We start from the raw sequence: 56299 nt of genomic DNA, 5'->3' as shown, positions 1-56299 counted from the left end.
GAACGGGCGTGGGCGGGGGCGGTCGGACGGGCGTGGACGGGCTGGAGGGGCGCCGGATGACCGCCCTGGAGCGGCTCTACGAGGCCGAGTCGGCGGCCGGCCGGGACGAGCTCGCCATCACCGAACTCACCGAGCTGGTGGTCGCGTTCCCGCTGCGCGACGGCCTGGTGCGGCACCTGCTGACCGCTCTCGCGCGGTGCGGCCGCCATGTGGAGGGGCTGGCTGCCTACCGCCGGTACGCGGACCGTCTCGCGGAGGAGCTCGGCCTCGACCCCTCGCCCCGACTCCGGGCGCTCCAGGGGGAGTTGCTGGGGGCGGCCGACGGGGGCCGGGTCGGATCCGGCCCCGCGGAGCCGCCCGCCCGGGTGCCGGTGCCCGCGCCGCCGCCGTATCCGCGTCCGGCACAACTGCCCTGGGACCTGCCCTTCTTCATCGGCCGTACCGCCCAACTCGCGGCGATGGACCGCTACCTGGCCGGGACCGGCACCCCGGGTACCGGCGGCCCCGGTGCCGCCGGCCCCCGCGCCGGCGGCCCGCACCGGACGTCCGTCCTCGTGATCACCGGCATCCCCGGCGGCGGCAAGTCGACCCTGGCGGTGCGCTGGTCGCACCGCGCCCGGGAGCACTTCCCCGACGGCCAGCTCTTCGCCGACCTGCACGGGTGGTCGCCCGCCGGCCGGCAGGACCCGCACGCCGTCCTCGGCGCGTTCCTGCGGGCACTGGGCGTACCGGCCGAGGACGTACCCGGCCGGCTCGACGAGGCGGCCGCGCTCTACCGCACCACCCTGGCCGGGCGACGGGTCCTGATCGTGCTCGACAACGCGCTCGACGCCGAACAGGTCCGCCCGCTGCTGCCCGGCACGGGGCGCTGCGCGGTGGTCGTGACCAGCCGGGACCGGCTCACCGGCCTCGTCGTCCGCGAAGGGGCCGAGCGGATCGAACTCGCCGACTTCAGCCTTGCCGAGGGACGGGCCCTGCTGCACCGGGTCCTCGGCGCCGAACGGGTCGCGGCCCACGAGCACGCCGTCACCCGGCTGCTCGACGCCTGCGGACACCTCCCGCTGGCCGTCGGACTCGCCGTCGCCCGGTTGCGCGACCGTCCGCAGCACGACCTCACCGGCCTCGCGGCCGAGTTGGCGGCCGAGGGCACCCGCCTGGACGTCCTCGACGAGGACGGCGACGGCCCGTCCGTCCGGCTGCGCACGGTCTTCGCGCTCTCCTACCGGGCACTCGACGAAGGTGCCGCGCGGCTGTTCCGGCTGCTCGCGACGAGCCCCGCGGTCGACCTCTCGGCGCCCGTCGCCGAGGTGGTCGGCGGCCAGGACGCCGCCGGGTCCGCGCGCGTCCTGCGCCGCCTGGCGAACTCCCACCTCCTCACCGAACACGCCGCCGGCCGCTACCGCTTCCACGACCTGGTCCGGCTGTTCGCCGCCGAGCGCGGCAGGGACCAGGAGAGCGAGCGCTCCCGCGACCGGGCCCGGGACCGCTGGTACGCCCGGTGCCTGTACCAGAGCGCGGCCGCCACCGCCCCGCTGCTGGCCCCGCGTCGCTCCCGGGTGCCCCTGCCGCCGTCGCCCGAGGGCCTGCGCACCACGGCCTTCGACGGCGCGGAGGAGGCGCTGCGCTGGTACGACGGGCAGCGCGCCAACCTGCTCGCCACCGTCGGCCACGCCTTCGAGCACCGGAACGACGAAGTCGCCTGGAAGCTCCCCGCACTGGTGTGGCCCTACCTGCACCGCTCCGGCCGGCACGCCGAACGCCTCGCCCTCGGCCGGACCGCGCTCGCCGCCGCCCGCCGCCTCGACGATCCCCTCGCCACGGGCCGCACCCTCAACGACCAGGGCCATGCCTGGAGCACCGCCGGCGACCTGCCCCGGGCCCGCCGGCACTGCGAGCAGGTGCACGTCTTCCTCGGCCGTTTCGAAGCCGCCCGGGCCCGCGCCGAGCGGCTGCTCGCCTCCGAACTCGGCCTCCACGAAGGCATCCTGGGCTGCTCCCTGCGGAACGTCCTCGGCGTCGCCCACTACGCCGCCGGCCGCCCCGACGAGGCCCTGCGCCACTTCGCCCGCTCCCTGGCCGTCAGCCGGCGCACCACCGGTTTCCCGGACCAGCAGGCCAACTCCCTTGCCGGTCTCGCCGCCGCCCAACAGGCCCTCGGCCGCCCCGCCGCCGCCCGCCGCTCCTGGACCGCCGCCCTCGACCTCCACCGGCAACTCCCCGCCCACTACCGGGCCCCGGTCACTCTCCTGACCTCCCTCGGCTTCACCCCGCCCGACACCGCCCCCCGACCGCACCCTCTCCAACCGCACCCCTCCCGACGGCACCGTTCCCGACCGCACCCCTTCCGACCCGGTGACCCCGACGGCCGAAGGGCAGGATGCCCCCCCTGCGGAGAACTCCTCGGAGCGCAGCGCCCGCACCGCCGGTCCGCGGTGTCGCCACCGCCTCGTTCGGGTGGTTGTCGGAAGGTCCTCCAGGACCGGCGCGGCGGGCGCGGCGCGGCCGGGTGCAGGGGTCCGTGGGTGGGGCAAGGACCGTGCGCGGCGCCGCGGTGATCGACGCGGGCTAGAATGCGGTCAGTGCCGGGGATGTCGACTTCGGGAGCGCCCGGCGCGGGGCGAGCCCGATCACTCCCGTCCCCGGCGGCGTCGGTCCGACGACCAATGCCGTCCTGCTCGCACAGACGGTCGAGGCGGCGGAGCGTCAGGTCGCCCGGTTCCGGCCCCGGAAACGGTGTCGGGTCGGCCGATGGGTGGATCATGGGTGGGGCTTCGCGCTCCCGGTGGTTCGGCGGATGAGATGGTGGGGCGCCACGGGTGGGATCGGCCGCGCTTTTGTGTGCGGCGGATGCTCCGTGGGCCGGCAGGTGGCACGATGCGATGCCGGAAGCGACGCTCAAGGAGAAGACAGCACCATGGCAACCGACTACGACGCCCCGCGCGACACCGGCGACGAGGGACGCGACGACAGTATCGAGGCTCTGAAGAACAAGCGGGACGACAAGCAGAGCTCCTCGGTGGACGTGGAGCCCGAGGCCGTTGAGGGCCTCGAACTGCCGGGCGCCGACCTGTCCGGTGAGGAACTCACCGTGCGGGTCGTGCCGCTCCAGGCGGACGAGTTCACCTGTATGACGTGCTTCCTGGTCCACCACCGCGCTCAGCTCGCGGGCGAGGACAAGAACGGCCGGCCGATCTGCCGGGAGTGCGCGTCCTGACCGGGGCGTGATGTCCGGGCCGGCCGGGGACTCCCGGGCGCTCCGCCGGGGGTTCCCGGTCGGAAGCCGCCCCGGGGTGCGCGGCCGGCCCGGGTCCGTTCCGGGGCGCCGGCCTCCGGGGTGCGAGCCTCAGGCCAGGAAGCCCCGCAGCAGCGCGGCCGTCGCGGCGAGGTGTTCCTCGGTGGCGCGCCGGGCCGCGTCGCCGTCCCCGGTGAGGATCGCCCGGACCATGGCGCGGTGCTGTTCGGCGGCGTGCTCGATGTTCCGCTCCAGCATGGGGATCGCGTTGAGGAGGTCGTTGAGGCGCATTCTGGCCTCGGCGATGGCCGCGGCCAGGGTGGGGGAGCCGGTGAGTTCGCCGATGGCGAGGTGGAAGCGCGAGTCGAGCTGGCGGTACCGGTCCGGCGGGGAGTCCTCCAGGTCGTCGAGGCGGCTCTCCAGGTGGGCCCGCTGGTCGGCGGTGAGGGTGCGGCGGGCGGCGGCCTCGGCCGCGCCGGCCTCCAGGACCTGGCGGTAGGTCAGCGCGTCCTCCAGTGCGCCGCCGAGGTCCCGGGCGGCCCGGCGGAGGTCGGCGACGTCGGGTGCGGGCATCCGGTAGGTGACGAAGGTGCCGCCGTAGCGGCCGCGGCGGGGTTCGACGCAGTCGGCCTGCTGCAGGGTGCGGAGCGCCTCGCGCAGGGTCTCCCTGCTGACGCCGAGTCGTGCGGCGAGGTCCCGTTCGGCGGGCAGGCGGTCGCCGTGGCCGAAGACACCGAGCTTGATCGCCTGGAGCAGCCGTTCGACGGTCTCCTCGAAGGCGTTGCCGGTGCGGACCGGGCGGAAGATCGCGCCGGCCTGCCAGTCGAGCCGTGCCTGCTCACGTGCTTGGTCCAGGTCCACGCCCGGAATCGTACCTACGGGCGGGCGTCGGAACTCGTTCCGTTCCATTCTCGGTGTCGGCCCTTGACGCGGCCCCGGCTCAGCCGGAACGATGCTGCTCACCCACCCAATGGTCTGGTTCCAGACCATTGACGAGCCGCCCGATCGTCGAACCCGCCCGGCCGAGCGCGCCACGCCGTCGTGGCCCTGCCCGTCCCGGCACACCCTCAACCCCCTGGGGTGCCCATGACCGACGCACGCTCACCCGAAACCCGCGCGGACGAGCCACCCGCGGGCGAACAGCCTTCCCCCACCGTGTTTCCGGAAGGCACCACCCCCGTTTCCGACGACGAACAACGCCTCCGCGAGCTGGGCTACACCCAGGAACTGGCCCGCTCGATGTCCGGCTTCTCCAACTTCGCCGTCTCCTTCTCCATCGTCTCGATCCTCTCCGGCTGCCTGACCCTCTACGGCACGGGCATGAAGACCGGAGGCCCGGCCCTGATCGTCTGGGGCTGGCCGGTGGTCGGCCTGTTCACCCTCTGCGTCGGGCTGGCCATGGCCGAGATCTGCTCCAGCTACCCGACGGCCGGCGGGCTCTACTACTGGGCCGCCAAGCTCAGCCGCAGCCGGGGCGCCGCGTGGAGCTGGTTCACCGGCTGGTTCAACTTCCTCGGCCAGGTCGCGGTCACCGCCGGCGTCGACTTCGGCGCCGCGTTCTTCACCAACGCCTTCCTGACGCTGCGCTTCGGCATCGAGGCCGGCCCCGTGCACACCATCGAGATCTTCGCGGTCATCCTGCTGCTGCACGGCCTGCTCAACACCCGCGGCGTGCGCCTCGTCGCCCTCCTCAACAGCGTGTCCGTGTGGTGGCACCTGGTGGGCGTCGCGGTCATCGTCGGCGCCCTCGCCGTGCTCCCCGACCAGCACGCCCCGGCCTCCTTCGTCCTCACCGAGTTCGTCAACGGGACCGGCTTCCGGAACCAGTTCTACGTCGCGATGATCGGCCTGCTGATGGCCCAGTACACCCTCACCGGGTACGACGCCTCCGCGCACATGACCGAGGAGACGCGCGACGCCGCCCGCTCCGGCCCGCGCGGCATCGTCAACGCCATCACCGTCTCCCTGGCCGCCGGCTGGGTCCTGCTGCTCGGCATCACCTTCGCGATCCGCGACTACGACGGCGCGCTCAACAGCGACACCGGCGTCCCGCCCGCCCAGATCTTCATCGACGCGATCGGCTCCGGCGGCGCCCAGTTCCTGCTGCTGATCGTGATCGGCGCCCAGTTCTTCTGCGGAATGGCCTCCGTCACCGCCAACTCCCGCATGATCTACGCCTTCTCCCGGGACGGCGCCCTGCCCGGCTCCCGCCTGTGGCACCGCATCGACCCGCGCACCCAGACCCCGACCAACGCGGTCTGGCTGGCGACCGGCGGCGCGCTGCTGCTCGGCCTGCCCGCGCTCTGGAACACCACCGCCTACACCGCCGTGACCTCCATCTCCGTCATCGGCCTGTACATCTCCTACGTCATTCCGGTGTACCTGAGGCTGCGCCAGGGCGAGGACTTCACCCCCGGCCCCTGGCACCTGGGACGGTGGAGCCGGCCGATCGGCATCCTCGCGGTCGGCTGGACAGCAGTGATCACCGTGCTGTTCATGCTCCCCACCGCCTCCCCGATCACCGCCGAGAGCTTCAACTACACCCCCGTCGCCGTCGCCGTCGTGGTCGGCTTCGCCGGGGTGTGGTGGCTGGTCTCGGCCCGCCACTGGTTCACCGGACCCCAGGTCCACCCCCTGCCGACCGGTCCCGAAGCCCGCGACACACCGCCCGGACCCGACGCCCGCGACACCGAACTGGAGGTCCGATGACCAGCCCCCGGCTCACCCTCGACGAACTGCGCGCCCGCGTCGCCGACGGCACGGTCGACACCGTCGTGCTCGCCATGACCGACATGCAGGGCCGCCTCCAGGGCAAGCGCCTGGCCGCCGAGCACTTCCTCGACGACGTGGTGCCCGGCGCCGCCGAGGGCTGCGGCTACCTGCTCGCCGTCGACGTCGACATGAACACCGTCGACGGCTACGAGATCTCCTCCTGGGAGAACGGCTACGGCGACCTCACGCTGCGCCCCGACCTCACCACCCTGCGGACCGTGCCCTGGCACCCCGCCACCGCCATGGTCCAGTGCGACGTCCTCCACCACGACGGCACCCCGGTCGCGGTCTCCCCGCGGCAGGTCCTGCAACGCCAGCTGGACCGTCTGGCCGGCCACGGCTGGCACGCCCAGGCCGCCACCGAACTGGAGTTCATCGTCTTCCGGGACAGCTACGAACAGGCCTGGGACAGGGACTACGCCCGGCTCACCCCGGCCAACCAGTACAACGTGGACTACTCCGTCCTCGGCACCGGCCGGATCGAACCCCTGCTGCGCCGGATCCGCAACGGGATGGCCGGCGCGGGCCTGTCCGTCGAGTCCGCCAAGGGTGAGTGCAACCTCGGCCAGCACGAGATCGCCTTCAAGTACGCCGATGCCCTCACCACCTGCGACAACCACACCGTCTACAAGACCGGCGCCAAGGAGATCGCCGCCCAGGAGGGCTGCAGCCTGACCTTCATGGCGAAGTACGACGAACGCGAGGGCAACTCCTGCCACATCCACCTCAGCCTGCGCGACGACAGGGGCGCACCCGTGTTCGCCGGCGACCGGCCGCACGGCTTCTCCCGCACCATGGAGCACTTCCTCGCCGGACAGCTCGCCTGCCTCGCCGACTTCGCCCTGCTGCTCGCCCCCACCGTCAACTCCTACAAGCGCTACGTACCCGGCAGCTTCGCGCCCACCGCCGTCGCCTGGGGCCGCGACAACCGCACCTGCGCCCTGCGGGTGGTCGGCCACGGGCCGTCGCTGCGGTTCGAGAACCGCGTCCCCGGCGGCGACGTCAACCCCTACCTCGCGGTCGCCGCGCTGATCGCGGCCGGACTGCACGGCATCGACCGACAGCTCGAACTCGAACCGGAGTTCACCGGCAACGCCTACGCCTCAGACGCCCCCAGGGTGCCCGCCAACCTGCGCGACGCGGTCGACGCCTTCGAGCGCAGCGCCGTCGCCACCGAGGCCTTCGGCAAGGACGTCGTCCGGCACTACACCCACGCCGGACGCACCGAACTCGCGGCCTACGAGAGCGCGGTGACCGACTGGGAGCGGCGCCGCGGATTCGAGCGGCTGTGACCCGCGCGGACCCGCGCCGACCACTGCTCGGCATCAGCACCTACCAGGACGACGCGGCCTGGTCCGTCTGGCACCAACGCGCCGCCCTGCTGCCCCAGACCTATGTGGACGCCGTCGTCCGCGCGGGCGGCACCCCGGTCCTGCTGCCGCCGCAGCCCGGCGGCGCCGGCCACCTCCTCGACGCCCTGGACGGGCTCGTCCTCGCCGGCGGACCGGACCTCGACCCGGCCGGGTACGGGGCGGACGCCGACCCGCGCACCGGGCCGCCCCACCACGCCCGGGACGACTGGGAGAGCACCTTGCTGCGCGCCGCCCTGGCCCGGGACCTGCCGCTGCTCGGCGTCTGCCGCGGTATGCAGCTGCTCAACGTCGAACTCGGCGGCACCCTCCTCCAGCACCTGCCCGACGGGAGCCACCAGAAGGTGCCCGCACAGTTCGTCCGGCACCGGGTCGAGGTGGCCGACGGCAGCCGGCTCGCCGACGTCCTGGGCCCGGACGCCGAGGTCTCCTGCTACCACCACCAGGCCGTCGACCGCCTCGGCCGAGGGCTCCGGCCCACCGCCCGAGGGGCCGACGGCACCGTCGAGGCACTCGAACTCGACGGGCACCGCTTCGCCCTCGGCGTCCAGTGGCACCCCGAGACCGACCCCGACGACCTGCGCCTGTTCCGGGCCCTGACCGCCCACGCCGTGACCGCCCGGGCCGTGACCGCCCGGGCCGTGACCGCCCGGGCCACGACCGCCCGTACCACCGCCCGCACCACCGCCACCGCCAGCCACCGGGAGACGAACCCATGACCGAACCGGACCTCTTCGAGGTCGTCAACCCCGCCACCGAGGAGGTGATCACCACCCTCGAACTCGCCGGCCTCGCCGAGACCGACGCCGCCGTGGCCCGCGCCCGAACCGCCTTCGACACCTGGCGCCGGGTGGCCCCCGCCGACCGCGCCCGGCTGCTGCGCGCCTTCGCCGCCGCCGTCGACGCCGACCGCGAGCACCTCGCCGCCCTGGAGGTCGCCAACGCCGGCCACACCATCGGCAACGCCCGCTGGGAGGCCGGCAACGCGCGCGACGTCATCGACTACTACGCCGCCGCCCCGGAACGGCTGTTCGGCCGGCAGATCCCCGTCGCCGGCGGCGTCGACGTCACCTTCCAGGAACCGATCGGCGTGGTCGGCGTCATCGTGCCGTGGAACTTCCCGATGCCGATCGCCGCGTGGGCGCTGGCCCCGGCCCTCGCCGCCGGCAACACCGTCATCGTCAAACCGGCCGAGCTCACCCCGCTCACCGCCCTGCGCCTCGGCGAACTCGCCCTGCGGGCCGGGATCCCGGAGGGCGTGCTGCAGATCCTGCCCGGCCGGGGCCCGGTGGTCGGACAGCGCTTCGTCACCCACCCGGACGTGCGCAAGATCGTGTTCACCGGCTCGACCCGGGTCGGCAAGGAGATCATGGCGGGCTGCGCCGCCCAGGTGAAGCCCGTCACCCTCGAACTCGGCGGCAAGAGCGCCAATATCGTCTTCGCCGACGCCGACCTCGCCAAGGCCGCCGCGACCGCGCCCTACGCCGTCTTCGACAACGCCGGCCAGGACTGCTGCGCCCGGTCCCGGATCCTGGTCGAAGCCTCGGTGTTCGAGGACTTCATGGCGCTGCTGGAACCGGCCGTCCGCGGGGTGCGGGTCGGCGACCCGGCCGACGAGAAGACCGAGATGGGCCCGCTGATCTCCGCCGCCCACCGGGCCCGGGTCGCCTCCTACGTGCCGGACGACGCGGCCGTGGCCTTCCGCGGCGGCGCCCCCGACGGGCCCGGCTTCTGGTACCCGCCGACCGTGCTCGCCCCCGTACGGCACGACGACCGCGCCTTCACCGAGGAGATCTTCGGCCCGGTGGTCACGGTGGTGCCGTTCCGCGACGAGCAGGACGCGCTGCGCATCGCCAACGCCACCGAGTACGGGCTGTCCGGCTCCGTCTGGACCAGGGACGTCGGACGCGCCCTGCGGGTCGCCCGCGGTGTCGAGGCCGGCAACCTCTCCGTCAACTCGCACTCCTCGGTGCGCTACACCACGCCGTTCGGCGGCTTCAAGCAGTCCGGGCTCGGCCGTGAGCTCGGCCCGGACGCCCTCGCCGCCTTCACCCAGACCAAGAACGTCTTCATCTCCACGGAGGAGTGATCAGCATGACCCAGCGACTCGACGGCCGGGTGGCCGTCATCACCGGCGCCGGCAGCGGCATCGGCCTCGCGACCGCCCGCCGGCTCGCCGCCGAGGGAGCCAAGGTGGTCTGCGTCGACCTCGACGCGGAGACCGGCGCCAAGGCGGCCAACGAGGTCGGCGGACTGTTCGTCCAGGCGGACGTGACGGACGAGGCCGCGGTCCGCGACCTCTTCCAGCGGGCCGTGGACGAGTACGGCCGGCTCGACATCGCCTTCAACAACGCGGGCATCTCCCCGCCGGACGACGACTCCATCCTCACCACCGGCCTGGACGCCTGGAAGCGGGTCCAGGACGTCAACCTCACCAGCGTCTACCTGTGCTGCAAGTACGCGATCCCGCACATGCAGCGCCAGGGCAAGGGCTCGATCATCAACACCGCCTCCTTCGTCGCGGTGATGGGGGCGGCCACCTCGCAGATCTCCTACAGCGCCTCCAAGGGCGGGGTGCTGGCGATGTCCCGCGAGCTGGGCGTGCAGTTCGCGCGCGAGGGGATCCGGGTCAACGCGCTGTGCCCCGGTCCGGTGAACACCCCGCTGCTGCAGGAGCTCTTCGCCAAGGACCCGGAGCGGGCCGCCCGCCGTCTGGTGCACATCCCGCTCGGCCGCTTCGCCGAGCCGGAGGAGATCGCCGCGGCGGTGGCCTTCCTGGCCTCCGACGACTCCTCCTTCATGACCGCCAACACCTTCCTGGTGGACGGTGGCATCTCCGGCGCCTACGTCACCCCGCAGTAGATCCGGCACGGATCCGGCCTCCGGACGGCCCGGCCGCCCGCCCCGCACCGGGGAGGGGCGGCCGGGCCGTCGTCGCTACGTGACCGGACTGGTCCGCCCCGGCTCCGCAGGCCACTTCCGTGCCGGAACTGCTGCGCGCGGTCCGCCTGCCGGTCGGCGAAGGGATCGAACACCGCCGCCCCGGCTCCCTCTCCGGCGGCCAGCAGCGGCGGGTCGCCCTGGCCCGGGCCCTCGCCCGAAGGCCCGCGATCCTGCTCCTCGACGAACCCACCGCCAGCCTCGACGCCGACCTGCGCGACGACATCGCCGACCTGCTGCGCGACCTCGCCGACCGCGAGGACCTCGCCATCGCGCTCACCAGCCACGACCCCGACTTCGTGGCGCGCTGCGCCGACGACGTGCTCGCCCTGGAGCCGCCGCACCTCCCGGTGCCCGTCGCCCGGAGGCCGGTCCCGGCGGCCGTTGCGGCGGGGGCCCCGGCGGGTGGCGCCGGGCCCGTGGCGGAGAGCGTCACGGAATCCGCGCCGGAGAGCGTCACGACGCGCGTGCCGGAGAGCGTCACGAAGCCCGTGCTGGAGGTGGTGGCGCTCGCCGCCCGGGTGGGGAGCGGCCGAACCGGCCGGGACGTCTTCACCGCTCTCGACCTCGGGTTGACCCCCGGCACCCTGACCGGGGTCACCGGCCCGTCCGGCTGCGGCAAGACCACCCTGCTGCGCAGCCTCGCCGGCCTGCACCGCCCTGAGGCCGGGAGCGTGCTGCTCGGCGGCGAACCGCTCGCGGGCAGCGCCAGCGCGTCTCCGTCGCCCGGGCCCTGGCCGCGGAACCGGACGTCCTGCTCTGCGACGAGATCACCTCCGCGCTCGACGCGGGCACGGCCGAGGGCATCATGGCGCTGCTGCGCGAGCTGCGCGAGCTGCGCGAGCTGCGCGAGCTGCGCGAGCTGCGGGACGACCGGGGCCTGGCCATCGTCCTGGTCAGCCACGACCTGCCGCTGGTGTTCGCGCACGCCGACACCGTCCTCCCGCTCGGCCGCCCCGGGCCGGACCCGCACGGGCGGCGGGACCCGGCCGCGGCCCCGGTGTCCCCGGTGCCGACTGTGCCCACGGGGACGGACCGGGTCTGAGTCGGGGCGGCGGTGCCCCGTCGGGTCAGCTCCCGGCGGGGCTGTACGCGGCGGAGAGGTAGACCCACGCCCTGGTACCGGAGGCGAGCACCACCTCGTGGCGGGCGTAGTCGTCGACCTCGTACTCGTCCGCTGCGGCGAGCTCCTCGTCCGTGATCGCGAAGACCGTGCCGTCGACGGCGTCGCCCGCCTCGTCCGACGGCAGTACCAGGGGGTGCCGGTCGGTGCCGCTGGCGGCGATCACCTCGGGGTCGGTGATCTCGATCATGGTGAGCCGGAAACCGGGCAGCGCGTCGGCCTGCCCGTCCAGCAGCCGGCCGAAGCTGCTGAGCTGCACCTGCTCCAACTGCAGCGTGCCGTAGGAGAAGAGACGCTGGGTTGCCGTTCCGGCCATGGGTTCGCGACCTCCGTATGTGCGGGCACTGTGCGGGCGGGGCCTTGATCGTAGGGCGCGTCACCGGCCGTCCCGGCGGTGGGGTCCGCCCCGGGCGGTTCGGAGGGCCGCACGATCCTAGGCTGTCGCATCTGCCAGTTGTTTGGGCGAAACAACAAGCATCTGCCAGCTGTTTTACTTATCTTCCCTCGCGGATGCAAGATCCTCCCACCGGCTTGGCGAAGCCGGGAAGAATGGCAGCGGGCCGGCGCGGCAGCCGGTCGTGACGGAGGGAGGCCCCGGACCCATGAACGTACGCACCAGGGACGGCAGCGCCGGAGACGTCGACTACGGCGCCATCGGATCCGGCTACTCCTCCTACCGCAGGCCCGACGGCCGGGTGGCGCAGGTCATCGCGGAGGCCCTCGGGGGCGCGCGGACGGTGCTCAACGTGGGTGCGGGCACCGGTTCCTACGAGAGCGCGGCCCGGGTCGTGACGCCGGTCGAACCGTCGGCGTCCATGCGGGCCGGCCGCCCCGCGCACCTCGCCCCGGCCGTCGACGCCGTCGCCGGGGACCTGCCGTTCGAGGACGGGGCGTTCGACGCCGCGATGACGCTGTTCAGCGTCCACCAGTGGGAGGACGTCGGGGCGGGCCTGCGCGAGATGCGGCGCGTCACCCGGGGCCCGGTCGTCGTGCTGACCTGCGACCCGCTGCTGGTGCGCGACTTCTGGCTGTACGAGTACGCACCCGAGGTCCTGGACACCGAGGCCCGCCGCTACCCCCCGATCGACGAACTGGCCGCCGCCCTGGGCGGCAGCGTCACCGTGCAGCCGGTCCCGATCCCGCTCGACTGCACCGACGGCTTCAACGAGGCGTACTACGGCCGCCCCGAGATGCTGCTCGACCCCGCCGCCCGGCAGGCCTGCTCGGCCTGGAGCTTCGTCGACGACGGAGCGCGCGAGCGCTTCGACCGCAAGCTCCGCCACGACCTGGAGTCCGGTGAGTGGGAGCGCCGCTACGGCCACCTGCGGACGCGGGCCGTCCACGAGGGCTCGCTCGTCCTCGTGCGCGCGACGCCGTGAGCCAGTGGCCCCGTGAGTCTGCGACCTCGTGAGTCTGCGACCTCGTGACCCCGTGACACCCGAACTCGGCAACAGGAGCGGCACCGTGGGAGAACCCGACCGGATGGACGAGCAGCTGCGCGCCCTGGGACTCGTCCAGGCCCAGGCCAAGGCCGAACGCCTCTTCGCCGAGGTCGAGGCGCGCGGCCTGGTGGCCCCCGGCCGCGGTGAACGCGAGGTCAGCGACCTGATCCGCGACCTCGCGAACGACATGTTCGGCACCACCAAGCACTGGCACAAGCGCATCGTCCGCTCCGGCCCGCACACCCTGTTCCCCTACCAGGAGAACCCGCCGGACCGGCTCATCGGCGAGGACGACATCGCCTTCGCCGACTTCGGCCCGATCTTCGAGGAGTACGAGGCGGACTTCGGCCGCACCTTCGTCCTCGGCGAGGACCCGCACAAGCACCGCCTGCGCGACGACCTCGCCGAGGTCTTCGACGGCGGCCGCGCAGCCTTCCACGCTGACCCGCAGGTGACGGGCCGCCAACTGCACGCCCACGTCGAGCGGCTCGCCACCGAGCGGGGCTGGGCCCTGGGCGGCTGGCACGCGGGCCACCTGGTGGGGGAGTTCCCGCACGAGAGCATCGACGGCGCCAAGACCGAGTCCTACATCACCCCGGACAACGAGAACCCGCTGCGCCGCACCGACCGGGCCGGTTGGCGCTGCCACTGGATCCTGGAGGTCCACCTCGTCGACGGGCGGCGCGGTTTCGGCGGCTTCTACGAGCAACTCCTCGACCTCGCCTGACCCCCCGGCCCCGGCGCCTGCTCTGTCCTGCCCTGCTCTGCCCCGGGGGCTACGCGACGCGGGGCGCCTTCCGGCGGCCGAGCAGCCAGCCGACCAGTGCGAGGATCCCGGCGAGCGGGCCCAGGAAGGGGGCGGGAGTGGTGTGGAAGACGGTGCTGCCGAGTACCCCGGCCAGCTGCCAGCCGCAGGTGAGCACGGCCGCCAGCGACAGCCAGTGCCAGCGGTCGTCCCGCGCCACGGTGAACGGCAGGACGAGCACGGACACGGTCTGCACCAGGTACCCGTACTGGAACCAGCTGTAGTAGACGGTGTCCCACCAGGTCACGGCCGGGGGTCCGTCCGTGAACTCCCGGCGGAACTCCAGGAAGGTCGGGTCCGAGAAGCCGGAGGGCCACCACGGCCACAGGTAGAGGCCGATCAGGGTGAGCAGCAACGCGGCCACCCCGAGCGCGACGGGGGCACCCTTGCCGGGCGGAGCGGGGTCGATCAGCGGCATCGTGGTCCTGTTCTCTGCGGGCCGGAGTGCTGTCGGCGGTCGGGCCCCGTCGGGACAAGGCCGCTGTCAACGACCTGCGCCACCCGCCCGGTCCCCCGCATGCACCCCAGGATGCCGTCCCGCCCGAAGCCCCGGAACACAACTGACGAGTAGTCATCGAACCGTAATCACGCGGACGGAGCGCCGTTCCGCAGCCCGGACGGTCAGCCCCGCAGGGCGAACTCGGCGCGGTCGTGCCACACGGTGCCGTCGAACACCAGCAGGTGGACGGATGTGATGCGCGCCGTGAGCGGCAGCCGGTTCGAGACCTCCGCCTCGATCTCGTCGAGCACGCCCGGGTCCTGGCTGAAGGCCACGGTCAGGTGCGGAACGACATCGGCGAACCGGCCCCGGTACGGCGGAGCTTCCGGCCACCGGCCGGCCACGGCCGAGGGGCCGGCGTGCGGGCCGGGCCGGTGCCCGGCCCGCACGCCGTGTGCTGCTGCCCGTCAGGCCGTCAGGCCCGTCGGGTGGAAGTTGATGCGTTCGCGGACGACGGGGAAGCCGGCCTTGGTGAAGTTCGCGGCCATGGGGTGGTTGGTGCGGTCGGTGGCCGCGGTGATGGATTCGGCGCCGTGCTCGACCAGGGTGCGGGTGCACTCGGCGAGCAGGTCGTAGGCGTAGCCCTGGCCCCGGTGCTGGGGGAGGACACCGATGAAGCCGATGGTCGGGCCGGAGGGGTTGTGGGCGGGGATGTGGATGCCGGCGAGGTCGCCGTCGGGGGTGTGCGCGGTCTGCCACCACTCCCGCGGGGACGGGCACCAGTGGAAGAAGTCCAGCTCCTCCTGGGCGGCCCGGTCGACGCCGCCCTCGGCGATCGCCCTGAGCGCGTGGGCGTCCAGGGTGGCGGAGTGGATGCGGCGCAGGGCGTCGAGGAAGACGGCGTCGTCGGGCTCGGCCTCGAAGCGCAGTCGCCCGGGGCGCTCGGGCAGTCCGCGCTCCGGGGTCCAGCGGTAGAGGAAGCGCTCGACGAGGAGTTCGTACCCGGCGGCCCGGGCGGCGGCGAAGCGTGCCTCGGCGGCGGTGCGCGCGTCGGGCCGTTCCCGCCAGTCGCCCGGCAGGTTGATTTCGAGTTCGACCTGCCAGGGGGCGGAGCGCAGGAGCTCGGCCCCGGCCTCCTCCTGGCCCTCGGCGACGTCGAACCAGTTGATGTTGACGGGCTCCGCGTCCTCGGGGCCGCCCCACCAGGCGCCGCGGGCGACGACCTCGCCGTCGCGCAGGGCGACGCGCTTCCACTCGGGGCGGAACGTGGTGCGCCGGTGACCCTCGCGGGCACCCAGGGGGTCGGGGTGTGCGTCGAACAGGTGGGCGTCGCTCGCGGAAAGCGTGCGGATGACCGTGTCGGTCATGGATTCCTCCGGGATACAGGCTGCTTGCAGCGCTCCCGGTCAGGACTGGTGAAGAACGCCGGGACAGCGGAAGAGGGAGCGCTGGAAAGGTATGGACTGCACGGCACTCGCCTCCTTCCGTTCGTCTCAAGGCGTGGCGCCACCGTACGTGATCCTCCGTCGATCCGTCCACGGATTTTCGCGGGCCGGTGGAGCGGCCCCGTCACCAGCCGTCCCAGTGCAGGACCTGCTCGCGCGGGATCCGGCGGGCGGGGCGGAAGTCGGTGCCGAGGGTGTACGCGACCGGGATGAACGCGGCCTGCATGACCTCCGGGTAGGGGATGCCGAGCTCCTGCGCGAACTCCCGCTCCAGGGGCAGGTTCCCGGTCGTCCACACGGTGCCGAGGCCGCGTTCGCGGGCGGCCAGCATGAAGCTCCACGCGGCGGGCAGGATCGAGCCCCAGGTGCCGGCCTGATGGGTGACGGAGAGGCCCTCGGTGCGCCCCTCGACGCAGGGGATGACGTAGGCGGGCACCTCGTGCAGATGCCGGTACAGGTGCTCGACGCCCGTGTACACCCGCTCCATCACGCCCGGCGCGACCTCGGCCCGGCGCACGTCGCGGGCGGGCAGCGGCTGATGGGCCTGCGGGACGGCCAGGCTCGCCCGCCACAGGTCCGCGAGCACGGCCCGGCGGGCCGGGTCGGTGACGATGACGAAGTGCCAGCGCTGCCGGTTGCGGCCGGTCGGCGCCTGCACGGCGAGGTCGACGCACTCCTCCAGGAGCGCGCGCGGCACCGGCCGGGTCAGGTCGAGCCGGTGGCGGACGGCCCGGGTGGTGGAGAGCAGGGTGTCGGAAGCGAGACCGAGGTTCATGTGTTGAGCCTCGTACGGCCCGGACCGCCGGGGGAAGGCCGGGCTTCCACTGAGTGGAACGAGTGGAACCCGACGAGTGGACAGGGGAAGGAAGTTGGGCGAGAGCGTGGCGGGTCGGCTCTTCTCGGTGCTGGATGCGTTCGAGGGCGTGGGCGAGGACGGGGGTGTGGGCAGGGGCGTGGGCGGACGCCCGCCGGTACTGCGGCTCACCGACATCGCCACGCGCACCGGGCTCCCGGCGCCGACGGCGCTGCGGCTGGTGCGGGAGCTGGTGGCCTGGGGCGGTCTGGAGCGGGGCGTGGACGGCGGGTACCGGCTCGGGCTCCGGCTGCGGGTCCTGGGTGCGGCGGCGCCCTGCCCGCGCGGCCTCCTCGACGCGGCGCTCCCGGCCCTGCGGGAGCTGGGCGCCAGGACCGGTGGGCACGCCGACCTGGCGGTGCTCGCCGGGCCCTCGGCGGACGGGGTGCTGTGCCTGGTGGGCGGGGACCGGCCGCCGCCGCACGCGACGGCGTACGGGAAGGTGCTGCTCGCCGCCCCGCCGGCCGAGCTGCCCCGGCACACCCGGTACACCGTGGTGTCCCCGGGTGTCCTCGCCGGACAGCTGGCCCGGGTCCGGGCGGCGGGCCTCGCGGTCTGCGCGGAGGAGTTCCGGCTGGGCGAGGTGACGGTGGCCGCCCCGGTGCGAGGTGAGGGCGGGGGCGGGACGGTCGGCGCGCTGGGCGTCACCGTCCCGACGGGGGTGCCGCTGGACCGGGTGGTGGCGGCGGTCCGGGCGGCGGTCGCGCGGGTCCGGCCCCCGGCACCGGCGCCCTGACCCGGGAGCCGGCTCGGGACCCACGGCGGCGCGGGACGCGCGAGGTCCCACAACCCGTCCCGGCAATGGGTAAATTGGTGATGATTGGGACAAAATCCATGATGTGTGCGTCCACCCGCAGAAGGCCGAACGGCCTTCGGAAAGGGCTCCCATGTACCCCGCTCTCACCCCCGCCGTCCTCACCGAGCTGCGCCGCCCCAGGCCGTACCCGGCCGTGTCGATCCTGATGCCCACGCACCGCCGGGAGCCCGACAACGCGCAGGACCCGGTCCGGCTGCGCACCCTCGCGGCCTCGGCGAGGAAGCGGATCGAGGAGGACCCGGAGGTCTCCCGCGCGGTCCGGATCGACGTGCTGGAGCAGCTCGACCGGGCGCTCGCCGAGGTCGACCTGGTGCACGCCGAGGACGGCCTGGCGATCCTGGTCGCGCCGGGCGAGCACCACGTCTGGTCGCTGGGCCGGACGGCGCCCGCCCGGGTGGTGCTGTCCGACACCTTCCTGACCCGCAACCTGGTCGCCGCCCAGGCGGCCGAGCGGCCGCACTGGGTGCTCGCGCTCGCCGCCGACCGGGTGCTGCTGTGGGGCGGCAACAGCGAGCGGGTCGCGGAGGACACCCGGCACGGATTCCCGCTGGTGCGCCAGTACGAGAACCCCGACCCGGAGCGGCAGGAGCGGATCGGCGACAAGCCCAGCACCTTCCAGGACGAGGAGACCAAGATCTTCCTGCGGCAGGCGGAGGGCGAGCTCGGCAAGGTGCTGGCCGCCGACCCGCGCCCGCTGTACGTGGTCGGCGAGGCGGCGGCCCTCGCCCTGCTGGACGCCGCCGGGCCGATCGTCCGCGGCGCCACCGCGCAGATCCCGCACGGCGGCCTCGCCCAGGCGGACGCCGAGACGGTCCGCAAGGTGGTCGAGCCCGCCGTCCGCGCGCATGCGGACGCCGGGATCTCCGACGCCCTCGCCCGGCTCGACAAGGCCCGGGGCCGCCAGGCGTTCGCGGCCGGAGTGGACGAGGTCTGGCGGACCGCCGCCGAGGGGCGGGTCGCCCAGCTGGTGGTGGAGGAGAACTTCCGGGTCACCGTCCGCGACGAGGGCGACCACCTGGTGCCCGCCGAGGCCGAGCAGTCGGGCGCGCGCGAGGACATCGTCGACGAGGTGATCGAGCGCGCCCTCGACACCGGCGCCCAGGTCTCCTTCGTCCCCGACGGCACCCTCTCGGACGCCGGCCGGATCGCCGCCGACCTGCGGTACTGACCCGCCCCCGGTACCCCGGTTTCCCGGGCCTCTCCTCGGCGGCGGCAGCGAACGGGCCGAGGAGAGGCCCGGGGTCGGGCGGGGCGGCCCGTGCGGTCCGGGGCCTCAGACCGCCGACCGGGGGGTCGTCGCACCGACGGGGCTCGCGTCGGCGGCGGTGTCGTCGGCGCCCGGCCCGAGGTGCGGGCGGCCGGGACCGGAGGTCTTCGGGCCGCGCCGCTTCCCTCCTCGGGCCGTGACCGCCACCGTCCCGGCCGCCGCCGCGGCGAGGGCGCTCCAGGCGGCGCTGTAGCCGCCGGTGGTGTCCCGCAGCAGGCCGAGAGCGGGCGGGGCGAGGATCACGGCCACCTGGTTGACGGCCATCACGAGGCCGAGCGCGAAGCCGGTCCGGCCGGGCGGGGCCGCTTCGGCCAGGTGCGCGACCCAGGGCCCGTACCAGCCGATCCCGAAGAAGCCGAGCCAGGCGAGGAGCAGGGCGGCCGCGAGCGGATGCCCGCCGAGCGGGGTCGCCAGTGCCACCAGCGCGGCCGCCGCCGCGACCATGCTCGCCAGGACCGGCCGGTAGCGGCCCGCGCGGCTGCGGTCGCTCCACGCCGCGAGGCCGATCCGCCCGAGCATGCCCGCCAGCTGGGCCGCGACCAGGACGGCACCTGCCGCACCGGCCCCGAGGCCGGTCACGTCGTGCAGGTACAGCGCGCCGAGTACGCCGATGCCGCTGTGCACCGAGACCATGGCCGTGCCCGACAGCAGCGCCTTCGCCATCGCGGGCTCGCGCAACAGCCGGAGCCGGTCCATGAGCGGCGGCGGCACCGGAGCCGCCGCGACCGGGGCCGAGGTCGGGGCCGTTGCGGCGACCGGGGCCTCCGCCCGCTCCGCGACCGCCCCGGGCGGGCGACGGTAGAGCACGGTGAAGGCCACCGCACCCGCCAGCGCGACCAGCCCGCCGACCAGCACAGCGACCCGCCACCCGGATGCGGCGGCGACCACCGGCAGCACGGCCACCGCGACCGCCCCGCCCAGCGGCAGCCCGGCCTGCCGCACGCCCATCGCGAACCCGAGCCGTGAGGGCTCGAACCAGGCCGCCACCGACTTGCTGCCACCGGGCTGGATCGCGCTGTACCCCGCCCCGACGACCAGCAGCACCACGAGCAGCGACGCGTACCCCTGGGCCAGGCTCCCCGCCAGCAGGCCTGCGGCGACCACCCCGGCCCCGATGCCGACCACCCACCGTTCGCCGTACCGGTCCAGCAGCTCACCGGCCACCAGCAGGCCGACCAGCGGCACAAGTTGGGAAGCGGAGAGCAGTAACCCCAACTGCGTCGTGCTGAGGTCCAGCGCGTTCTGCAGGGGCACCGCCATCGCCCCGATGCCCTGGACGAAGAAGCACGCGGCGGCCTGCGTGAAGGTGGCGACCCCGAGGACCGTCCAGCGGTACGGCAGCGGGGACGGCCCGCCCCGGGCGTCGGTGTGATGACTCATGGCGATCAGACTGCTGTAATGGTCTTATGCACCTCAACCCTTACGGCGAGGACGCCGTCAATCTGGCCGCGGAGTTGGCGAACGAGCGGCCGAGGAGCGTCGACGAACTCGTGGACCGCTGCCGGGCGGCCGGACTCGTGGTCGAGGGACCGTTCACGGACGACGACCTGCCGCACGTCGACGCGGTGCTGGACGCCTGGGAGGCCGTCGTCGACGCCGCCGACGAGCGCGAACGGGCCGCCAGGCTGAACCTGATGCTCGCCGCCGGCGCGGCCCACCCCCGGCTCACCGACCACACCGGCGACGGCTGGCACCTGCACTACCGGGAGGACGACCTGCCGCTCGGCGCCCTGCTGTTCTCGCTGATCGGCGTCGGCACCGCGCTGCACCTGGTGGGACGCGGCATGCACCGGCTCGGCCGGTGCGCCGTCGCGGAGTGCGACACGGTCTTCGCCGACACCACCCGCACCGGCCGGCGCCGCTACTGCTCCCAGCGCTGCGCCAACCGCGACGCCGTCCGCCGCCACCGTGCGAGCCACCCGTCCGCCGCCTGAGCGCACCCGTCGCCCCGGGTGCTGAGCAGTGCCCCACCCGTCAGGTCGTCACGCCCGTGCGGTGCGCGGGCCGGCTCGGCACCGGCTCGCGCTCCGACAGCCGCAGGCGCAGCCGTCGCGGCCGGTAGACGGTGGCGAGCGGGACGGCGCGGACGTCGGCGTCCGGTTCGGGGGCCAGCCGCCAGCGGGAGAGCACGGTGGCGAGGACGAGGGTGGCCTCGGTCCGCGCGTACAGGTCGCCCAGGCACTTGCGGGCCCCGGCGCCGAACGCGGTGAACGCCTGGCGGGCGAGCGGCGACTCCTCCTCGGGCCGCCAGCGGCCGGGGCGGAACTCGTCCGGTCGCGGGAAGGCCTCCGGATCGCGGGCGACGGCGGCGGGACTGAAGACGAGGGTGGAGCCGCTCGGCAGCGGGACGCCCGCCAGCTCGGTGCCGGTCGTGGTCAGGCGGGTGAACAGCCAGCCGGGCGGGTGGAGGCGCAGGGTCTCGGTGATCACCCAGCCGGTCAGCGGGAGGGCGGCGAGGTCCTCCCAGCCGACCGGGCGCCCGCCGAGGACGGTGTCGATCTCCCGGTACAGCTCCTCGGCGACCTCCGGGTGCCGGGACAGCCGGTGGAAGGCCCACACCAGCGTGGCGGCCACCGTCTCGGTGCCCGCCGCCATCACGGTGATCACCTGGTCGTGCACCTCGGCGTCGGTCAGCCGGCCGCCGTCCTCGTCCCGGGCCGCGAGCAGCGCGCCGAGCAGGTCCGGGGTCGCGCCGGCCGTCGACGCGGGGTTCTCCCCGTACCCGGCGATCAGCCGTTGCGTCACCTCGTGCAGCTGCCGCAGCGCCGCCCGGTAGCGGAGGTTGGCCGGAGTCGGCAGGCGGCGCAGCGTCCGGGGCAGGAACATCTGCCGGAACAGCCCGTTCAGCACCGTGTCGAAGGCCCGCTCCACGCCCCGGGTCAGCTCCTCGTCGAGCGCGGTCGACCAGAGCGTGCGGGCCACCACCCGCAGCGCCAGCCCGTACAGCTCGGGGAAGGCCTCGATCACCTGGCCGTCCTGCCAGCGCGCCGTGGTGGCCTCGATCTCGGCGTTCATCGCCTCGGCGTAGTGCCGCAGCTGCGGGCGGGTGAAGGCGCTCTGCATCAGCCGCCGCTGCCGGCGGTGGTCCTGGTACGGGCAGGTGACCAGGCCGTTGCCGGCGACGTCGCGGGCCCGGTCGTAGAAGACCCCGCCCTTGTCGTAGACCTGGTCGCCGGTGAGCACCCGGCGCAGCAGTTCGGGATGGCAGGGCACGTACGCCGTGGACGGGCCGATCCTGATCCGCACCAGGTCGCCGTGGGCGGCCAGCGAGGTCATGAACCGGACCGGGCTGCGCATCATCTGCCAGGCGTGCCCGACCCCCGGCACCGCTCCGGGGGCCGTCCCGACCACGAACGTCTGCTCTGCCAACGCTTCTCTCCTCGTCCCCGGGCCCGCGCGGCGCCCGTTCGGCGGCTCGGCCCGAGTACTGCATCGGCCGGTCGGCCGCCCGGGTGAAGCCCCGCAGACGCCCCGGCTGTCCGCAGGACGCACGCGGGGGCGCGGGACCCGGGGCGCGAGCCCCCGGGGGAGCGGCGCGCTGCGGGACGATCCCGGTCGGTCGGTCGGTCGGTCGACGGGTCGTCGGGTCGTCCGGTCGGTCGACGGCCGGTCACATTACGTCGGCATGACTGAAGCCGGTCGTCCGACGGGCGGCCTAGTGTCAGTGACGTCACCGAAGCACCTGTACGAAAGAGAACCGTATGCAGCTACGCCCCACCACCGAGTCCGACCTCGACCGGGTCACCTCCGTCACGGTGGACGAGCCGGTCGGCTGGATCGAGGCCGACCGCTACCTGGAAGAACTGAAGGAGGGCATGTACCGCCCGGAGTGGACCTGGATCGCCGAGCAGGACGGCCGGGTCCTGGCCCGCGCCCTGTGGTGGGGCCACGCCACCGGCGAACACCCGCTCGCCCTGGACTGCCTGTACGTCGACCCCTCGGTGGAGGACCGCGCCGCACTCGGCGCGGAACTGGTCCGGGCCGGCCTGCGGGCCTTCACCGAGCAGCCCGGCTTTTTGGGCGGCCCGGCTTTTTGGGCTGCCCCGGTCGCCCGAGCAGCCCGGCTCCCGGTGTTCCGCCCCGGGGCCGTTCCGCCTCAGGCGGCCAGCAGGGCGGCGAGCTCGGTGCGCGAGCCGACACCCAGCTTGGGGAAGGCCCGGTACAGGTGGTGCCCGACCGTCCTCGGGCTGAGGAACAGCTGCGCCGCGATCTCCCGGTTGCTCGCCCCGGTGGCGGCCAGCCGGACCACCTCCCGCTCCTGCGGACTGAGCAGGCTGATCGACCCGTCCTGCCGGGTGGTCAGCACGGTCTCCCCGCCGGCCGCGCCCAGCTCCGACCTGGCCCGCTCGGCCCAGGGCCGCGCGCCGAGCGCCTCGAAGCCGTCCAGTGCGGCGCGCAACTGCTCCCGGGCGTCGATCTGCCGGCGCAGACGGCGCCGCCACTCCCCGTACAGCAGCGCGGTGCGGGCCCGGTCGAACGCGTTCCCGGCCACGGCCCCGGCCCCGTGCCCGTTGCCGTCGCCCTCGCTGTACAGGGCGAGCGCGGCGGTGAAGTGCTGCTCGGCCGTTCCGTCGGGCGCGGTCAGTGCCCGGCACCGGGCGGCCAGGGCGCCGAGCGCGGGCCGGTCCAGTGCGGTGGCCCATTCGTCGAGCACACCCGCCGCCTGCGCCGCCCGCTCCGGGTGGCCCGCCCGAACCGCAGCCTCCACCAGGTCCGGCAGCAGGGGCAGGCAGAGCAGCGGATGGCCGACCTCCCGCCGGGCCGCCGACAGTGCGTCGAGCGCGGTCTGCGCCCGGCCCAGGCCCAGTTCGAGCAGACCCCGGGCCCACAGCGCGTCCGCCGCGGCCCGGCCCACGCCGCGCGGTCGCGCGTACCCGAGGGCCTCCTCGGTCAGGGCCCGGACCTGCTCCTCCTCGCCCCGGACGGCGGCCGGCAGCGCCAGGGCGGCGCGCAGGTGGGAGGCCCGGTGGGCGAGGTCGTAATACTCGGCCAGCCGGAGCGCCTCGGTGCCCCGGGCCACCGCCTCCTCGTGCCGGCCCAGCGTCAGCTCCGTGCGGACCAGCAGGTCGAGCGTGGTGGGCAGCCAACCGCTGATGCCCTGCTCCCGGCAGTGGGCGACGGCACCGAGGGCCACCCGGCGGGCGGTCGGATGGTCGCCGGTCAGCAGGCAGTGGATGCCGGTCAGCAACCGCTCCATCACCCCCGTGGCCGCCACCTCGGTCGCCGCCACCAGCGGGCGCAGCGCGGCGAGCGCGCCGGACACGCCGGACACGCCGGACGCGCGGGGCACGTCGTCGCCGAACAGCAGGGCGGGCACGGCGAGCACGGGCAGTTCGGGGGCGCGGGACGCGACCTCCGCCATCAGCGCCGCGTCCCCGCCCGAGTAGGCCGCGTGGACGGCGTCGACGAGCAGTGAGGCCGTCGCCTCCGGGTGCGCGGCACCGGTCAGGTCCGCGCTGTCGAGCAGGATCCGGGCGGCCGCCGCCGGGCTGCGGTGGCCGAGCTCGACCGCCGCCCTGGCCCGGGCGAAGTTCGCCGCCACCTCCGGGTCCGCCAGCGGCAGCGGCACCTGGTCGGCGAGGGCGCCGCAGCGCTGGTCCTGGCCCGCGTCGGCGGCCTTCCGGGCGGCCTGGACCAGGCGGCGGGCCCGCAGGTCGCGGTCCGCGGTCAGCTGGGCGGCGCGCTCGTACGCCGCGGAGGCGGACGCCATCGCCTGCCGGTTCCCGGCCCACTCGGCGACCCGCTCCAGCTCCTCGGCGACCCCCTCGTCCGGGCCGGTCGCCGCGGCGGCCAGGTGCCAGGCCCGCCGATGCTGCTGTCCGGCCCCGCCCAGCGCCCCGGCGAGCGCCCGGTGAGCGGCGATCCGGCGGGCGAGCGGGGCACTCCGGTAGGCGGCGTACCGGACCAGCGGGTGCCGGAAGCGCACCAGTTCGCCGGAGAGGAGCACCAGCCCGGCCCGTTCGGCCGGTTCGAGGTCCTCGACGCCCGCACCGAGCTCCCGGGCGGCCTCCAGCACCGTGCCGAGGCTCCCGGTGTCGTCGGCGGCGGCCACCAGCAGTACCAGCCGGGTGGCCTCGGGCAGCCGCCCGACCTGTTCCAGGAAGCCGTCCTGGATCCGGCCGCGCAGTCCGGCGGCCGTCTCGGGCAGTGCCAGCGGGCCCAGTCGGCCGGCGCGCTGGGCGGGCGTCAGGGCGGCGGACAGCTCGATCAGGGCCAGCGGGTTGCCCCCGGCCTCCTCCATCACGCGATCGGCGACGTACGGGGGCAGCCCGGTGAGCAGTTCGGCGGCGGCCGTACGGTCCAGACCCTCGACGAGCAGCCCCGGCAGGCCCTTCACGGTGGCGCCCGGGGCCCCGTCGCGGACGGCGAAGAGCATCACGACGCCCTCCGCGCGCAGTCGGCGCGCGGCGAAGGTCAGCATGTCCACCGACGGCCGGTCGACCCATTGGGCGTCGTCGACCAGGCAGAGCAGCGGCCCGTCGGCGGCGGCCTCCGACAGCATGGTGAGGACCGCGAGGCCGACGGTGAAGCTGTCCCGCACCTCGTCCGAGGTGAGCCCGAACACCGCCCGCAGGGCGTCGGCCTGCGCCGGCGGCAGGCCGTCGACGAGGCCCAGGACGGGCAGGAAGAGCTGGTGGAGGCCGCCGTAGGCGAGCTCCATCTCCGACTCGATGCCCTCCACCCGCAGCACCCGGGCGCCGCCGGCCTGCCCGGCGGCCCAGTCGAGCAGGGCGGACTTGCCCGCCGGCAAGCACAAGGAACCGTCAGGACACGCCGGACGGGCCCTCGGCCGACGCCCGCCGCACCCGGTAGCCCCAGCGCGCGAGCGACCGGACCACGGTCGCGGCGCCGACGGGATTGGCGCTGTGGACGAGCACCTCACCGATCCGGAACGGCCGTCCGTCGAAGGCGGCCCGCTCCAGCAGGGTCACCACCGGCATGATCGTGTCGTCGCCGCCGAGATCGTGGTCGAGCCACAACTCGTCCACGTAGCGGTCGCGGTGCTCCTCCAGGAGCCGGACGCCCTCCCGGCTGGTACGGGCGATCCGCGTCGCGTGGGGGAGCGGCCGCAGGTCGTCCACACCGAGGACGACGGGCCCGGGCGCGTCGGAAGTGTCGTTCATCGGACCATTGTGCGGTGGGTAGCGTGACACTGGTTCGTTCGACCGTTCATCAGGTCATCGGTTCATCGGTTATTTCTTCGACGGGGGAGGGTCGTGAACGTGGCAGAACCCACCGTTCCGGCACGTGTGGTGGCCGCGGAGCGGATCGCCGCGGAGATGGCGTTCACGCGGAGCTGCACTCCTCAAGTGGGCAGACTGCTCGCCCTGGCCGCCGCTTCGAAGCCCGGCGGGACCGTCGCGGAGAGCGGCACCGGAGCGGGGGTCGGCACCGCCTGGCTGCACAGCGGCCTCGGTGGTGCGGGCGCGCGTCTGGTCACGGTGGAGCGTGACGAGGAACTGGCCCGCCGGGTGGCCGGGGTGTTCTCGGACGACCGGCGGGTGAGCGTTCTCACGGGCGACTGGCGCCTTCTGGAGCGGCACGCCCCCTTCGACGTCTTCTTCTGCGACGGCGGGGGAAAACGGGCCGACCCGCAGCGGGTCGTCGAACTGCTCGCCCCCGGCGGCCTCCTCGTCATGGACGACTTCACCCCCTCGTCCGACTGGCCGCCCCGCTACGACGGCGAAGTCGACGAGCTCCGGCTCTTCTATCTCACCCACCCCCTCCTGCGGGCCGCCGAGATCCTCACCGCACCCTCTGCCTCGGCGGTCGTCGCGACCCGGTGCCCGTAGCGCCGCGAGCGGACGACGGGTCAGGGACGGGCCGGTGACGTGCGGAAACTACACTGGACGAGGGTTTTCGGCCGCCGTGCGCGGTCGAGGGTGACGGGGGGCGGTACGTGTGGTCGAGCAGTACCGGTCGGCCCTGCTCGACAGGGTGAACCCGATGGGGATCTCGCAGCGCGGGACGGGGGCGATACTGGTCCGGTTCCTCACCTCCCTGGACGAGCACGCCGCCGAGTGCGGTCCTGAGGAACTGGGGCGGCTGGGCGCGATCGCCCGGGACCTCGCCGCCGTCTGCCTGGCCGAGCACGCCGACGCCGCCCGGGAGGTCGACGAGGGCGCGCAGGCACCGGCCCTGCTGGAGCGGGTCAAGGCGTTCATCGAGCACAACCTCGACGACCCCGACCTCGCGCCCGGAACGATCGCCGAGCGCCACCACATCTCCCTGCGCTCGCTGCACCTGCTGTTCCGGCACGAGGACGAGAGCGTCAGCAGGCTGATCCGCCGTCGCCGCCTGGAACGCTGCCGCGCCGACCTCGCCCGGCCGGAGCTGGCCCACCACTCGGTGCGGGACCTCGCCGCCCGCCGGGGCTTCCCGAACGCGTCCGCGTTCGGCCGGGCCTTCCGCGAGGCGTACGGGCTGACACCGCGCGAGCACCGGCGGCGGAGCATGTCGGGCGCGCTTGCGGATCGCTGAGCCCACCGCGCCGGACATCACCCCACCGGTCCGGGTCCGGCAGGCGTCGCCCCGGGCCGGTGGCTAGCATGGGAGTCGCCGGAACAACGGCAGGAATCCGAACCAACGGCAGGAATCCGGGCCAGTTCGACAGCGAACGGCCCGCCCCACAGGTGGTCCGTCGGCAGTCGACGTGCGGACACGCCCCGGAGGGACAGTGATGGCCGCTGCTCCCACCGGCGGATCCTCGCGCTACCTGGTGCTGGCGGCGATGATCTTCGCCGTCGCGATGACCTTCATCGACCAGACCATCGTGTCGATCGCCGTGCCGAACATCCAGTACGAGCTGAAGCTGACCAGTACGGGCGTGCAGTGGGTGGTCAACGCCTACCTGCTCACCCTGGCGGCGTTCTTCGCCTTCGGCGGCCGGCTCGCGGACACCGTCGGCCACCGCAGGATGGTGGTGCTCGGGGTGGTGGTCTTCGCGGGCGCCTCGGCCTGCTGCGGCCTCACCCCCACCGGGAGCCTGGCCGAGGCGTGGCTGATCACCTTCCGCGCCGTCCAGGGCTTCGGCGGCGCCATCATGTTCCCGGCCGCGCTGGCGATCGTGGTGCAGAACTTCGCACTGCGCGAGCGGGGCCGGGCGCTGGCCCTGTTCTTCGGGATCGCGGGCGGTCTGACCGCGATCGGACCGGTCCTCGGCGGCTACCTGACCGAGTGGACCTGGCGTGCCATCTTCTGGGTGAACCTGCCGGTGGCCGCCGTCGCGCTGGTGCTGGTCGCGATCTCCAAACCGGTGACGGAGAGCCGCCCGGCGCCGATGGACTACCGGGGCGTCGCGCTGATCGCCGGCGGTGTCGCCCTGAGCGTCTTCGGGTTCCAGCAGTCGCAGGTCTGGGGCTGGTCCAACCCGGCGATCGGACTCTGCATCGCGGCCGGAGCCGGGCTGCTGGTTGTTTTCGCGTTCGTCGAGAAGCGCACCGCCTCGCCGCTGATCAAGGTGGACATCTTCCGCATCCGCGCGTTCACCGTGCAGAACCTGGTGCTCGGCATCTCGATGCTGGTCTTCGTCCCGGTGTTCTTCTTCTCCAGCGAGTACGCGCAGATCGCGCTGGGCGACTCCTCCTCGGAGGCCGGTGTCTTCCTGCTCTGGTTCTTCATCGGGTTCGTGATCGCCTCGCAGATCGGCGGCCGGATGCTCGACCGGGGCGGCGCCAAACGCCCGGTGGTGATCGGGTGCGTCCTGGCCGCGATCGGGTTCCACCTGTGGGCGGGCGACGCGACCTCGTTGAGCTTCGGCGAGCAGCAGTGGGACGTCGTGCTGGCCGGCGCGGGCATGGGCTTCATGCTCTCGCCCGCCAGCACGGACGCCGTCAACCGGGCCTCGCGCCTGTCCTACGGCGAGGTCGACCCGCTCGAACTGGCGACCGCCCTGACGGAGGCCGTGCGGGCCTGGCTCGGGGACGCCGCGTCGGACGGAACGGGAAGGCCCGGGACCGTCTACGTGTGGCACGACGACCAGGCGGCGCAGCTGCGAATGTCGTTCGTCTCGGGTGGACGCGACGACATCCCGTTCGGGGTGCCCCTGGTGTTCCTCGACCGGCCGCACGACATCGTCGACGACTTCCTCGCAGGGGCATACCGAAGGCCGGGCGATCCCGTGAAGATCTTCGCGCGTGAACTGGCGGACGAGGCACGGACCGCTCCCGATCGGTCGGACCGGGGCTGGCCGTCACCAGGTGCGGCACGGTCGTGGTGACGGGCGCGGGGCCGGTGTCGTGGACCGGTCCGGCAGCAGGGCGTGGACGGTCTTGCCGCTGCCCGCGTCGAGCGTCAGGGTCAGGCTTCCGGTGAGGGCGGCGACCAGGAGGAGTCCTCGGCCGTGGAGGTTGTCCGAGGAGAGGGGAATGACGGTGGGTGGCGTCCGGCTGGTGTCGCCGACGTCGATGCCGAGGGCGTGCCGGTAGGAGATGAGAGTGAGGAGCCCGGGGCCGTCGGTGTGCTGGATGACGTTCGAGGCGAGTTCGGTGACGACGAGCAGGGCGTCGGCCAGGAGGGCACGGTCGTCGGGGCGGGTGCGGCGCAGGAACGTCCTGGTGGTCGCACGGAGTCCGGCCATGCACTGGGCGTCGTTGGGGAAGGACAGGCAGATGCTGTCCGGCGAAGGGTGGGGGTGGGTGGAGAGGATCGGCGGGGGCTCGGTCGTGGTGTTCATGGCCGGCGGGTCCTTCGGGTCCCGTCCGTCGGGTGGGGCGGGCGGCGGTGGCGTGGTGCGGGGGTGAGGGGCGCGGCCGCCGGGGCGGGGGCCGCGGTCGGCGGCGCGCGGTCGGGCCGGGACTGCCGGCCCGACCGGCGACGGGGCGTCAGTGCCAGCAGTTCCAGTAGCCGTCGTGCCAGACCTTCTCCCAGTGGGCGGGCTGCCAGACGTTCTTCCAGCCGGCGCTGTGCCAGACCTGGTGCCAGTAGCCGTCGTGCCACTGGTGGTGGCCGTCCCACCAGCCGGGGTGTCACTGGTTCTGCCACGAGCCGGAGTGCCAGGCCTTCGACCACTGCCCGGAGACGAGCTTGTTCTCCCACCAGCCGGGGTGCCAGGTGCACGTGCCATGGCCGTGCTGATGCGTCTGGACGGTCGACGCGGCGACCGTCGTAGGGGCCGCGGAGGCCGAGGTGGCGGTCGTCAGGGCGGCGCCGCCGGCCAGCAGGGCGCCGGCCATGGCGACGGCCAGCGGGCGCCGGATATGTGTTGCGCGCATGGTGGTACACCTCCTTCCTGAGACGTGGATCGGGTGGAGTGGAGGGGCCGACCGGTCGTCGGGGGCTTCCCGGGACCGGGCAACCTTTCTGTCCCTGATTCGCCGCGGTGGCCGGGGCGGATTGCCCGGCTCCGGAACCCAGTTGGGCACGACCCTCGGGCCCGGGGGAGGGGAGGAAGCGGCTCGGGCGGGCGGGGACAGCGGTTCGGTGGCGGGTCAGGAGCCGGGTATCAGCACCGTGTCGACGAGGCGGACGGTGGCATCGGCGGTCTGCACGTTCCCGCACGGGACCTCGGCGGATCCGTTGACGGTGAGGTCGGGGGTGCTTTGCGCGGCGGTGACCTCGTCGGTCTCCAGGGTCTTGTGAGCACCGGTCAGGGCGGCGGCCACCGGCCCCGGGGCGGCGGCGATCACGCCCAGGTGGTGGGGATCCAGGCAAGGAGGACCGTCCTGTCCCACGTACCGAAGGAGCGCACCGCCCGCTCCTTGACCGCCGTGGGCGCGAGGTCGACGGTGGCCGGGCCGATCGCGACCACCGGGGCCGGCTGCGGGCGGACGGAGGCCGCGGTCGCTTCCCCCGCGGCGACGCCCCGGGCGGACGGCGGCGATGCCGCATGCCATCCGGACCGGCAGCGTGGCGGCCGGGGTCGACTGCCGGACACGGAGAGTGGTCGCGCCGTTGCTCACGTCCGGTGGTCGGCGGATCCGCCGCGGCGGACGGGTGAGCCGTCCGGCTTCATCCGAGCGGGTGACCGGGACGGGGGATCCGACCGAGGGCAATCCGCCGGGCCGTCGGCGGCGAATAACGTGCGAGCGACGAACGACATCCACCGTCCCTACCAGCCGCCGGGAGGCCGACATGCGGGCCGTACCCGACCGTCCGGCCGGCGCACGACCGCGGAACGTCCGTCCACCGGTCCGCAGGTGCCGCGGGCACGGGAGGCGGCCGAAGTGAGCTCAGTGGTGTTCCTGCGCGGTCGGCCCGAGCCGCCGCCCGACCTCAAGGCGGTGATGGAGCGCGTCTCACGGGGCGACCACCAGGCGTTCGCCCGCCTGTACGACGCGGTGGCGGGGCCGGTCTTCGGCCTGGTGCGCCGGGTCCTGCGCGACGAGGCCCAGTCGGAGGAAGTGATGCAGGACGTGATGCTCCAGGTGTGGCGCGGTGCGGCCCGGTACGACCCCGCCCGCGGCGACGTGATGCCGTGGGTGATGACCATCGTCCACCGCCGCGCCGTGGACCGGGTCCGGTACTGCCGCGCGTCCGCCGACCGTGACCGCGCGGCGGTCGCCGGCGCACAGGACACCCCGTTCGACGACGTCGCCGAGCGCGCCGAGACCAACCTCGACCACCAGCAGGTGCGGCACTGTCTGCGCGGTCTCACCGACCTTCAGCGCGAGTCGGTCCTGCTGGCGTACTACCAGGGGCTCAGCTACCGGGAGGTCGCCGAACGGCTGCACACCCCCTGGGCACCGTCAAGACCCGCATGCGGGACGCCCTGATCCGGCTGCGCGACTGTCTGGGAGTCGGATCATGACCACCCCTGCCGACGGCAACCTCCACCTCCTCGGCGGCGCCTACGCGCTGAACGCCGTCGACGACGCGGACGAACACGCCGCCTTCGAGGCCCATCTGAGCGGCTGTCGCACCTGCGAGGAGGAGGCTGCCGGTTTCGGCGCGTCCCTCGCCCGCCTCGGGGTCGCCCGGACCCTCCCGCCGCCGCCCGAACTGCGCGACCAGCTCCTGGCCCGACTGCCGTACGAGCACCAGTCGCTGTCTTCGTCGCCTTCGCTGTCTTCGTCGCCCTCGCCGCGGTCCGCTGCCCCGTCGTCGCCGGCCCGCCGTCGGCCCGCCTCGCGCCGGTGGCCCCGGCTCGCCCTGGCGGCCTCCCTCACGGCGGCCACCACGCTCGGCGCCCTCGCCGTCCAGCAGCACGAGCAGGTACAGCACGAACGCGCCACGGCGGAGCAACTACGGGTCCGGCAGGCGGCCTTCGGCGAACTGCTGACGGCGCCCGACGCCCGTGTGATCACCACCGCCGGGCCCGACGGCCACGGGACCGGAACCGTCGTGTGGTCGGCCAGCCGCAACCAGGCCGGCTTCCTCGCGGCCGGACTCCCCGCACCCGCCCCCGGCCGCGTCTACGAACTCTGGCTCGACCACGGGGGCACCCTCGCACCCGCGGGCCTGCTACCGGACGGCGACGGCGCGCTCCTCCTCACCGCCCCCCTCGACGGGGCCCGCGCCGTCGGCGTCACCGACGAGCCCGCCGGGGGATCGGACCGCCCCACCACTCAGCCGGTCATGGCCCTGCAACTCGGCCGGACCCGCACCGCCTGAGTGGCGGAGCCGTCGACCGGTCAGCGCAGGCCGGCGAAGAGGTCGTTCTCGGGAAGCGCGGCGCCGGTGGTGTCCTGGACCCGGACGAAGGTCTCCACACCCATCAGCTCGGTGAACTTCTCCTTGCCCATCTTCAGGAAGAAGATGTTCTCGCCCTGGCTGGCGTGGGCGGCCAGGGCGTCGAACTTCTGGCCGCCGAACCCGGTGGTGTCGACCCAGGTGGTGATCTCCTCGTCGGGGAGGCCGATCTCGGGCAGCTCCGACTCCTCGGTGCCCGGCTCGTCCCAGTCGCCGCCGAGCTCGCGCATGACCTCGCCGAACCGCGCCATCATCGAGCGCGGGGCCGTCGTCCAGTACAGCTTCGGCGTCGCGCCGGCCAGCTCCAGGGCCCTCGACGTGATGCGGTTGGCCTGGATGTGGTCGGGGTGGCCGTAGAAGCCGTTCTCGTCGTACGTCACGACCACGTCGGGCCGGTACGTCCGGATCAGCTCGGCGAGGCGGGCGGCCGCCTCGTCCACCGGCGTCGTCCAGAACGAGCCGGGCGCGTCGTTGGCGGCCCAGCCCATCATCCCGGAGTCCCCGTAGTCGAGCATTTCGAGGTGGCCGACCTTGAGGACCTCGCAGCTGGCCTCCAGCTCCTGACGGCGCATCGCGGCGACGGCCGCCGGGTCGTGCCCCGCCTCGCCGGGCTTGACACCTCCCGGACCGTCTCCGCAAGCGCCGTCGGTACAGGTGACGAGCACCGTCCGGATGCCCTCGGCCGCGTAGCGGGCGAGCACCCCGCCCGTACCGGTGGCTTCGTCGTCGGGGTGGGCGTGCACGGCCATCAGCGTCAGGGGCCGGTCGGTCATGGGAATCGTCCTTCGGTCTGCCGAGTGTTCGGCCTCAGTGTGCGGCACGGGTCCGACAGCGGACGGCTCACCGTGCCTCTGATCGACTGTTGGGAACGACGGAGCCGCTGCCCCTATTCCGGTGCGGCCGGTTGTCGTGCCTCCGTTGCGCCTGCCCGTTCGGCGGCCCGTTCCCGCAGGCTCAGCCGGTCGCTCGGCGGAGGCCGTCGAGGATGAGGTCGAGGCCGAATTCGAACTCGTCGCCGTAGCTGTAGCCGGGTCGCATGACGTGTGCGGTCGCTATCTCCGTGAGGTACGGGTACTCGTCGTCGCCGAGGCCGTCGAGGATGCTGTGCGCGAGTTCGGCGGTCTCCTGGGGGGAGTCGAAGGGGAGCGTCTTCTCCTGCAGCGCGAATCCGTAGATGTAGCTGTCCAGGACCGAGACGGCGTGGGCGGTCAGCGGGAGGGAGAAGCCGCTCCGGCGCAGGCAGCCGAGGACGGCGTCGTGGTGACGCAGGGTAGCCGGTCCCGGGGTGGAGCGGGACTCCATCAGTCCGATCGCCCAGCGGTGGCGGGACAGCGCGAGGCGCATGGAGAGGGCCCGCTGCCGCATGGCCCGGTGCCAGTCGTCGCCGGGGGCGGGCAGGTCCACCTCGCCGAACACCAGGTCGACCATGCCGTCGAGCAGGTCGTCCTTGTTGGCGACGTGGTTGTACAGGGACATCGCCTCGACCCCGAGGGCCTCGCCGAGCCTGCGCATGCTGAGCGTCCCCAGGCCGCGGGCGTCGGCGAGCTCGACGGCGGCCTGCAGCACGCGCTCACGGGTGAGCGCCCGACGCTGGGGCTGTGGCGCTTGTGGCGGCTGCGGGGGAGTGCGGGGGGTCACTGTCGGCGGTCACTTTCTGTCATGCGTCTCGGTGCTGACGGCGTTGACGAGCTTACGCCGTAAGTGCTGTACTTACGGCGTAAGTCACCTGCTTACAGCGTAAGTGGGCGAAGCGAGGAGGCAGGAGCGGTGACCATGGGGAAGACGAGCGGGCCGGTCGCGACCACCGGCGGGACCGGGACGATGACGGCCGTCGTGCAGGAGCGCTACGGCACCGAGCCCGAGGGCGTGTTCCGCACGGCGAGCATCGCCCGGCCCGCCGTCGGACCGGGCGAGGTGCTGGTGCGGGTCCTGGCCTCCAGCGTGGACCGGGGCACCTGGCACATGATGGCCGGGCTGCCGTACGCGGTCCGGCCCGTGAGCGGGCTCCGCGGGCCGAGGCTGCCCAACCCCGGTCGTGCCGTCGCCGGTGTCGTCGAGGAGGTCGGCCGCGACGTGGCCGGGTTCGCGCCCGGCGACGAGGTCTACGGCACGGCCGTCGCGGCCTTCGCCGAGTACGCCGCCACCCGCCCCGACCGGATCGCGCCCAAGCCGGCCGGACTGAGCTTCGAGCAGGCGGCGACGGTCCCCGTCAGCGCGCTCACCGCGCTCCAGGCGGTCCGTGACCGGGCGATGGTCCGGCCGGACCAGCAGGTCCTGATCACCGGAGCCGCCGGCGGCGTGGGGACCTTCGCCGTCCAGATCGCCCACTCCCTCGGCGCCCGGGTCACGGCCGTCGCGAGCACCGCCAAGCTGGACGCGGTCCGGGCCCTCGGCGCCGACCGCGTGGTCGACTACACCCGCGACGACTTCCTCGCCGGCCGGCGGCGCTACGACGCCGTCGTGGACATCGCGGGCAACCGCACCCTGCGCGATCTGCGCCGGGCCCTCACACCGCAGGGCAGGCTCGTCATCACCGGAGGCGAGACGAACGGCCGCTGGCTCGGCGGCACCGACCGTCAGCTGCGGGCGCAGCTGCTGTCCCCGTTCGTCGGCCAGCACCTGGGCACCTTCATCGCCTCGGAGCACGCCGACGGGCTGCGCGACCTGACCGCCCTCATCGAGGCGGGCACCCTCGCCCCCGTCCTCGCCGCCGTCCACCCCCTCACCGAGACCGCCACCGCCGTCCGCCACCTCCTCGACGGCCGGACCACGGGAAAGCTCGCCCTCACCGTTCCCGCTCCGTGACGCCACCGCTCCCGCGCGGCTCCGGCATCGTCCGGCCGGAGCCGCGTCCGGCCCCGATGCGCCCTCCTCCGCCGACCCGCTCCCCGGGGGTGGCGCGGGTGAATCAGCGCTGACGTGCAACCTTTGCGGCCGTGCGGGGGTGAGTAGGGCGGAGCGGCGGTCCGGTGGGGCCGTCGCGCGGATCGCGGAGAGGAATGGGATGACCGCGAGTGCAATACCCGTGCCGGTGGAGGAGCGGGCCCGGTCGGTCGCGGAAGCGGCGGCCGGACCGCCTTCCCGGGCGGCTGCCGGGGAGGGGTCGGGGTCCGGTGTGCGGGAGCTCGGTTTCGAGGGGTTCGCCGCCACGCGGTGGCGGCGGCTGGTGCGTACCGCCTACCTGCTGACGGGCGACCACCACGAGGCCGAGGACGTGGTGCAGGCGACGCTGGCGAAGGTGTTCCGGAGCTGGGGCCGGATCAGTCGGCTGGACGAGCCGGACGCCTACGTCCACCGGGCGCTGGTGAACAACAACCTGACCCGCCACCGGCGGCGCCGGGTGAGGCAGCTGCTGGTGCCCGTCCTGCCCGAGCGGGCGCACAGTGCGGGGGCCGGCCACCGCGATGTCGAGGAGCGCTCGGTGCTGCTCCAGGCGTTGGCGGAACTGCCGCCGCGCCAGCGGGCCGTTGTCGTCCTGCGCTACTGGGAGGACATGAGCGAGAACCAGGTCGCCGAGGTGCTCGGCTGCTCGGCGGGCAATGTGAAGAGCCAGGCCAGTCGGGGGCTGGCGAAGCTGCGGGGCCATCCGGCGCTGGCCTCGTACGCGGTGGGGTCCGGTTCGACGATCGAGGGCACGAACGGAGACAACGGGTGATGGACACCGAGGACATGGTGCGGGGCGCGCTGCGGGAGGAGGCGGCCGGGCTCGACGTGGGGGACTGGTCCGCCGGGGCCGTGCAGGTCCATGTGCGCCGGCAGCGGCGGGGCCGCCGGGTGGCGTTGGGCGTGTCCGCCGTGGCGGCCGCGCTCGTGGTGGTGGGCGGAACGGGCGCGGTCCTGTCGGTGCGGGACGGGGTCCGGGCCGTGGCGCCGGCGTCGCAGCCCTTGCCGGCACCGGCCGGGCCGGCGCCCGAGGCCGTGGTCGTGGAGCCCGGCCAGCAGCTGTCGCTGGGCCGCGAGAACTGGTGGATGCGGCTGAACGACCAGGAGGTCTGCATCCACGACGAGCCCGCGTACAAGACCGGTCCGGGCTGCGGCGGGCACTCCTGGGCGTTGGGCGCGACGGAGATCACCATGCAGTACTACGGATTGCCGCCGCAGGGGCGGGAGGGCTTCTACAACCTGGTGTACCAGGGGCCCGGGCGGGTGGCCTCGATGGCCATCGAGGTGGACGGCCAGGCGCACTGGGTCACCGTCGCCTCGCTCCCCGGGAGTCCGGGCTTCGCCAGCGGCTTCTTCTGGGGGCCTGCCCTCAAGGAGTCCGGCACCCCGAGCGAGTACCCGCCCGGCGGCGTCCGGTTCGCCGCGTACGACGCCGAGGGGAGGGTGCTGGCGAGCAAGACACTGGCGCCCTGATCCGGTACCGGCCGCGCCGGGTCCCGGTGCCCGGCCCGTGCCTCGGACGGCGGATCCGCTACGGCCGACCGCGTCCGGGGCCCGGGCCGGGCCGGTCGGTGCTCGCCCGTCGCACCCGGACCGAGGCGGCGTCGACGATCGCCGAGGTCCAGTCCGGCTCGCCGCAGGCACTCCGCCCGGTCGGTACGGCCCCGTGCAGTCGGCACCACAGCCCGGCCCTCGTCCAGGCGGAGAAGCGCCGGTGCGCGGTGGCTGGCGAGACCCCGAACGTCGGTGGCAGGTGCCGCCACGGGCATCCGCTGGTCAGGACGTACACCACCGCGGCGAACACGGCCCGCTCGTCCAGCGGCGCGGTGCCACCGCCCTGGCGACGCGTCGCGAACGACGGCAACAACGGCGCGACCTGGTTCCACAGGCCGTCCGGGACCAGCCTCTGCGACAGATCGGCGCCCACGGAGCAATGATGCCCGCCGCTCACCCCGGTCCCACGTGATTATTGTCATGAACGTTACGAATATTGCGGTCGTGTCCGACGGGCGGACGGGCCGGTGGCGTGGATTCCGGCGGCGTGGACTCCGGGGGCGGTGTGCTCCCGGTCAGCGCCGGTTCAGCCACCCGGCCGCCTCCGTGGCCCAGTAGGTGAGCACGATGTCGGCGCCCGCGCGGCGGATCGCGGTGAGCGACTCCAGCACCGCGCGGTCCCGGTCGATCCAGCCGTTCGCCGCCGCGGCCTCGACCATCGCGTACTCACCGGAGACCTGGTAGGCGGCCACCGGCACGTCCGAGAGGTCCTTGACCGCCCGGAGGACGTCCAGGTACGCCGTGGCCGGCTTCACCATGATCATGTCGGCGCCCTCGGCCAGGTCCAGCCGGGCCTCCCGCAGGCCCTCCCGGGCATTGGCCGGATCCTGCTGGTAGGTCTTTCGGTCGCCGACGAGCTGCGAGTCGACCGCCTCCCGGAACGGTCCGTAGAAAGCCGACGCGTACTTGACCGCGTAGGCGAGCACGGCCGCCTCGGCATGGCCCGCCCCGTCCAGCGCGGCCCGGATCGCGGCCACCTGACCGTCCATCATGCCGCTCGGCGCGACGACGTGCGCCCCGGCCTCGACCTGCGCCACGGCCATCTCGGCGTAGATCCGCAGCGTGCGGTCGTTGTCCACCCGGCCGTGCTCGTCGAGCACCCCGCAGTGCCCGTGCTCGGTGAACTCGTCGATGCAGACGTCCCCGATGACCACTGTCGCGTCGCCCACCTCGGCCCGTACGTCGCGCAGCGCCGCATTGAGCACGCCGTCCGGGTCGAGGCCCCGGGAGCCGTCCGCGTCGTACTCCAGCGGGATCCCGAAGAGGATCACACCGCCGACTCCGGCCTCCACGGCTTCGACGACCGCCTTGCGCAGGGAATCGCGGGTGTGCTGGACGACACCAGGCATCGAGCCGATCGGGACCGGTTCGGCGGCGCCCTCCTTGACGAACACGGGCAGCACCAGGTGGCGCGGCTCCAGACTGGTCTCGGCGACCAGGCGTCGCAGGGCGGGGGTCCGCCGAAGCCGTCGCGGGCGCTGTTCCGGAAACACCGATGTCCTCCTGGGGATCGACCTTACCCCAGCCTACGGCCGCGACGGCGACCGGCCGGACGCCACCACCGAAGCGCCGCAACCGAGTTGGGCGCACGGGGTGAAGACGCGCCCGGTCGGTCCCCTGCCTGCCGCGCCCACCCGCCCCGGACCCGTCCTTCGACCACGACCGGCCAAGTTCTGAACAGCGACAAGTACTTGGCGCGATCACAAGCTCCGTGCACGTTTCCCGCCTAGGCTCATTCCCGGACATGAGGGAGTGAATCTGTGCGAACCGAGTTAGAACCCGAGATCGAGACCACCGACAAGCGGGCCGTCCGGCACGCGCTGCTGATCGCGCTGGCGAACGGGATCGGCTATCTGCCGTTCGCCCTGACCATCCCGATCCTGCCCGGGCACGTCACCGGCCGACTGCACGGCGGCCCGGCCGAGGTCGGCGCGGTCATCAGCGGCTACGCGGTGACGGCGCTGCTGGCCCGCCCGGTGTCGGGGGTGCTGATGAACCGGCTCGGCACCCGGGCCCTGACCATCGGCGGAACGCTGCTGGCCGCGCTCGCCACGGTCTGCTACCCGCTCGCCGGGTCGATCACCGAACTCATCGGCCTGCGCATGCTGCTGGGCGTCGGCATGGGCGTGATGCTGGCCGCGGTCGGGGTCTGGCCGGTGCAACTGGTCGCCAAGGACCGGCAGGGCTGGGCGCTGGGACTGGGCGGCACGGTGAACTACGTGGCCATCGGCCTGGGCGCGCCGCTGGGTTCCCTGATCGAGCACCTGGTGGGCACGGCGACCACCTTCGTGATCTCGGGACTGGTCGCCCTGCTCGTCGTCCCCATCGCCCTGTACGTGCCCGAGGTGGGACTCTCCTCGACCTCGGAGCGGGCCGACGTCGAGCAGGGCCGGGCCGCGCTGCTCGGTGTGGTGCTGCCCAGCGTCGCGCTGATCTTCACCGCGTTCGGCTTCGCGGCCGTCTCCAGCTTCGCGGTCGCGAAGTTCGACGCCCTCGGCATCGCCGGGGGAGCGGTCGTGGTCACCGCCTACTCCCTGACCGTGGTGCTGCTGCGGGTGGCGGGCAGCTGGATCCGCTGGGAGGCCACCCGACCGGTGGAGCTCGCGGGCCTGTTCCTCGTCGAGGCCCTGGGGGTCGCGCTGCTCGGGGTGGCGGACGGCCTCGGCCTGGGCGTGGTCGGCGGCGTTCTCATCGGCGTGGGCATGTGGCAGATCTACCCGATGCTGGGCCTGTTCGTGGTGCGCTCGGTCAGCGAACGCCGGCGCGCCACGGCGCTGTCGACCTTCGGCGCCTGCTTCACCGTGGGCCTCGCGGCCGGAAGCGGCTCCCTCGGACTGGTCGCCGGGGCCGCCGGGTACCGGACGATGTTCCTCGTCTGCGCGGCCTGTGTCGGCCTGGGCCTGCTGGTGGCCGTGGCCGCGGCCCGGGTGGCCCGGATCGACTGACCCCGCCGGCTCCGTTCCGGTGCCGGCGGGGTGAGTGCGCGTCGGGTCGGACGCCCGGGGTCAGGTGGCCGGGGTCACCGGGCGGGCGGCCTCGGCGAGCTGTCGGACGTACTCGACGAATTGCGCGGCCGTCGAGTGCTCGTAGAGCTGCTTGGGCGACACCCTCGGCAGGTTGCGTTCCCGCATCTCGGCGAGGACCCGGACGACCAGCAAGGAGTTGCCGCCCAGGGTGAAGAAGTTGTCCTGCGGGCCCACCGGGGTGTTCAGGAATTTGCTCCAGATGCTCAGGATGTCGTCGGTGATTCCACCGGCGGCGAGCGGTTGTTCCGGGGCCTCGGGACGCCGGTGGGCGTCGGGCGGTGTGACGGCGGAGCCGCTGCGCGGATCGGGCAGGCCGGAGACGTCCGGCTTCCCGTTGATCGTCAGGGGGATCCCGGCGACCTCGGTGATCGTCGTGGGCAGCATGTAGTCGGGGAGTTTCGCCCTGGCGTGCGCGAGCACCTCCGCCGAGGCCGAGACCGCAGGGGCAGGGCTCCCGGCCCGGTCCGAGGACGCCTCCAGGACGACGTAGGCATCGATCCGGCTGCTTGCCGGATCGTCCGGATCCTCCCGGCCGACCACGACGGCCGCGGCGGTCACCCGGGGCGCGCCCAGCAGTACCGTGCGGATCTCGTCGAGTTCGATGCGGTGCCCGCGCACCTTGACCTGGTTGTCCAGCCGGCCTAGGTGGTCGAGGCCGCCGTCGGGGTGCAGCCGTCCCTTGTCGCCGCTGCGGTAGACCCGTTCACCGGTCGCCCCGTCGAGGACGAATCGCTGCCCGGTCAGCTCGGGCAGGCCGAGGTACCGGTCGGCCACGCCCGCGCCGGCGACGTAGATCTCGCCCGGGACACCGGGCGGCAGGACCCGGCCCCGCTCGTCCCGGACGGACACCGACCACCCCGGCAGCGCACGGCCGACCGACCGCGACCCCGCCACGACCTCCCGCGGGGTCACCGTCTGGGCGGTCACGTGCACGGTGGTCTCGGTGATGCCGAACATGTTGACCACCCGGCAGTCGGCGGCCGGGTGCCGGGCGAACCAGGGCGCCAGCATCCGCACGTCGAGCGGCTCGCCGCCGAAGACGATCAGCCGCAGGGCCAGTTCTCCCCGGACGCGCCGATCGGTGCGGACGAGCTGGGCGAACGCCGACGGGGTCTGGTTCAGTACAGTGACACCCTGCTCGACCAGCAGCTCGTAGAACTCCTCGGTGTCGCGGGTGGTCCAGTAGGGCACGACGACGAGGCGGCCGCCGGTGAGCAGGCAGCCCCAGATCTCCCACACGGAGAAGTCGAAGGCGCTGGAGTGGAACAGCGTCCAGGTGTCGTCCGGGCCGAGCGCGAAGTCCTCGGCGGTCGCGCGCAGCAGCGCCAGCACGTTGCGGTGCGGCACGACGACACCCTTGGGAGTGCCGGTGGAGCCGGAGGTGTAGATCACGTAGGCGGGGCCGTCGCCCTTGTCGCCGTCCCCCTGGTCGGAAGGGCGGGTGGCGGTCGTCGTCCGGTCCGCCCCCAGCTCCGTCAACGCGGCCGGGGTCAGCAGCCGGACTCCGGGAACCGGCGGGAACTCCGCCGCGGAGGTGACCACGACGGGCACCTCCGCGTTCTGCGTGGTGAAGCGCAGGCGCTGCGCCGGGTAGCGCGGATCCATGGGGACGTACGCGCAGCCGGCCTTGAGCACGCCGAGCAGGGTGACCACGAGTTCGGCGTTCCGTTCCAGGCAGACGCCGATCAGGCTGCCCGGTGGGATGTCCAGCGCGGCCAGGCCCGCCGCCACCGCGTCCGCACGGTCGTTCAGTTGTCGGTAGGTCAGCCGGTCGCCGTCGGTCAGCAGGGCGACGGCCTCCGGCCGCGCGGCGGCCACCTGCTCGAAGGCCCGGTCGATCCGCCCCCGCACGGGCGGCGTGTCGGTCGTCCCGCCCGTCCGCAGGATCGCCTCGCGTTCGGCGGGCGGTACCAATTCGAGTTCGACCAGGGGTCGTTCGCCAGGACCGTGCGCCAACTGGGCGGCCAGGTGGGCCACATGAGCGCAGAACCGCTGTGCGACGGAGGCGTCCACGCTGCCCCGGTCGAACCGGCAGGTCGCGTGCGAAGCGCCCCGGTCCAGCTGGACGGTGAGGGGGAAGACCGGGGAAAGGGCGGCGGTGTAGCAGCCCTCCTCGAAGGCCGGGCTCAGGACGACCCCGACCTCGACCCCGACCCCGACCGAAGGCAGTTCGTGCAGCGTGACCGGATCCTGGTCGAACCGGCGGAGGAACTCGGCGGCGGAGCAGTCCGGTTGCTCCTCCACCACGTGCACACGGACGGCTTCGCCGGTGCCGTCGCCCAGGTCCAGCACGCCGAACTCGGCCCGGCTCCCGCCGCCGTACCGGCTCAGGGCCAGGGCGATCGCGGGCAGGAGGAGCCGTTCGGCCTCTTCGCCGAGGTCACCGAGGTCACCGAGGCCGCCGAGATCGATCCGCGCGCTGCCGACGACTCCGAGCAACTCCGGATCGCCCAGGCCCCATTCGGGCCCCCGGCGCTGCGCGGGGCCCGGCCGGACGGCGGTGGCGGGCCGGGGCATCACAGTGGGCAGCACGGCGGGCAGTACGTCGCCCTCCTCGGCCGGCCCGTCCAGCGCCCGCCGGACGATCCGCCGCAGCGCGGCCGGCGGGACCGCCGCGCGTTCGGCCACCAGGACCAGGTCCGCCGTCCCGTCGGTGTACCGCAGGACCACCGCCCGCAGCGGGGGGCCGTCCCGGTGGATCGGCCGCAGGGACTCGGCACGTCTGCGGTTCTCGGCCGTCGGCTCGTCCGCGCCGGCCGGTACCGAGGTCTGCCAGAGCCGGACCGGGGCGGGCAGCGCTCCGGACAGCAGGTGCTGCGGATCCGCGCCCGAGGGGAGCCGCAGCACGAGGCTGTGACACCCGGCGGCGGGCTCGTCGATCGTCGATGTCGTCACGGGGGCCTCCTGGTCAGCGGGAGTCAGCGGGAGTCGGCGGGAGCCGTCGGAAGTCGTCGGGCTTCATCGGAGGGAATCAGGAGTCGAGGAACCAGGAGTCTTCGGGAGGACCCAGGAATCATCGGGACGTGAAGCCGCCGTCCACGGTCATGACACTGCCGGTGACCTGACGGGAATCGTCCGCCGCGAGCCACAGGGCCGCGCTCGCGATGTCGGACGGCTCGATCAGCGCGTTCATCGGCTGGTCCCGGACGAAGATCTGCTCGTGCTCGGCGACCGGGACCTCCAGGGACCGGGCGATCTCGGCGAGCATCCGGCCCTCCAGCACCGGATCGTCCCGGACCGACCCGGGGCAGAGCGCGTTCACCCGGACCCGCATCGGGGCGTAGTCGAGGGCCGCCGCCCTGGTCAGCCCGATCAGCCCGTGTTTGGCCGCGACGTAGCTCGCGAAGTGCCGGTACCCGACCGTGCCGGCCGTCGAGGACACGTTGATGATGCTGCCGGACCGGCGGTCGACCATGACCGGTGCGACCGCCTTCATCATCCGCCAGGCACCGGAGAGGTCGACGTCGAGCATCAGCGACCACTCGCGCTCGGTGATGTCATGGGCGATCTTCCCGGAGGGCGAGGCGATCCCGGCGTTGTTGACCAGCACGTCCACGGTGCCGAACCGGTCGAGTGCCTGGTCGACCGCCAGCGCGCACTGCCGGGCGTCCCGCACGTCGACGACGGCGGTCACGGTCGCGGCGCCCGCGCGTTCGCACAGGGCGGCCGTGTGTGCCAACTGGCCGGACGAGCCGAGCGGGTAGGGCACGTCGGCGAGGTCCCGGGTGATGTCCAGCAGGAGCAGGTCGGCGCCCGCCTCGGCGAACCTGAGCGCGCAGGCCCGGCCGAGGCCTCGGGCCGCGCCGGTGACGATCGCGGTCCTGCCGGTCAGCCTCACCTCGTGCTCGCGGCCGTCAGGAGCAGCAACCGCTCCGGATCGTCGACCAAGTACATGTGGCCGCCCGGGAGTTCCCGGTAGGAGAACGGACCGCTCGTCGCCCCGGCCCACTGTTCGGCCTGCGCGCGGGAGACGAGTTCGTCCTGATCGCCGCGCAGGGCGGTGATCGGGACGGAGAGCGGATCGGTGCCGGTCGGCCGGTAGTTCTCGTGCAACTCGACGTCGGCGCGGAGGATCGGGAGCAGGACCTCGACGAGTTCGGGGTCGTCGAAGGCCGGGTGGCGGTAGCCGGCGAACCGTTGCACCCCGGCGACGAACTCCTCGTCGGCCAGGCCGGTGGCCCGCTCGGTCCGTCCGTCGTGCGGCCCCGGTGATCCACTGACGAACAGGTGGCGCAGCCCGGGGTGGCCGATCCGTTCTAGTTCCCGGGCGATCTCGTAGGCGAGCACCGCGCCGAGGCTGTGCCCGAACAGGGCGAGGTCCGCCCGCTCCCCGGCGTCGGCGAGGATCCTCGGTGTCAGCTCGGCGACGGCTGCGGCGACGTCGGTGAACGGGTCGTCCAGGAATCGTTCCTCGCGCCCCGGCAACTGGACCGGAAGCAGTGCGACATCCGGTATTCCCAGCTTTTCCCATTCCCGGAAGAAACCGGCGCCACTGCCTGCGAAAGGCAGGCAGGCGAGAACCTTCTGTGGTGCACTCATGGGCCTCATCCTTCTTCGTCATGTGCGAAGTTTCCTGATAGCCGAAGTCCCGGTGCCGCTCGGCAGCGTAACGCACGGGCGGTTCGACCGGCCGGGATCCGTAACTGCTGGTGGCCGATATTCGATCGCACCGATCCGTCCGCCGTCCCCGCTCGGGGGTTTCCGCCCGGACTGCCGGTTCTGAACCGACGGCACTCGGACTACCCATCGGCCGTCCCCCCGCAAACCTCCTCTCCCGTCCGTGTTTTGAGGGGGATCTGCCCTTGTTCGAGTGTCGACGAACCGCCCCCCGCGTCGTCCCGTGCGGGACTCGTCGGGCTCGGTCCTTCCGTCCGGGAGGGCCGGATCCGCAGGGCGGTGTCTCACGTGGTGCCCGGTCCGCCGCCGCCCTCCGGCCTGCAGGAAATGCGGAGTGGGCGGTCGAATCGTCCCCGCCGCTGCTCCGATCCGCCGTCGACTTCCCGCCGGCGGCGCCACATGAGACATTGTCAAATACGTGATGGGACGGCGGACGAATGGTGATGGAGCTTGTTCCGGCCGGAGTCGGCGTGCTTATACTCGCGGTTATGGTGGATCACCACGGAGTGCATCGGGAAAGCTTCCAGGGTTTACGGGATTTATCGGACCGGGTGGTGTGATGACTTCTTCGCGCTGGGCGATATTCACTGATCATGAAGACGGACGCGGTCGGGGTGTGGGGCGATGAGCATCCACCAGCCCCCCGCCACCCGGACCGAGCGGATCGTCGCCGGGATCTGGTGCGATGTGCTCGAACTCGACGAGGTCGGCGTACTCGACAACTTCTTCGAAGTCGGCGGCTACTCGATGCTCATGCAGCTGGTGCGGGCGCAGATCGCGGAACGCACGGGTGTCCGGCCGACCTTGCCCGAACTGTTCATCCACTCCACGATCCGGTCGTGCGCCGCTTTTCTCGACGGATCGGCCGCGGGTGGTACTGCCACGGGCGGTACGGCGAAGGGCGCCACAGCGAAGGGCGCCACAGCGAAGGGCGCTACGGCCAAGGGCGCTACGGCGAAGGGCGGTTCGGTCACCGCCGGCACGGCCGCCGAACGCGCTTCGGACGGCGGAACGGTCCGCGGGACGGACATCGCCGTCATCGGACTGGCCTGCCGCTTCCCGGACGCCGTGGACACCGACCAGTTCTGGCACAACCTGGTGTCCGGCGTGGACAGCATCAGCCGCTTCCCCCCGAAGAGAGTCCCCGGCCCCGGCGGCGGCAAGCGCGAGTACGTGCCCGCGCGCGGCCTGCTGCGGGAGCCGGAGTGGTTCGACGCCGGCTACTTCGGCTACACCCCGCGCGAGGTCCTGCTCACCGACCCTCAGCACCGGGTCCTGCTGGAGTGCGCGGTCGAGGCGATCGAGGGTGCCGGCTACGACCCGGACCGGTTCCCGGGCCTGATCGGCATCTACGCCGGGTGCAGCCTGTCCTCGTACACGGAGACCCTGCGGGCCAGACAGCAGGAGGACCACTCGATCACGACGTGGGACATCCTGATGGGTACCACCAGTGACTACCTGGCCAGTCGCATCGCCTACAAGCTGGGGCTGCGCGGCCCGACCGCCAACGTGCAGGCGGCGTGCGCGACTTCGTTGTACGCCGTGCACTTCGCCGCGCGGGCGCTGATCGCCGGGGAGTGCGATCTCGCGCTGGCGGGCGGCAGTTCGGTGCGGCTGCCGGCCGAGCTGGACAACTACCGGGTCGGCGGGATCACCTCGCCCTCCGGCGTCTGCAGCCCGTTCGACACGGCCGCGGACGGGGTGGTCGGTGGCCAGGGGTGCGGGATCACGGTGCTGAAGCGGCTGTCGGAGGCCGTCGCCGACGGCGACCACATCCATGCCGTGCTGCGCGGTTCCGCGGTGAACAACGACGGCAGGGACCGCGCGGGCTTCACCGCGCCCGGTGTCCGGGGGCAGGTCGAGGTGGTCAGGGCGGCCCAGCGCGCCGCGGGCGTCACGCCCTCGTCCATCACCTACGTCGAGGCGCACGGCACCGGCACCCGGGTCGGGGACCCGATCGAGGTGGCCGGGCTGAACCAGGCGTTCGACGACGGGGAGCCCCGTGCCGAGCCGTGCCTGCTCGGCTCGGTGAAGGGCAACATCGGGCACCTCGACGCCGCCGCCGGCATCGCCGGGTTCATCAAGACGGTGCTCGCCGTGGAACGCGGCACCGTCCCGCCGAGCCTGCACTACTCCGTGCCGAACCCGGACATCGACTTCGCGGCGGGCCCGTTCGTCGTGGTCACCGAGCCCACGTCGTGGGAGCCCGTCGGGCAGCCGCGCCGGGCCGGTCTCACCGCCCGCGGGCTCGGCGGCAACAACGCGCACATCGTGCTGGAGCAGCCGCCCGCACCGCGGCCGCGGGCCGGGGGCGAGGACGACCAGGTGCTGGTGCTGTCCGCGCACACCCCGGTCGCCCTGGACGAGCTGACGGCCCGGATCGCTCGTCGGCTGGCCGATCGACCGGAGCTCGAACTGCGGGACGTGGCCTGGACCTTGCAGGTCGGCAGGCGGCAGCACGGGTACCGCCGGTTCGCGGTGGTGCGCGACCGGGAGGACGCCCTGCGGGTGCTCGGCGGGGGCGCCCCGGAGCGGCTGGTCGACGGTGACCACGCCAGGGACGGGCGGGCCGTGGCACTGGTGCTGCCGCAGGCGGCCGACGCCGAGGTGGTGCGGCACTGGCAGGCCCTCGGCCTGGACCCGGACCTCACCCTGCGGCCGGACTGCGACGAGGCCGCGATCGGGGCCGCACTGGACACCCCCGGCCGGGTGTTCCTGGAGCTCGGCGCCCCGGGGACGGCCGCACGGCTGCGGGAGCACCCGCGGTGGACGCCGGAGCACATCGTGGTCACGGTCACCGATCCCCTGGCAGCGCTCGGCGAGTTGTGGCTCGCGGGGCTGCCGATCGACTGGGCCGCGGCCGCCACACAGCCGGCCCACCCGCAGCCGGCCCGGCGGGTGCCCCTGCCCGGATATCCGTTCCAGCGGCAGCCCTACCTGCTGGAGGCGGGGCCCGCCGTACAGCCCTCCTCCTCCGCTCCCGGGGCCGGGCCGAACACCGAGCGGACGGTGTCGATGCTGTTCACCGAGATGCTCGGTCTGCCGGAGGTCGACCCGGAGGAAAGCTTCTTCGACCTCGGCGGGGACTCGCTGGTCGCGAACGAGCTGGTGGGCAGGCTGGAACAGCTGCTGCCGGTGCGGCTGGAGGTGCGGGCGATGTACGACGCGCCGTCGGTACGGGAGTTCACCGCCCTGGTCGAGGAGCAACTGCGCTCCGAGGCGGTGCGCCGTGACTGAGGTCCGGGTGATCGAACGCCCGGCGCCGGCCACCGCCGTCGCCACCCTGTACTGCTTCCCGCACGCGGGCGGCGCGGCGGGGGAGTACGCGCGGTGGGCGGCGTACACACCCGGCCTGCGCCTGGTGGCCGTCCAGCCGCCGGGCCGGGCGCACAACCTCGGCGCGGAGGCGTTCACCGCGATGCCGGAGCTGGTGCGCGAGATCCTGGCGAAGGTGCGGTTCACCCCGCCGTTCGCCCTGTTCGGCCACAGCCTCGGCGCGCTGGTCGCGTTCGAGGTGGCCAGGGCCCTGGGCACGAGCCCGACCAGGCTCTTCGTCTCCTCCTGTCCGCCCCCGCCGCTCGCCGTGGCGGACCCGCCGCTGCACCTGCTGGACGATTCCGGGCTGCACGCCGAGATCGAGCGGCGCTGGGGCCCGCTGCCCTCGGCCACCGGAACCGACCGGGACCTGCTCTCCGCCGCGCTGGCCTGCTACCGCGCGGACCTCCAGGTGCTGGAGACGTACGAGCACGTGCCCGGCCCCCGGCTGCGGTGCCCCGTCACGGCCCTCGCCGGTGCGGGGGAGCGGAAGGGCGAGCAGTGGACGGCCGGCTGGCAGGACCTCACCGACGGAGCGTTCACCTCGCACGAGCGGCCGGGAGGCCACTTCCACACCCGGGACGACCTCGACGGCCTCGGCAGGCTGCTCGGCGACACGGTGCGCGCCGACCTGATCCGGGCCGAGCGGAGCACCACCAGGTGAGCGCGGTGCGGGGCCGCGCCGACGGGGGGACGACGCCCGTCGGCGCGGCCCCGCGCGGGCTGCCCAGAGGGACCGGACGTGGGAAGACGACACCGTGGAGGCCGAGCCGTGCACCGGAGCATCACCAGGACCTACCTCAAGCACTACGCGAACGTCCACCGGGGAGCCGCCGAGCTGATGCCGCTGACCGGCGCGCAGCGCAGGTTCCACCACACCAGGTCCGCCGATCCGCACGAGCGGGTGCGGATCCTGCCGGTCTTCCTGGAGTTCCCGCCCGGCCTGCTGGAACCCGGCCGGCTGGAGCGGGCCGCCCGGTCGGTGCTGCGGCGCCACCCGGCCCTGCGCGGGGCGGCGGAAACGGTCGACGGGGTGCCGCTGCTGCGGATCGGGCCGCTCCCCGAGGGGCCGCTGGTGCGGGAGACCGCAGGCCCGGACGCCGACGCCGCCGCCTGGGCGGTGCTGGAGGACGGGACCGCCGGGCACGGCCCGTTCCGGGTGGTCCTGGCCAGGGACGGCCGACGGGACCTGCTCGCCCTCGGGTTCGACCACCTGGTCTGCGACGGCGAGTCCACCGGCCTGGTGCTGGACGAGCTGATGTCCGCCTACCGGAGCGGAGAGGAGGTGCCGGAGTCCGCGGATGCCGGTGAACTCGTCCGCTACCGGGAGGCGGTGGAGCGGCAGTTGGCCCGCGAGCACGAGGCCAGCGGCCCGGAGGCGCTGGCGCACTGGACCTCCCGGGTGCGTGACGCCGGGCCCGGCCGGTGGGGCCGGGAGCCGGGCGAACGCGGCGGCCAGGCCACGGCCTGGCAACGCGTCGCGCTGTCGGGACCGGCCGCGAACCGGCCCTTCCCGGCGTTGCTGGCCGCCTGCCACACGGCGCTGACCCGGACACCGGGCACCGCGCCGGTCGCCTACGCCTGGGGCAGCCCCGAGGGGGCGGGGGTGGTCGGCTGCTTCATCAACACGGTGCTGGCCAACCCGCAGGGCGAGGGCGTCCGCGAGAGCTGGTGGGAGGACCTCGAATTCGTCGACACCCCGTTCGACGAGGTGGTCCGGGCCGCCAGGGCGAGCCGCGCGCCGTGGACCGGCCACCTCGACCTGGTGCTGACCCTGGTCGACCTCACCCGCCGCCCGGCACCGGTGCTGGACGGCGAGGCCGGCCGGTTCAGGTACCCGCCGGGCAGCCGGATGGAGGACGCGGTGATCGTCACCGCCGTCCACGAGGGGACCGGGCTGTCACTCCGGATCGACCACGACCCCCTGATCGTGCCCGTCGCCGAAGCGACCGCGATCACCGACGCGCTCGGCGCTTCCCTCACGGAGGTCGGCCGTGTCGCGGGCTGACCCCGCCGCCCGCTCGGTGCTGATCTGCCTCGCCGGGCGGTCGCCGGCCCTGGAACTCCCGGACGGGGACAGCGTGCGGTTCGGATGGCGGGCCGGGGAGATCACCGTCGGCACCGACCGGGCGCTGACCGCAGGCCGGATCGACGCCTTCGGCGACTACTGGCTGATGTCCAACTGCGGTGCCGCCGGCACCTACTGCGTGGAGAACCTGGAGGGGGCGGGGGAGTACGTGAAGGTGCGGGCCGGCCGGGCCGGGGTGCCGATCCCCTTCGAGCTGAGCCGGGTGACGCTGACCGTGGGCGCCGGGAGCAACAGCTTCACCGTCTACGCCCCGGAACGCCGGCCCGCCGTCGAGCCGGACGGCGGCGGGATCCCCCTGCTGGACGAGGAGAGCCGGTACTTCCAGGTGCTGGTCTGCCTGTGCGAACCGAGACTGCGGGACTGCGGCGCGGCGGCGGTGCCGACACCGGCGCAGGTCGCGGCCCGGCTGTCCGCCGCGGGCGTGCAGCTCGGCCGGTCGGCGGTCAACTACCACATCGACTACCTGGTGAAGAAGCTCGGGACCGCCGCGCCGCGCGGGATGACCCGGGCGTGGAAGCGGGACACGGTGGTGACGTTGGCGTTGAAGTTCGACCTGGTGCGTCCGGAGCATCTCGACCGCATCCCGGGACGGGTGCCGGGACGCCCGGCAGGAGGTGGCGACCCGGCCGCCCGCCTGGCTGCCCAGGTCTGGCCGCCCAGGTCTGACGGCGCGGGTCTGACGGCGCGGGCCTCGACCGGCTGACCGACCCGCCGGCCGGTCCGCTCACCGACGTTCGGCGGCGGCGACGATCCTCGTGACCTCCTCGGCGAACCCGCCCAGGGTCGTCTTCTCGAACATGATCCGCGGGGGCACGCGGTGACCGAGTTCCTTGCGGATCCGGCCGACCGCCTGGACCGCGAGCAGCGAGTGCCCGCCGCGCTCGAAGAAGTCGTCGTGCTCCTGGAGTTCGATCCCGCCGAGGAGTCGGGACCACACGCGTCGGACCACCTCCAGTACCGGGTCGCCGGCTGCGGCGCGGTCGGTGGAGGCGCCCCCTGTGCCCTCCGCGCCCTCCGTCCTCTCTGTGTCGGCCGGGGTGCGTGCGGCGGGCAGGGCGCGCAGGGCCGCGAGATCGACCTTCCCCCGCTCGGTCACCGGCAGCCGGTCCACGAACACGATCACGTTCGGGACCATGTGCCCCGGCAGCCTGTCCCGCAGGTGGGCGTGGATCCCGTCCGTCGAGCGCCGGTCCGGCGCTGCCACCACGAACCCGGCGAGCGCCTGGTCCTGGGGCAGGACCACGCAGTCCAGGACGTCGGGATGCGCGCGCAGGGCGGACATCACCTCCCCGAGCTCGACCCGGTGCCCGTTCACCTGGACCTGGTCGTCGTCCCGGCCGAGGAACTCCAGGGCGCCCGAAGTCGTCGTCCGTACCCGGTCGCCGGACCTGAACACCCTTCCGAGGCCCGGCAGTCGGACGAAACGCTGCTCCGTGAGCGCGGCATCGCCGAGGTAGCCGCGCGCCACGCAGGCGCCGCCGATCAACAACTCCCCGTGCGGCGAGACGTGAAGCTCCGCCCCGGTGACGCCGACGCCGATCGGCACGTCCGGCCCCGTGTCCGTCTCGGTGTCGAACTCGTGGTAACTGACCGCCACGGCAGCCTCGGTGGGCCCGTACCGGTTGAACAGCCTTACCCCTGGCAGAAGTTCGACGATGCGGCGCGCCACGGAGGTCGGCAGCCGGTCCCCGCCGCTGATCAGGTACCGCAGGGCGGTGGCCTTCCGGAACTCCGGTTCGTCGAGCAGCAACGGCAGCATCGCCGGGGGGAGCCGGACCGCAGTGATCCCATGTTCGACGAGTGCGGTGGCGATGGCCAGCGGGTCCTGGTGGTCGCCCTCGGCGAGCGAGAGCACGGTGGCGCCCGCACCGAGCGGCCAGAAGAAGTCGGTGAGGGAGGCGTCGAAGGTGTAGGGCGCCACTTGCAACAGCCGGTCGCCGCCGCCGAGCGGCAGCCGCTCGGCGAGCCACTCCAGGTGCGGGGTGAGGTTGCGGTGTTCGACGACCACACCCTTGGGCGTGCCGGACGATCCGGAGGTGTAGAGGACGTAGGCGGGATCGTCCGGGGCACCGGCCTTCTGCACCCCGTCGTCGTTCCCGTCCCCGTCCCCGTCCCCGTCGTCGTCCGCGTCCACGCCGAGTGTGCGGACACCGCCGCCGTCCCCGAACCGGGCCGAGGTCGCGTCGTGCACCAGCACGACGACGGGTGCGCAGTCCGCGAGGATCCGTGCCAGCCTCGGCGCCGGCTCCTGCAGACCGAGTGGCACGAACGCCGCACCCGCCCGCAGGACACCGAGCACGGCGACCGCCATATCGGCCCCGCGCTCCAGGAACAGCGCCACCCGCTCGCCCGGTCCGGCTCCCGCGTCGACCAGACGCCTGGCGAGCCGGCCGGACCGCTCGGCCAACTCCCGGTGGCTCAGCGGCCGTCCGGCACCGTCGAGCCAGGCCGTGGCGCCCGGCGCGCCTTCGAGCACCCGGGTGTGCAACAAGTCGTGGTCCGACATCCTCGTCCCCCCGCGGTCCGGTCGCTCACAGAGGTTCGATCCGATCACGGCTCCGCCGCCGCGTCATCCTGTCGAACGTCAGGGGTGGTCGACTGCCGGACAGGTATCGCTCGGCCGATGTCGCGCCCCTGCCGGACGGGTAGCCTGACCGAAGGACGGGCAGACGCCCCGCACGACCGCATCGGCGCGCGACCGCACTGCGGCCGGGACCCCGGACGGGGCCGCGTGCGCCGGTGGACCGGCCTTCGAGTCTGCAGGCCGGTTGGTGAACGGATCACCCGCACAGGTCTCTCACGCCGCGAGATGAGGGGACGCCACACCCATGGACTCCGTGCCGAACACTCCGCCGGGCCAGCTGCGCCGGATGGCCGCCGTCTGGGAACAGGTGCTGAAGAAGGGCGGGATCGGGCCGGAGGACTCCTTCTTCACCCTGGGCGGGCAGTCCGTGATGGCCGGCACCCTGGTACGCGCGGCGGGGGAGCGGTTCGGGGTGCGGATCCCGATCCGGACGCTGTTCGAGCACTCCCGGTTGGGCGAGTTCACCGACCACGTCGTGGGGTTGGCGCTGCCCGCGGCGCCGCCCACTGCGCCGACATCGGACACCGTCCCCCCGGACGTCCCCCGGAACGTCCCCCCGGACGTCCCCCGGAACGTCCTCCCGGACGTCCCCCTGGAGATGACCGCTTTCCAACGCCGGATCTGGCTCGCCGAGCAGATCGACCCGAGCGTGCGCAACCACGTGCCGCTCGCCTGGTCGGTGGCGGGCCGGTTGGACCCCGACCGGCTGTGTGGCGCGCTCGGCCGACTGGTGGCCGAGCACGAGATCCTGCGCACCCGGTTCGTCGACGAGGACGGCGGCTGGTCCGTGTGGCTGCGAGAGCCCTGGCTACCGCCCTTGGAACTGCTCTACCTCGGCGAAGCCCCGGACGGCACACCTGGGGACACCTCTGATGACGCCCCCGACGACACCCCCGACGACACCACTGACACTCCCGCCGTCGTGACGGAATGGCTGGAAGCCGCCCTGCGCCTGCCGTTCGACCTGGAGTCCGGACAGTTGCTGCGCGCCGCCCTGGGCGAGTTCGCCGACGGCCGGCAGGTGCTGCTGCTCTGCGTGCACCACATGGTGATCGACGGGGAGTCGATTCCCGTCCTGCTCGCGGAGCTGGACCGTTACTGCGCGACCCCGGACCGGCCGCGACCGGTCGTCCAGTACCGCGAATTCGCCGCCCACCAACGGGAACAGCGGGACGGCGCCTCCTGGCACACCGATCTGGCGTACTGGGAGTCGGCGCTGGACGGAGCGTCGGCGGACACGCCGCTGCCCGCGCCGGACCGTCCGGAGCCGAACGGGGCGTTCCGACTGCCCCTGCCCGCAGGGCTGTTGGATGCGCTGCGCGCCGTGCAGTCCGAGCACGGCGTCAGCTGGTTCATGGTGGCCGCCACCGCGCTGGCGGTGTCCCTGCACCGGTCGACCGGCCTCGACGACGTCACCTTCGGATCCCCGACGGCGAACCGCAACCACCCCCGGTTCGCCGAACTGTTCGGCCCGAGCCTGAACACCGCGGTGCTGCGCTCCCGGGTGACTGCGGACAGCACCGTGCTGGACGTCCTGCTGCGGATGCGCGGCGAGGCCCTGGGCGCGCTGGAGCACCAGGCCGTCGAGTTCGACGACGTGCTCAACCACGTGAAGCCCGCCCGGCGGTTCGGGTACACGCCCTACGTGAACGTCACGCTGAACATGAACCTGCTGGACGACCACGCCGCCGTCCTGGACGGGGCTCGGCTGACACCGCTACTGATCGACGAACTGCGCAGCGGATACGCCAAGTTCGGACTGACGGTGACCATGGTGCAGCTGGACGGCCGATTGATCGGCCTGGTGTCCCACCGCGGGGACCAGCTCGGTGCCGAAGGCGCCCGGGACCTCGCCGACCGGCTCACGGGCCTGCTGACCCGGTTCCCCGAGACCCTGGACGAGCCGGTCCTGTTGCGGCATTGAGTCGACACGCCGTGCGGACCCGACGACGGGGGCGGGAGGCGTCACCACCACCTCCCACCCCCGTCGCGAGGACCGCTCAGTGCTGGCCGGGCAGTTCGGTGATGGGGTGCCCGGAGACCTCGTGCGGCCGGTACGGCTCCTCGAGGAAGTTGATCTCGTCGGCGTCGAGTTCCACGTCCAACGAGTCGATGGCGTCCTGGAGATGGCTCATCTTCGTGGCGCCGACGATGGGGGAGGTGACCGCCGGCTTGGCGAGCAGCCACGCCAGTGCGAGCTGTGCCATCGGCAGTTCACGCTTGGCGGCCAATTGTCCGAGCCGGTCGACGATTTCGCGATCGTTGTCCCGGTAGAGGATTTTGCCGAACTCGTCGGTCTCGCTCCGGGCACTGACGGTGTCCCATTTCCGTGCGAGCCGCCCCCGGGCCAGCGGACTCCAGGGAATGACGCCGACACCCTGGTCCTCGCACAGGGGCAGCATTTCCCGCTCCTCCTCGCGGTAGATCAGGTTGTAGTGGTTCTGCATGGTGCTGAAACGCGTCCAGCCGTTTCGTTCGGCGGTGTACTGGGCCTTGGCGAACTGCCAGGCCCACATCGACGACGCGCCGATGTGCAGCGCCTTTCCCGCCTTGACCACGTCGTGCAGCGCCTCCATGGTGACCTCGATCGGCGTCACCGGGTCCCACCGGTGGATCTGGTAGAGGTCGACGTAGTCGGTGCCGAGCCTGCTCAGGCTGTTGTCGATCTCGGCCATGATCGCCTTGCGGGACAGCCCCACACCGTTCGGCCCGCGCCGGGTCCGTCCATTGACCTTGCTGGTCAGGACGATCTCGTCACGACGGCCGTATTCGCGGAGGATCTGGCCGACGATCCGCTCGCTGCTCCCGGCGGAGTAGACGTTCGCGGTGTCCACGAAGTTCACCCCGGACTCCAGGGCGTGCAGCATCATCGGCCGGGCCTGGTCGAGGTCCAGGGTCCAGCCGTGGACACCCTTGCCGGGTGTTCCGAAACTCAGGGCGCCCAGGCAGATTCGCGACACGTCCATGCCGGTCGAGCCCAGCTTGACGTACTTCAAGATGTTCCTCCTACGACGGGATCAGTGGCGGAACGAACAACACTTCATGGTGGCAAGGCCGTTGAGTTCGCCGCAAGGGTCCGGCCGACGGTGGCCGACAATCCCGCCCCTCCCGCGTGAATTCGCCCGGAGCCGTGAAACCGGTCCGCTCTGTTTCCCTCCATTCCCTTCACAAGGAATCCGGGACATCACCGTGCCGGTTCCCGGAAACGCCCTTGCCGAGGGACAGCTTCTCGACGCTGTTCCCGTCGCCGTCGGCCTCGGGGTACTGGACGAAGCAGTAGTCCTGGTCGGGGGTGAACGTCAGGCTGCCGGCCGTGCCGCCGACGGGGGTGCCGTCCTCCCGGAAGGCGGTGAGCCGGTGGGTCACCGAGTACAGGGCGCCGGCGTGGCGGCCGGGGACCTTCAGGGTGCCGGTGTCGGTGCGGCTGACCAGCTCGCTCACGCCGGTGGCCGAGGAGTACCCGAGCTCGACGGAAACCGTCGCGCTCGGCCCGGCGCCGACGGTCTCGATGCCGATGCCCCCCTTCGCCGTCACCGAGATGCCGACCTTCGCCCTCCAGGCGGCGGACTGGATCTGGCTGACGCCCTTGGTGACGCTGTAGCCCGCGCTCTGCGCGGTGTCGCGGTGCTCGTTGTCGATGTACTTCTCCAGCCGGTACTGCGCGTCGCGCTGGATCGTGTACACGGGGGACCTCCGGACCTGCCGGAGCAGGCTCCGGTCGCTGTCCTTCACGGCGGGGAACGGGACCGTGACGACCCGTTCCCTGGCCCAGTTGGTGACGTCGGCCGGCCTGCCGAAGCCGTCCATCAGGGGCTTCCGCGACCCGGTGCCGCTCTGCGTGCCGATGGGCAGGTTGAGCACGTGCATGGGCGGCCGGCCCACCGGCTCGCCGCCGGGGGACCAGCAGAACCCGCCGACGTCGGAAGGGGTCATCCTGATGCCGTTCGTCCCGTACCAGTGGCCGGGGACGACGACGGGCCACAGGTCCGCGATCACGGGTACGGCCACGTCGGCCGGATGTGCGTACCTGAACCCGTCGTGGCTCTCCTTCACGCATCCGAACACTTCGTCCGGCCCGTGGCGGGGGTCCTTCCCCG

50 protein-coding genes and 3 pseudogenes (2 of these 53 cut by a window edge) are annotated in these 56299 nt (G+C 73.4%); 29 read left to right on the top strand and 24 right to left on the bottom strand.

The window, feature by feature from the left end:
* The 3 genes and pseudogenes from OG715_RS02350 to OG715_RS02340 all read left to right on the top strand — a co-directional run.
* Positions 1–2555, top strand: partial view of an ATP-binding protein gene (locus OG715_RS02350; protein WP_327063806.1) — the 3' portion only. 196 nt of this gene lie to the left of the window's left edge; the window shows 2555 of its 2751 coding nt (coding positions 197–2751); its start codon lies beyond the left edge, outside the window; it ends in the stop codon at positions 2553–2555.
* Positions 2543–2710: pseudogene (locus OG715_RS02345) on the top strand (bifunctional 5,10-methylene-tetrahydrofolate dehydrogenase/5,10-methylene-tetrahydrofolate cyclohydrolase); the annotation flags it as partial. The gene OG715_RS02350 and the pseudogene OG715_RS02345, both read left to right, overlap by 13 nt.
* Before the next feature lie 204 nt (positions 2711–2914).
* Positions 2915–3214 carry a DUF4193 domain-containing protein gene (locus tag OG715_RS02340; protein WP_030395238.1) on the top strand — a complete coding sequence of 100 codons (300 nt, stop codon included), beginning with the start codon at positions 2915–2917 and terminating at the stop codon, positions 3212–3214.
* A gap of 129 nt (positions 3215–3343) precedes the next feature.
* Here the strand turns inward: OG715_RS02340 and OG715_RS02335 are convergent, their stop codons facing one another.
* Positions 3344–4093 carry a FadR/GntR family transcriptional regulator gene (locus OG715_RS02335; protein ID WP_327063805.1) on the bottom strand — a complete coding sequence of 250 codons (750 nt, stop codon included), beginning with the start codon at positions 4091–4093 and terminating at the stop codon, positions 3344–3346.
* Between the two features lie 225 nt (positions 4094–4318).
* On the opposite strand from OG715_RS02335, the gene OG715_RS02330 reads away from it, so the two are divergent.
* The 7 genes and pseudogenes from OG715_RS02330 to OG715_RS02295 all read left to right on the top strand — a co-directional run bounded on the left by OG715_RS02330 (position 4319) and on the right by OG715_RS02295 (position 11359).
* Positions 4319–5941, top strand: a complete 1623-nt coding sequence (locus OG715_RS02330) for an amino acid permease (RefSeq protein WP_407660937.1) — start codon at positions 4319–4321, stop codon at positions 5939–5941.
* Positions 5938–7296, top strand: coding sequence for a glutamine synthetase family protein (locus OG715_RS02325; RefSeq protein WP_327063803.1), 1359 nt, complete (start codon positions 5938–5940; stop codon positions 7294–7296). Before OG715_RS02330 ends, OG715_RS02325 begins: the two co-directional genes overlap by 4 nt.
* Positions 7293–8093: a gamma-glutamyl-gamma-aminobutyrate hydrolase family protein gene (locus OG715_RS02320; RefSeq protein ID WP_327063802.1), complete on the top strand. Its 801-nt coding sequence runs from the start codon at positions 7293–7295 to the stop codon at positions 8091–8093. Before OG715_RS02325 ends, OG715_RS02320 begins: the two co-directional genes overlap by 4 nt.
* On the top strand, positions 8090–9463 hold the full coding sequence (locus OG715_RS02315) for an aldehyde dehydrogenase family protein (RefSeq protein WP_327063801.1): 1374 nt from the start codon (positions 8090–8092) through the stop codon (positions 9461–9463). The genes OG715_RS02320 and OG715_RS02315 overlap by 4 nt, the downstream gene beginning before the upstream one ends.
* A gap of 5 nt (positions 9464–9468) precedes the next feature.
* Complete coding sequence (locus tag OG715_RS02310; RefSeq protein WP_266309091.1) at positions 9469–10236, top strand: 3-oxoacyl-ACP reductase; 768 nt, start codon at positions 9469–9471, stop codon at positions 10234–10236.
* Between the two features lie 119 nt (positions 10237–10355).
* Positions 10356–10958: pseudogene (locus tag OG715_RS02305) on the top strand (ATP-binding cassette domain-containing protein); the annotation flags it as partial.
* Between the two features lie 164 nt (positions 10959–11122).
* On the top strand, positions 11123–11359 hold the full coding sequence (locus OG715_RS02295; RefSeq protein ID WP_327063800.1) for a hypothetical protein: 237 nt from the start codon (positions 11123–11125) through the stop codon (positions 11357–11359).
* Positions 11360–11384: 25 nt separating this feature from the next.
* Here the strand turns inward: OG715_RS02295 and OG715_RS02290 are convergent, their stop codons facing one another.
* The gene (locus OG715_RS02290) at positions 11385–11753 is read right to left on the bottom strand and encodes a gamma-glutamylcyclotransferase family protein (protein WP_327063799.1); all 369 of its coding nucleotides are present in this window, start codon (positions 11751–11753) and stop codon (positions 11385–11387) included.
* A 286-nt stretch (positions 11754–12039) separates the two neighbouring features.
* On the opposite strand from OG715_RS02290, the gene OG715_RS02285 reads away from it, so the two are divergent.
* Positions 12040–12816 (top strand): class I SAM-dependent methyltransferase, encoded by a 777-nt coding sequence (locus tag OG715_RS02285; RefSeq protein WP_327063798.1) that lies wholly within the window; start codon positions 12040–12042, stop codon positions 12814–12816.
* A gap of 103 nt (positions 12817–12919) precedes the next feature.
* Positions 12920–13606 carry a M24 family metallopeptidase gene (locus OG715_RS02280; protein WP_327064211.1) on the top strand — a complete coding sequence of 229 codons (687 nt, stop codon included), beginning with the start codon at positions 12920–12922 and terminating at the stop codon, positions 13604–13606.
* A gap of 49 nt (positions 13607–13655) precedes the next feature.
* Here the strand turns inward: OG715_RS02280 and OG715_RS02275 are convergent, their stop codons facing one another.
* The 4 genes from OG715_RS02275 to OG715_RS02260 form a co-directional block, all read right to left on the bottom strand.
* Positions 13656–14102, bottom strand: a complete 447-nt coding sequence (locus OG715_RS02275) for a hypothetical protein (RefSeq protein ID WP_327063797.1) — start codon at positions 14100–14102, stop codon at positions 13656–13658.
* A 203-nt stretch (positions 14103–14305) separates the two neighbouring features.
* On the bottom strand, positions 14306–14527 hold the full coding sequence (locus tag OG715_RS02270; RefSeq protein ID WP_327064210.1) for a 2'-5' RNA ligase family protein: 222 nt from the start codon (positions 14525–14527) through the stop codon (positions 14306–14308).
* Positions 14528–14590: 63 nt separating this feature from the next.
* Positions 14591–15490 carry a GNAT family N-acetyltransferase gene (locus OG715_RS02265; RefSeq protein ID WP_327063796.1) on the bottom strand — a complete coding sequence of 300 codons (900 nt, stop codon included), beginning with the start codon at positions 15488–15490 and terminating at the stop codon, positions 14591–14593.
* 202 nt (positions 15491–15692) lie between these two features.
* Positions 15693–16343: a nitroreductase family protein gene (locus OG715_RS02260; protein ID WP_327063795.1), complete on the bottom strand. Its 651-nt coding sequence runs from the start codon at positions 16341–16343 to the stop codon at positions 15693–15695.
* Positions 16344–16437: 94 nt separating this feature from the next.
* On the opposite strand from OG715_RS02260, the gene OG715_RS02255 reads away from it, so the two are divergent.
* Positions 16438–17157 carry an IclR family transcriptional regulator gene (locus tag OG715_RS02255; protein ID WP_327063794.1) on the top strand — a complete coding sequence of 240 codons (720 nt, stop codon included), beginning with the start codon at positions 16438–16440 and terminating at the stop codon, positions 17155–17157.
* 151 nt (positions 17158–17308) lie between these two features.
* Complete coding sequence (locus OG715_RS02250; protein ID WP_327063793.1) at positions 17309–18406, top strand: baeRF3 domain-containing protein; 1098 nt, start codon at positions 17309–17311, stop codon at positions 18404–18406.
* Positions 18407–18511: 105 nt separating this feature from the next.
* On the opposite strand, the gene OG715_RS02245 is transcribed toward OG715_RS02250, so the two are convergent.
* Positions 18512–19885 (bottom strand): MFS transporter, encoded by a 1374-nt coding sequence (locus OG715_RS02245; RefSeq protein WP_327063792.1) that lies wholly within the window; start codon positions 19883–19885, stop codon positions 18512–18514.
* Between the two features lie 26 nt (positions 19886–19911).
* Here OG715_RS02245 and OG715_RS02240 point away from each other — a divergent pair, with 26 nt between their 5' ends.
* Entirely contained in the window at positions 19912–20439 is a 528-nt protein-coding gene (locus OG715_RS02240; protein WP_327063791.1) for a CGNR zinc finger domain-containing protein, read from the top strand.
* Between the two features lie 40 nt (positions 20440–20479).
* Here the strand turns inward: OG715_RS02240 and ptlI are convergent, their stop codons facing one another.
* The 3 genes from ptlI to OG715_RS02225 form a co-directional block, all read right to left on the bottom strand.
* Entirely contained in the window at positions 20480–21874 is a 1395-nt protein-coding gene (ptlI, locus tag OG715_RS02235; RefSeq protein ID WP_327063790.1) for a pentalenene oxygenase, read from the bottom strand.
* Between the two features lie 727 nt (positions 21875–22601).
* Positions 22602–25256, bottom strand: a complete 2655-nt coding sequence (locus OG715_RS02230; protein ID WP_327063789.1) for a helix-turn-helix transcriptional regulator — start codon at positions 25254–25256, stop codon at positions 22602–22604.
* 13 nt (positions 25257–25269) lie between these two features.
* A complete protein-coding gene (locus tag OG715_RS02225) occupies positions 25270–25629 on the bottom strand; it encodes a cyclic-phosphate processing receiver domain-containing protein (RefSeq protein ID WP_327063788.1) in 360 nt (119 codons plus the stop codon).
* Between the two features lie 156 nt (positions 25630–25785).
* Between OG715_RS02225 and OG715_RS02220 the strand changes: the two genes are divergently transcribed.
* The 3 genes from OG715_RS02220 to OG715_RS02210 all read left to right on the top strand — a co-directional run bounded on the left by OG715_RS02220 (position 25786) and on the right by OG715_RS02210 (position 28724).
* Positions 25786–26298: an O-methyltransferase gene (locus OG715_RS02220; protein WP_407661083.1), complete on the top strand. Its 513-nt coding sequence runs from the start codon at positions 25786–25788 to the stop codon at positions 26296–26298.
* Positions 26299–26452: 154 nt separating this feature from the next.
* Positions 26453–26986, top strand: coding sequence for a helix-turn-helix domain-containing protein (locus OG715_RS02215; RefSeq protein WP_327063786.1), 534 nt, complete (start codon positions 26453–26455; stop codon positions 26984–26986).
* 199 nt (positions 26987–27185) lie between these two features.
* Positions 27186–28724 (top strand): MFS transporter, encoded by a 1539-nt coding sequence (locus OG715_RS02210; protein WP_327063785.1) that lies wholly within the window; start codon positions 27186–27188, stop codon positions 28722–28724.
* Here OG715_RS02210 and OG715_RS02205 read toward each other — a convergent pair.
* The 4 genes from OG715_RS02205 to OG715_RS02190 all read right to left on the bottom strand — a co-directional run bounded on the left by OG715_RS02205 (position 28698) and on the right by OG715_RS02190 (position 30254).
* Positions 28698–29180: an ATP-binding protein gene (locus OG715_RS02205; RefSeq protein WP_327063784.1), complete on the bottom strand. Its 483-nt coding sequence runs from the start codon at positions 29178–29180 to the stop codon at positions 28698–28700. The genes OG715_RS02210 and OG715_RS02205 overlap by 27 nt on opposite strands.
* Positions 29181–29472: 292 nt before the next feature.
* Complete coding sequence (locus OG715_RS02200; RefSeq protein ID WP_327063783.1) at positions 29473–29718, bottom strand: hypothetical protein; 246 nt, start codon at positions 29716–29718, stop codon at positions 29473–29475.
* Between the two features lie 216 nt (positions 29719–29934).
* Positions 29935–30132, bottom strand: coding sequence for a hypothetical protein (locus tag OG715_RS02195; RefSeq protein ID WP_327063782.1), 198 nt, complete (start codon positions 30130–30132; stop codon positions 29935–29937).
* Positions 30129–30254: a hypothetical protein gene (locus tag OG715_RS02190; RefSeq protein WP_327063781.1), complete on the bottom strand. Its 126-nt coding sequence runs from the start codon at positions 30252–30254 to the stop codon at positions 30129–30131. The genes OG715_RS02195 and OG715_RS02190 overlap by 4 nt, the downstream gene beginning before the upstream one ends.
* A gap of 415 nt (positions 30255–30669) precedes the next feature.
* Here OG715_RS02190 and sigK point away from each other — a divergent pair.
* Both sigK and OG715_RS02180 read left to right on the top strand, forming a co-directional pair.
* A pseudogene (sigK, locus tag OG715_RS02185) lies at positions 30670–31253 on the top strand (ECF RNA polymerase sigma factor SigK).
* Positions 31250–32056, top strand: coding sequence for an anti-sigma factor (locus OG715_RS02180; RefSeq protein WP_327063780.1), 807 nt, complete (start codon positions 31250–31252; stop codon positions 32054–32056). The pseudogene sigK and the gene OG715_RS02180 overlap by 4 nt, the downstream one beginning before the upstream one ends.
* A 20-nt stretch (positions 32057–32076) precedes the next feature.
* On the opposite strand, the gene OG715_RS02175 is transcribed toward OG715_RS02180, so the two are convergent.
* Both OG715_RS02175 and OG715_RS02170 read right to left on the bottom strand, forming a co-directional pair.
* Positions 32077–32907 (bottom strand): PIG-L family deacetylase, encoded by an 831-nt coding sequence (locus tag OG715_RS02175; RefSeq protein WP_266309067.1) that lies wholly within the window; start codon positions 32905–32907, stop codon positions 32077–32079.
* Between the two features lie 181 nt (positions 32908–33088).
* A complete protein-coding gene (locus OG715_RS02170; RefSeq protein WP_327063779.1) occupies positions 33089–33700 on the bottom strand; it encodes a TetR/AcrR family transcriptional regulator in 612 nt (203 codons plus the stop codon).
* A gap of 207 nt (positions 33701–33907) precedes the next feature.
* Here OG715_RS02170 and OG715_RS02165 point away from each other — a divergent pair, with 207 nt between their 5' ends.
* The 3 genes from OG715_RS02165 (at position 33908) to OG715_RS02155 (ending at position 36490) form a co-directional block, all read left to right on the top strand.
* Positions 33908–34939 (top strand): NAD(P)-dependent alcohol dehydrogenase, encoded by a 1032-nt coding sequence (locus tag OG715_RS02165; protein ID WP_327063778.1) that lies wholly within the window; start codon positions 33908–33910, stop codon positions 34937–34939.
* Positions 34940–35138: 199 nt separating this feature from the next.
* Positions 35139–35789, top strand: coding sequence for a SigE family RNA polymerase sigma factor (locus tag OG715_RS02160; RefSeq protein WP_327063777.1), 651 nt, complete (start codon positions 35139–35141; stop codon positions 35787–35789).
* Positions 35789–36490, top strand: a complete 702-nt coding sequence (locus OG715_RS02155) for a hypothetical protein (RefSeq protein WP_327063776.1) — start codon at positions 35789–35791, stop codon at positions 36488–36490. The genes OG715_RS02160 and OG715_RS02155 overlap by 1 nt, the downstream gene beginning before the upstream one ends.
* A 58-nt stretch (positions 36491–36548) precedes the next feature.
* On the opposite strand, the gene OG715_RS02150 is transcribed toward OG715_RS02155, so the two are convergent.
* Together OG715_RS02150 and hemB are read right to left on the bottom strand one after the other, a co-directional pair.
* Positions 36549–36944 carry a transposase gene (locus OG715_RS02150; protein WP_327063775.1) on the bottom strand — a complete coding sequence of 132 codons (396 nt, stop codon included), beginning with the start codon at positions 36942–36944 and terminating at the stop codon, positions 36549–36551.
* A gap of 142 nt (positions 36945–37086) precedes the next feature.
* On the bottom strand, positions 37087–38064 hold the full coding sequence (gene hemB, locus OG715_RS02145) for a porphobilinogen synthase (protein ID WP_327063774.1): 978 nt from the start codon (positions 38062–38064) through the stop codon (positions 37087–37089).
* Positions 38065–38331: 267 nt separating this feature from the next.
* Here hemB and OG715_RS02140 point away from each other — a divergent pair, with 267 nt between their 5' ends.
* Positions 38332–39516 carry an MFS transporter gene (locus OG715_RS02140; RefSeq protein ID WP_327063773.1) on the top strand — a complete coding sequence of 395 codons (1185 nt, stop codon included), beginning with the start codon at positions 38332–38334 and terminating at the stop codon, positions 39514–39516.
* Positions 39517–39576: 60 nt separating this feature from the next.
* Here the strand turns inward: OG715_RS02140 and OG715_RS02135 are convergent, their stop codons facing one another.
* The 3 genes from OG715_RS02135 to OG715_RS02125 form a co-directional block, all read right to left on the bottom strand.
* Complete coding sequence (locus OG715_RS02135) at positions 39577–42492, bottom strand: non-ribosomal peptide synthetase (protein ID WP_327063772.1); 2916 nt, start codon at positions 42490–42492, stop codon at positions 39577–39579.
* 118 nt (positions 42493–42610) lie between these two features.
* Positions 42611–43435, bottom strand: coding sequence for an SDR family oxidoreductase (locus OG715_RS02130; RefSeq protein WP_327063771.1), 825 nt, complete (start codon positions 43433–43435; stop codon positions 42611–42613).
* On the bottom strand, positions 43432–44136 hold the full coding sequence (locus OG715_RS02125) for a thioesterase II family protein (protein ID WP_327063770.1): 705 nt from the start codon (positions 44134–44136) through the stop codon (positions 43432–43434). The genes OG715_RS02130 and OG715_RS02125 overlap by 4 nt, the downstream gene beginning before the upstream one ends.
* Positions 44137–44838: 702 nt before the next feature.
* On the opposite strand from OG715_RS02125, the gene OG715_RS02120 reads away from it, so the two are divergent.
* From OG715_RS02120 to OG715_RS02105, 4 genes are all read left to right on the top strand, one after another.
* Positions 44839–47451 (top strand): type I polyketide synthase, encoded by a 2613-nt coding sequence (locus OG715_RS02120; protein WP_327063769.1) that lies wholly within the window; start codon positions 44839–44841, stop codon positions 47449–47451.
* Positions 47444–48193 (top strand): thioesterase II family protein, encoded by a 750-nt coding sequence (locus OG715_RS02115; RefSeq protein ID WP_327063768.1) that lies wholly within the window; start codon positions 47444–47446, stop codon positions 48191–48193. Before OG715_RS02120 ends, OG715_RS02115 begins: the two co-directional genes overlap by 8 nt.
* A gap of 108 nt (positions 48194–48301) precedes the next feature.
* Positions 48302–49537, top strand: coding sequence for a condensation domain-containing protein (locus tag OG715_RS02110; protein WP_327063767.1), 1236 nt, complete (start codon positions 48302–48304; stop codon positions 49535–49537).
* Complete coding sequence (locus OG715_RS02105; protein WP_327063766.1) at positions 49524–50321, top strand: serine/threonine protein kinase; 798 nt, start codon at positions 49524–49526, stop codon at positions 50319–50321. Before OG715_RS02110 ends, OG715_RS02105 begins: the two co-directional genes overlap by 14 nt.
* 21 nt (positions 50322–50342) lie before the next feature.
* Here OG715_RS02105 and OG715_RS02100 read toward each other — a convergent pair whose 3' ends face one another.
* Positions 50343–52124 carry a non-ribosomal peptide synthetase gene (locus OG715_RS02100; protein WP_327063765.1) on the bottom strand — a complete coding sequence of 594 codons (1782 nt, stop codon included), beginning with the start codon at positions 52122–52124 and terminating at the stop codon, positions 50343–50345.
* A 322-nt stretch (positions 52125–52446) separates the two neighbouring features.
* On the opposite strand from OG715_RS02100, the gene OG715_RS02095 reads away from it, so the two are divergent.
* Complete coding sequence (locus OG715_RS02095) at positions 52447–54126, top strand: condensation domain-containing protein (protein WP_327063764.1); 1680 nt, start codon at positions 52447–52449, stop codon at positions 54124–54126.
* A 76-nt stretch (positions 54127–54202) separates the two neighbouring features.
* Here the strand turns inward: OG715_RS02095 and OG715_RS02090 are convergent, their stop codons facing one another.
* On the bottom strand, positions 54203–55198 hold the full coding sequence (locus OG715_RS02090) for an aldo/keto reductase (RefSeq protein ID WP_327063763.1): 996 nt from the start codon (positions 55196–55198) through the stop codon (positions 54203–54205).
* A gap of 169 nt (positions 55199–55367) precedes the next feature.
* A protein-coding gene (locus OG715_RS02085; RefSeq protein ID WP_327063762.1) for a hypothetical protein crosses the window boundary here: on the bottom strand, positions 55368–56299 show its 3' portion. 289 nt of this gene lie beyond the right edge of the window; the window shows 932 of its 1221 coding nt (coding positions 290–1221); its start codon lies off the right edge, out of view; it ends in the stop codon at positions 55368–55370.

Source organism: Kitasatospora purpeofusca (assembly GCF_036010405.1).
Classification (GTDB): Bacteria; Actinomycetota; Actinomycetes; order Streptomycetales; family Streptomycetaceae; genus Kitasatospora; species Kitasatospora purpeofusca.
Note: the sequence above shows the minus strand (reverse complement) of the source record. Positions and strands in the feature narration are given on the sequence as shown.

What these genes read in the sequence shown, in the direction of transcription:
- OG715_RS02340 (WP_030395238.1), top strand. Translation starts at nt 2,915, where the DNA reads ATGGCAACCGACTACGACGCCCCGCGCGACACCGGCGACGAGGGACGC.
- OG715_RS02330 (WP_407660937.1), top strand. Translation starts at nt 4,319, where the DNA reads ATGACCGACGCACGCTCACCCGAAACCCGCGCGGACGAGCCACCCGCG.
- OG715_RS02325 (WP_327063803.1), top strand. Translation starts at nt 5,938, where the DNA reads ATGACCAGCCCCCGGCTCACCCTCGACGAACTGCGCGCCCGCGTCGCC.
- OG715_RS02315 (WP_327063801.1), top strand. Translation starts at nt 8,090, where the DNA reads ATGACCGAACCGGACCTCTTCGAGGTCGTCAACCCCGCCACCGAGGAG.
- OG715_RS02310 (WP_266309091.1), top strand. Translation starts at nt 9,469, where the DNA reads ATGACCCAGCGACTCGACGGCCGGGTGGCCGTCATCACCGGCGCCGGC.
- OG715_RS02295 (WP_327063800.1), top strand. Translation starts at nt 11,123, where the DNA reads ATGGCGCTGCTGCGCGAGCTGCGCGAGCTGCGCGAGCTGCGCGAGCTG.
- OG715_RS02290 (WP_327063799.1), bottom strand. Translation starts at nt 11,753, where the DNA reads ATGGCCGGAACGGCAACCCAGCGTCTCTTCTCCTACGGCACGCTGCAG.
- OG715_RS02285 (WP_327063798.1), top strand. Translation starts at nt 12,040, where the DNA reads ATGAACGTACGCACCAGGGACGGCAGCGCCGGAGACGTCGACTACGGC.
- OG715_RS02280 (WP_327064211.1), top strand. Translation starts at nt 12,920, where the DNA reads ATGGACGAGCAGCTGCGCGCCCTGGGACTCGTCCAGGCCCAGGCCAAG.
- OG715_RS02275 (WP_327063797.1), bottom strand. Translation starts at nt 14,102, where the DNA reads ATGCCGCTGATCGACCCCGCTCCGCCCGGCAAGGGTGCCCCCGTCGCG.
- OG715_RS02265 (WP_327063796.1), bottom strand. Translation starts at nt 15,490, where the DNA reads ATGACCGACACGGTCATCCGCACGCTTTCCGCGAGCGACGCCCACCTG.
- OG715_RS02260 (WP_327063795.1), bottom strand. Translation starts at nt 16,343, where the DNA reads ATGAACCTCGGTCTCGCTTCCGACACCCTGCTCTCCACCACCCGGGCC.
- OG715_RS02250 (WP_327063793.1), top strand. Translation starts at nt 17,309, where the DNA reads ATGTACCCCGCTCTCACCCCCGCCGTCCTCACCGAGCTGCGCCGCCCC.
- OG715_RS02245 (WP_327063792.1), bottom strand. Translation starts at nt 19,885, where the DNA reads ATGAGTCATCACACCGACGCCCGGGGCGGGCCGTCCCCGCTGCCGTAC.
- OG715_RS02240 (WP_327063791.1), top strand. Translation starts at nt 19,912, where the DNA reads ATGCACCTCAACCCTTACGGCGAGGACGCCGTCAATCTGGCCGCGGAG.
- OG715_RS02225 (WP_327063788.1), bottom strand. Translation starts at nt 25,629, where the DNA reads ATGAACGACACTTCCGACGCGCCCGGGCCCGTCGTCCTCGGTGTGGAC.
- OG715_RS02220 (WP_407661083.1), top strand. Translation starts at nt 25,786, where the DNA reads ATGGCGTTCACGCGGAGCTGCACTCCTCAAGTGGGCAGACTGCTCGCC.
- OG715_RS02215 (WP_327063786.1), top strand. Translation starts at nt 26,453, where the DNA reads ATGGGGATCTCGCAGCGCGGGACGGGGGCGATACTGGTCCGGTTCCTC.
- OG715_RS02210 (WP_327063785.1), top strand. Translation starts at nt 27,186, where the DNA reads ATGGCCGCTGCTCCCACCGGCGGATCCTCGCGCTACCTGGTGCTGGCG.
- OG715_RS02205 (WP_327063784.1), bottom strand. Translation starts at nt 29,180, where the DNA reads ATGAACACCACGACCGAGCCCCCGCCGATCCTCTCCACCCACCCCCAC.
- OG715_RS02200 (WP_327063783.1), bottom strand. Translation starts at nt 29,718, where the DNA reads ATGCGCGCAACACATATCCGGCGCCCGCTGGCCGTCGCCATGGCCGGC.
- OG715_RS02180 (WP_327063780.1), top strand. Translation starts at nt 31,250, where the DNA reads ATGACCACCCCTGCCGACGGCAACCTCCACCTCCTCGGCGGCGCCTAC.
- OG715_RS02175 (WP_266309067.1), bottom strand. Translation starts at nt 32,907, where the DNA reads ATGACCGACCGGCCCCTGACGCTGATGGCCGTGCACGCCCACCCCGAC.
- OG715_RS02165 (WP_327063778.1), top strand. Translation starts at nt 33,908, where the DNA reads ATGGGGAAGACGAGCGGGCCGGTCGCGACCACCGGCGGGACCGGGACG.
- OG715_RS02160 (WP_327063777.1), top strand. Translation starts at nt 35,139, where the DNA reads ATGACCGCGAGTGCAATACCCGTGCCGGTGGAGGAGCGGGCCCGGTCG.
- OG715_RS02155 (WP_327063776.1), top strand. Translation starts at nt 35,789, where the DNA reads ATGGACACCGAGGACATGGTGCGGGGCGCGCTGCGGGAGGAGGCGGCC.
- OG715_RS02125 (WP_327063770.1), bottom strand. Translation starts at nt 44,136, where the DNA reads ATGAGTGCACCACAGAAGGTTCTCGCCTGCCTGCCTTTCGCAGGCAGT.
- OG715_RS02120 (WP_327063769.1), top strand. Translation starts at nt 44,839, where the DNA reads ATGAGCATCCACCAGCCCCCCGCCACCCGGACCGAGCGGATCGTCGCC.
- OG715_RS02100 (WP_327063765.1), bottom strand. Translation starts at nt 52,124, where the DNA reads ATGTCGGACCACGACTTGTTGCACACCCGGGTGCTCGAAGGCGCGCCG.
- OG715_RS02095 (WP_327063764.1), top strand. Translation starts at nt 52,447, where the DNA reads ATGGACTCCGTGCCGAACACTCCGCCGGGCCAGCTGCGCCGGATGGCC.